General features: G+C 60.9%; 34 protein-coding genes. 18 read left to right on the top strand and 16 right to left on the bottom strand.

Annotated elements, in window-relative coordinates; translation table 11 throughout:
* From H6650_22170 to H6650_22150, 5 genes are all read right to left on the bottom strand, one after another.
* Positions 1 to 3296: carboxypeptidase regulatory-like domain-containing protein (locus H6650_22170; protein ID MCB8954720.1), on the bottom strand; the 3296-nt coding region annotated here is incomplete at its 3' end.
* 870 nt (positions 3297 to 4166) lie between these two features.
* On the bottom strand, positions 4167 to 5981 hold the full coding sequence (locus tag H6650_22165) for a S8 family serine peptidase (protein ID MCB8954719.1): 1815 nt from the start codon (positions 5979 to 5981) through the stop codon (positions 4167 to 4169).
* A gap of 229 nt (positions 5982 to 6210) precedes the next feature.
* A complete protein-coding gene (locus tag H6650_22160) occupies positions 6211 to 6669 on the bottom strand; it encodes a hypothetical protein (protein MCB8954718.1) in 459 nt (152 codons plus the stop codon).
* Positions 6657 to 6857, bottom strand: a complete 201-nt coding sequence (locus H6650_22155) for a hypothetical protein (GenBank protein ID MCB8954717.1) — start codon at positions 6855 to 6857, stop codon at positions 6657 to 6659. Before H6650_22155 ends, H6650_22160 begins: the two co-directional genes overlap by 13 nt.
* A gap of 123 nt (positions 6858 to 6980) precedes the next feature.
* A complete protein-coding gene (locus H6650_22150) occupies positions 6981 to 10826 on the bottom strand; it encodes a CHAT domain-containing protein (GenBank protein ID MCB8954716.1) in 3846 nt (1281 codons plus the stop codon).
* A gap of 661 nt (positions 10827 to 11487) precedes the next feature.
* Here H6650_22150 and H6650_22145 point away from each other — a divergent pair.
* The 11 genes from H6650_22145 to H6650_22095 all read left to right on the top strand — a co-directional run bounded on the left by H6650_22145 (position 11488) and on the right by H6650_22095 (position 30257).
* The gene (locus H6650_22145) at positions 11488 to 13056 is read left to right on the top strand and encodes a biotin/lipoyl-binding protein (GenBank protein ID MCB8954715.1); all 1569 of its coding nucleotides are present in this window, start codon (positions 11488 to 11490) and stop codon (positions 13054 to 13056) included.
* Positions 13057 to 13127: 71 nt separating this feature from the next.
* Positions 13128 to 14774 (top strand): efflux RND transporter periplasmic adaptor subunit, encoded by a 1647-nt coding sequence (locus tag H6650_22140; GenBank protein ID MCB8954714.1) that lies wholly within the window; start codon positions 13128 to 13130, stop codon positions 14772 to 14774.
* Positions 14771 to 15505, top strand: coding sequence for an ABC transporter ATP-binding protein (locus H6650_22135; protein MCB8954713.1), 735 nt, complete (start codon positions 14771 to 14773; stop codon positions 15503 to 15505). The genes H6650_22140 and H6650_22135 overlap by 4 nt, the downstream gene beginning before the upstream one ends.
* Positions 15492 to 16712: an ABC transporter permease gene (locus H6650_22130; protein MCB8954712.1), complete on the top strand. Its 1221-nt coding sequence runs from the start codon at positions 15492 to 15494 to the stop codon at positions 16710 to 16712. Before H6650_22135 ends, H6650_22130 begins: the two co-directional genes overlap by 14 nt.
* A gap of 211 nt (positions 16713 to 16923) precedes the next feature.
* On the top strand, positions 16924 to 17760 hold the full coding sequence (locus H6650_22125) for a YceI family protein (GenBank protein ID MCB8954711.1): 837 nt from the start codon (positions 16924 to 16926) through the stop codon (positions 17758 to 17760).
* Between the two features lie 34 nt (positions 17761 to 17794).
* A complete protein-coding gene (locus tag H6650_22120; protein MCB8954710.1) occupies positions 17795 to 18847 on the top strand; it encodes a phosphotransferase in 1053 nt (350 codons plus the stop codon).
* Complete coding sequence (locus H6650_22115; protein MCB8954709.1) at positions 18847 to 19497, top strand: YdcF family protein; 651 nt, start codon at positions 18847 to 18849, stop codon at positions 19495 to 19497. Before H6650_22120 ends, H6650_22115 begins: the two co-directional genes overlap by 1 nt.
* A gap of 46 nt (positions 19498 to 19543) precedes the next feature.
* Positions 19544 to 20371, top strand: a complete 828-nt coding sequence (modA, locus tag H6650_22110; GenBank protein ID MCB8954708.1) for a molybdate ABC transporter substrate-binding protein — start codon at positions 19544 to 19546, stop codon at positions 20369 to 20371.
* Complete coding sequence (gene modB, locus H6650_22105) at positions 20368 to 21174, top strand: molybdate ABC transporter permease subunit (protein MCB8954707.1); 807 nt, start codon at positions 20368 to 20370, stop codon at positions 21172 to 21174. Before modA ends, modB begins: the two co-directional genes overlap by 4 nt.
* A 216-nt stretch (positions 21175 to 21390) precedes the next feature.
* Positions 21391 to 22086, top strand: a complete 696-nt coding sequence (locus H6650_22100; protein MCB8954706.1) for a response regulator transcription factor — start codon at positions 21391 to 21393, stop codon at positions 22084 to 22086.
* Between the two features lie 176 nt (positions 22087 to 22262).
* Entirely contained in the window at positions 22263 to 30257 is a 7995-nt protein-coding gene (locus tag H6650_22095) for a hypothetical protein (protein ID MCB8954705.1), read from the top strand.
* Between the two features lie 196 nt (positions 30258 to 30453).
* On the opposite strand, the gene H6650_22090 is transcribed toward H6650_22095, so the two are convergent.
* From H6650_22090 to H6650_22040, 11 genes are all read right to left on the bottom strand, one after another.
* Positions 30454 to 31275, bottom strand: a complete 822-nt coding sequence (locus tag H6650_22090; GenBank protein MCB8954704.1) for a YwiC-like family protein — start codon at positions 31273 to 31275, stop codon at positions 30454 to 30456.
* Between the two features lie 42 nt (positions 31276 to 31317).
* A complete protein-coding gene (locus H6650_22085; protein ID MCB8954703.1) occupies positions 31318 to 32163 on the bottom strand; it encodes a formate/nitrite transporter family protein in 846 nt (281 codons plus the stop codon).
* 263 nt (positions 32164 to 32426) lie between these two features.
* On the bottom strand, positions 32427 to 33734 hold the full coding sequence (locus H6650_22080; GenBank protein MCB8954702.1) for an O-antigen ligase family protein: 1308 nt from the start codon (positions 33732 to 33734) through the stop codon (positions 32427 to 32429).
* Between the two features lie 50 nt (positions 33735 to 33784).
* Complete coding sequence (locus H6650_22075) at positions 33785 to 35164, bottom strand: sugar transferase (GenBank protein ID MCB8954701.1); 1380 nt, start codon at positions 35162 to 35164, stop codon at positions 33785 to 33787.
* Between the two features lie 327 nt (positions 35165 to 35491).
* Positions 35492 to 36298 carry a WecB/TagA/CpsF family glycosyltransferase gene (locus H6650_22070; GenBank protein MCB8954700.1) on the bottom strand — a complete coding sequence of 269 codons (807 nt, stop codon included), beginning with the start codon at positions 36296 to 36298 and terminating at the stop codon, positions 35492 to 35494.
* 244 nt (positions 36299 to 36542) lie between these two features.
* Entirely contained in the window at positions 36543 to 37910 is a 1368-nt protein-coding gene (locus H6650_22065; protein ID MCB8954699.1) for an O-antigen ligase family protein, read from the bottom strand.
* Positions 37911 to 37918: 8 nt separating this feature from the next.
* Positions 37919 to 39061 (bottom strand): glycosyltransferase, encoded by a 1143-nt coding sequence (locus H6650_22060; protein MCB8954698.1) that lies wholly within the window; start codon positions 39059 to 39061, stop codon positions 37919 to 37921.
* Positions 39058 to 40695: an alkaline phosphatase family protein gene (locus H6650_22055; protein ID MCB8954697.1), complete on the bottom strand. Its 1638-nt coding sequence runs from the start codon at positions 40693 to 40695 to the stop codon at positions 39058 to 39060. Before H6650_22055 ends, H6650_22060 begins: the two co-directional genes overlap by 4 nt.
* 51 nt (positions 40696 to 40746) lie before the next feature.
* Positions 40747 to 42276, bottom strand: coding sequence for an oligosaccharide flippase family protein (locus tag H6650_22050; protein ID MCB8954696.1), 1530 nt, complete (start codon positions 42274 to 42276; stop codon positions 40747 to 40749).
* Positions 42277 to 42314: 38 nt separating this feature from the next.
* On the bottom strand, positions 42315 to 43346 hold the full coding sequence (locus H6650_22045) for a tetratricopeptide repeat protein (GenBank protein ID MCB8954695.1): 1032 nt from the start codon (positions 43344 to 43346) through the stop codon (positions 42315 to 42317).
* A 40-nt stretch (positions 43347 to 43386) separates the two neighbouring features.
* Positions 43387 to 44613, bottom strand: coding sequence for a hypothetical protein (locus tag H6650_22040; protein MCB8954694.1), 1227 nt, complete (start codon positions 44611 to 44613; stop codon positions 43387 to 43389).
* Between the two features lie 562 nt (positions 44614 to 45175).
* Between H6650_22040 and H6650_22035 the strand changes: the two genes are divergently transcribed.
* The 7 genes from H6650_22035 (at position 45176) to H6650_22005 (ending at position 50860) form a co-directional block, all read left to right on the top strand.
* Positions 45176 to 45616: a CBS domain-containing protein gene (locus H6650_22035; GenBank protein MCB8954693.1), complete on the top strand. Its 441-nt coding sequence runs from the start codon at positions 45176 to 45178 to the stop codon at positions 45614 to 45616.
* A 223-nt stretch (positions 45617 to 45839) separates the two neighbouring features.
* Positions 45840 to 46286, top strand: coding sequence for a universal stress protein (locus H6650_22030; GenBank protein ID MCB8954692.1), 447 nt, complete (start codon positions 45840 to 45842; stop codon positions 46284 to 46286).
* 12 nt (positions 46287 to 46298) lie between these two features.
* Positions 46299 to 47390, top strand: coding sequence for a phosphotransferase (locus H6650_22025; GenBank protein MCB8954691.1), 1092 nt, complete (start codon positions 46299 to 46301; stop codon positions 47388 to 47390).
* A gap of 6 nt (positions 47391 to 47396) precedes the next feature.
* Positions 47397 to 47933 (top strand): adenylyl-sulfate kinase, encoded by a 537-nt coding sequence (locus tag H6650_22020; GenBank protein ID MCB8954690.1) that lies wholly within the window; start codon positions 47397 to 47399, stop codon positions 47931 to 47933.
* A 74-nt stretch (positions 47934 to 48007) separates the two neighbouring features.
* On the top strand, positions 48008 to 49090 hold the full coding sequence (locus tag H6650_22015) for a LysM peptidoglycan-binding domain-containing protein (protein MCB8954689.1): 1083 nt from the start codon (positions 48008 to 48010) through the stop codon (positions 49088 to 49090).
* 206 nt (positions 49091 to 49296) lie between these two features.
* Entirely contained in the window at positions 49297 to 50325 is a 1029-nt protein-coding gene (locus H6650_22010) for a radical SAM protein (GenBank protein MCB8954688.1), read from the top strand.
* The gene (locus H6650_22005; GenBank protein ID MCB8954687.1) at positions 50297 to 50860 is read left to right on the top strand and encodes a DUF1963 domain-containing protein; all 564 of its coding nucleotides are present in this window, start codon (positions 50297 to 50299) and stop codon (positions 50858 to 50860) included. The genes H6650_22010 and H6650_22005 overlap by 29 nt, the downstream gene beginning before the upstream one ends.
* The last annotated feature ends 445 nt before the right edge of the window (positions 50861 to 51305 follow it).

Raw genomic sequence — 51305 nt, 5'->3', positions numbered from 1 at the left:
ACAAAGCGCGGAATGTTGATGGACACCGGCCGCACGCTCACGGGGCCGGGGCCGCCGTAACCGCCGATGCTGGCCTGCCAGTCAATGGGCAGCGGACCATCGTTCATCACGGTGATGGTGGTGCTGACCACATCGCCGATTTCCATCGTTTGTTCAACGTAGTCGGGCGAGTAGCTAAACAGGGAGCCTTGCAGGGCGAAGTCTTGCGTGGTGACGGTGTCCGTGATGATGGTCACGCCGTAGACGGTTTCGGGAACGTAGTTGTCCGCTTCCGCCGTCACGTCGTAGTCGCCAACAGCCAGCGTCATGGCATAGTCGCCGCTGGCGTTGGTGTGGGTCGTACGGGAGCCGGTGCTGCCGACCGCGGTGATCGTTGCGCCATCAATGCCGGCGCCACTATCCAGGTCTGTCACCGTTCCGGAGAGCGTACCGGTGTCAACACCCGCACCGCACCAGTTAACAACGATTTGCATGACTTCCAGCCGGCCTTCCAGGAGGGAGATGGCTTCGAAGGGGAAGGCCCAGAAGGTGGTGCGGTAGACGCCGCTATCTTTGTCGAGGGCAGCGCCGTTGCTGTTGTCGCCGATGAAGCCGAGTTCGGCACCCGCGCCGGCAACAAAGATGTCAGAGTAGTCGGTAAAGGGGTAGGCGAGAGCGTAGGGGCCGAGGCCACCGAAGACGGTGCCCTGACCGGTGACGCTGGCGTAGTTGCCGGCATCATCCGTCGCCGAACCGAGACCGAGGTAGTTGGTCATGAAGGCCGTCTGGCCGCGGTCATAGTGGTAGTCCTGCGAGCTGATGAAGAGGCAGTTGCCACCGTCCAGCCAGCCGCCGAGGGCCGTTTCGCCCGCCGCGCCCGGACCGGCCGCGCCGCCAAATTCGTCACCCGTGAACCAGATGACGGTGGAGTATGGGGCCAGGTCACTTGACCCAGGTTCGTTGTCGGAGTTGTTGGTGTCCCAAATGTCGTAGACGAGGCCGAGGCTGTCAAGCGCTTCGGTGTAGTAGCTACGAACATCGGGGGAGTTGTCGTCGTCGTCCACGAGGAGAATGGGGGGGATGTCGGCGGTCTCGAAGGTGTAGGGACCGGCTTCCGCGCCATCACCGCAGACGTTGCTCGGCACCACGGTCCAGGTGTAGGTGGTGACAGGATCGAGGACAATGCCCAGCGTGTGACTGGTGTCTTCCGTGACGATGTCGTAGATGGGGGTTGGCACACCGCTTTCATAGACGCGCAGGCGATAAGTCGCGCCCTGCGCCGAAGGCGTCCAGGTGAAGGTCGGTACGAGCGGTACGCCCTGCGCATTGTCGGGCGGGTAGGTGAGGGTAGTCGCGCCGGGCGTGGCATCGTACAGGTTCAGCGTCACCATGGTGCTGTGCGTGCTGGTGGGGGCCGTACCGGTGATTTCGATGTCGTAATTGCCGGCAACAGCAGCTCCCGAACCCATCAAGTCCATTGTGCTTGTTCCGGGCGGAATCACCGGATTCGTGGTGAAGCTCTCGCTGTAACCGGCAGGAACGCCGCTGGCGGAGAGGGTTACAGGATCGGTGTACCCCTGGATCTGCCCGATGTCAATGTTGAAAGCGGTGTTGTCGGGTACGCAGATATCCTGGGATTCCGGCGTGGCGGCAATGGTGAAGTCAGGGTAGAGGCCACCACTGCAGGACGGGACGCGGAAGACGCCAATGCGCGTGTTCCACATGAAGGAGTTTTCCGTCACGTCGTGGTACTCATTGGTGTACCAGAAGGTGCACTGGTCTACCGGATCAACCGACATGGCGCTATAGTCACCCCAGCGGCCATACGGTCCCGTGTTCACGCCCGTGCCTTCCATAATAGAGGCTTCCGCCTGCATGGTTCCCAGCGGGTCGCCATATTCGTGGACGGCGTAGCGAATGGAGGGTTTGGTGACAGTGGCATCGGAGACGCTGTAGCCGAGGGCGATGTCACCGGAGCCATCCATGGCAATACTGCCCATCCAACGGTAGGAGTTGTCAGGCCAGTAGGTGCCTTCCTGGTAGAGCGCCCAGGGGTTGCCGCCTTCCTTGCGCAGCTCGAACCAGCGGATGGCGGCCTTGTCAGTCCCATCGGGGTCAACGGTGATGTTGCCAACCATGGCCTCATAGGGGCCGAGGTTGCGATATTGCAGGCGCACCATGGGCCACCAGGAGAGTGAGTCGAGGCCGACGCCAGGAGCGGGTTCGGGGATACAGTCGGGGCCAAAGAAACCGCAGACGGTGTAGTTGTAGGCGGCGATGGGGATTTCCGTGGCCAGGGTGAAGGTGGAGTTGCCCGGGTTGGCCCAGTCTACGTGGAATTCGTAAATAGCCAGGCGGTCAACCCCAGGCGGGTGGTTGGGATAGCCCGCCGAGTAGTTGGTGTAGAAGTATTCAGGCATACCGGCGGGAGGATCGAATGTGCCATCAGCGTCTGCCGGCATCAAGAAGTTTGCATACCCACCGAAAGATTGCCGCGTAGCCGGCGCGCCGACCAACATGCTGTTGCGATCAAACACGTGGGCGTAGTATTGGTTCGGGAAGCCCGTATTCGTTCCCACATAGTAGCCGTCTGTCCAGATGCCGAACTTGGGGTAGTCGGGGAAGTCGGGCATGGTGAACCCGTACAGGTAATAGGATCCAAGCGGGTCTGAAGTGGTGGAGATAGCGACGCATTCGGACAAGTTGGAGAGCGCAAACTGCGAGATCATCCAGCGGTCGGCCATATCGTCGTAAAGAACGATGGGGTCGCCGTCGTTGTCGTTTTCGCAGGCACCGCCAAATCCATCCCAAAGGGTATTGATGTCCACGGGGCCGTACAAAAGGTTGCCCGTTTTATCCCAAACGGCCATCTTGACATTGACCAATTGTACGTAGTGGTCAGGTCCAACGTCTCCCACGGTGTCGGGAGGTGTGTAAAGGTTCAGGTCGCCGATGCCTTCAAAAGTGAAGAGGGGGTCGGGCGTGAAGCCATCGTTGACACTGTTGGCTGCCAGCGGGTCCTGTATTTGGGTGTTCGCCCCGGCGATAACGGTTTCTCCGCGAGGTGCGTTGATTTCTTGGCCACCGGTTGGCTTGGTATCAGCAGCCAGAGGCAGGTCACGCAAGGGACGGCTGACGTGGGGGACGACAGGCGCGCTGACGTCAAAGGTGAGTTGACCAGCATCCACACTGTTGGTGATGCCGGCATTCAATAATTGACTACCCTTATCCGAATGCATGGCCGTAGCCCGCTGAAAGAAGATCAGGGGAACTAACAAAACCACGCTTAGCAAGAGTAGGTTTCTAAAGCGCTTCATTTTTCCCTCCGTTTGAAAGAATGCAGTAGAAAGGCCAGTAAATTGACGGCCGGGCAGCGCAAGAAAGAAAAATGGACTCCAGTGCTGCCAGAAGTCGTCAGCAAAAAGTGAGGACTATCTGGGTTCAGGAACAGCAACGAGGATGGGGTAAGGTGTTTGGTTGCAACGATTTTCGCTCTTTGCCGTGTGCTTGCCAAAACGAATACGAAACAGTGCGGGCTGACCGCCTCGTTTATGTTACGCAGTTTTTCTATTCTCACCTCCTTGCAAAAACCACGGCTACAAGTGCAACACGAACGTGATTACTGCATTGCTCTAGATGCCGATACTACCAGGGTCGCTATGCAAACAGGCTACCTGAGACGGAGATCAAACGCAAAAAGGCCCGGCGGGCAAGATCATCTGCCCTGCTCAGGCGGGAATACGCGCACACTTTTTTTACTCATCAGGTGGTTTCGTCCCCTACCCCACAAGATGCTTGCGGGTAGAGCGGCCAGCGACTTAGGAATCATGTTGAAGGAATCGTTGTGTATTGTCTGCAACGAAAACAACTGTTTTTAACCTGACAGACAACACTTACTGGCGCGAGCAAAATTAGCAGGTTGCTACATGTTATCCGGCTCTGATAACAGCCCCATAATACCACAAACAAACGACTTCTGTAAAGCATCCTACCCCCGCCGCGGCTGTTTTTTCCCTATAGTTTGCCGATTCCGTTTATCTATTTTTCTTGACTACGCGAAGTTTTGTCGCGGGAAAATGCCGGCATCATTCCCCACCACCTCCTCCCCCAAAGAAACCCCAGGCGCGGGGCGCGCCACGTAGAAAGAGACTGGAGCAGTCCGGGAGACTGCTCCAGTCTGGAAACTATTACCTGTTCAACGCCAGCGGCGCGGACTCCGGCAGCGCCCCGGCCAAAAACTGCGCCTGCCAGACGCCGTACACCCCGGAACCATCACGGCAGACGGCCCAGCCCTGCGCGCCGGAGGGACCGGTGAAGTTGCCTACGGCCAACGCCGTGCATGACGCGCCTGGATCGTAGCTGAGGATCAGGCGATGGTTGGCGGCCTGGTAGCCCCACGCTCCCTGCGCGCCCGTGCTATCCGCGAAACGACCGCCCTGGAAGAAGGAGATGTCGCGCATACTCTGGCTACCATTGGACCAGTAGAAATGGTACGACAACTGCATCACGGGGGCGACGGCCTGATAAGCGGCCAGGGCATTGATGCGCCCATAGCCATAGGTGTTGTTGGGAATCTGGTCGCCAGGGACGCCGCCGCAGTTCTGCGTGGTCGTCAGATGCAGCGCCGTGTCCGTGATGATGGCTTCCAACTGGTCCACCTGCCCGTGCAGCGTGGGGTTGGCGCTGACAAGAAGGCCCACCAATCCGGCTACGTGCGGGGAAGCCATGCTCGTGCCGCTGAAGGTAGCGTAGCCGCCGCCGGGGATGCTGGAGCGGACGCTGCTGCCGGGCGCGGAGATGTCCGGCTTGAGGCGGTTGCTGCCGTCTACGGTGACGGGGCCGCGGCTGCTGTAGCTGGCGATCACGTCGCTGCTGGTGGTCGCGCCCACAGTAAAGGAAGCATCGTAGATGGCGGCGGGGGTGTTCACACTGCTGCAGCCGGAGCCGCTGTTGCCGGCACTAACGGCGATGAAAATGCCGGCGGCGCGCACATTCTCCACCACCTGCAACATCACGTTCGGGTCCGTACAGCCTTCCGTCGTGGGGCAGCTCCAGGAGTTGCTGATCACGTCCGGGGCCATCGCCGGATCAGGATTTTGCCCGCTCAAATCCGTGGGGGCAATGAACCACTCAAAACATTCGCTGTAGGTCGAGGGCATCCCCCAGCCCTCTTCCATGTTGCGGCAGCCGATCCAGCGCGCGCCCGGGGCCATGCCGATCTGGTTGCTGCCGCCGTCATCGCCAACCATCGTGCCCATCGTGTGCGTGCCATGATTGACATCATCGCAGGGAACAGGGGAATCGAAACCGCAGGGGTTGCCGGGCGGTGTGTTCGGGTTGTTGACGTGAATGGCGTCGTGCCAACTGTAATTGTGGTCGGCGCCGCCGCCGTTGTAGCCACGGTACTGGTTGATCAGGGCGGGATGATCCCAATCGTACCCGGTATCCTGGCCGGCAATCACCGCGCCCTGGCCCGTATCGCCGGCGGCCCATACGTCTGGCGCGCCCACGAGACTGATGTTCCACTCAATGCCTTGCGGCGCGTTTTGCAGCCCTTCCATTGGCTCCACGCCGCCAAAGACGCTGGGGTTGCTATAAATGTGGGCCACGTCGTCGCGGCTGGCCAGCGCCTGCACCACGTCCGCGCCACCGCGCACCCAGATCATGTTCGCCACCCAGTAGGGGCGATAGTTGACGCCAAGACCGTCCAGCGCGGCCAGGATGGGTCCCTGGGTGGCCTGGGCGACGCGGGTCAGTTCTTGATAGACGTAGGTTCCTTTTTCCAGCTTGGTGCTGAGTTGGGCCGCGCCGCTCAGATCGGCCTGTTCTTGCAGGAAGACGAGGAACTCGGTCTGGCCGTTGGCAACTTCTTGCAGCACGGTGGAGGAGACTTTGCTTTCCCAGTTGGCGGCGGTGGCGGGGGTGGTGCGGGTAGCGAAAATGCCGGCAATTCCCACCATCAACAGGAGCAGCACAACAAATGATAAGCGTTTTGTGGACATAAGACCTCCATAAGGGGTATCTGGCGACCGGAACGGTGCCAGACAATAAGGAAGACACACGGGGAAAGCGTACCGCGACCGACCCAAACCGTTGTGAATGGACCATGCGAACGCCCGGCAATTCTATCATGCTCCCCCCCATCCATCCATTGTTTCACGCCCTTTCCGGCAAGCGCGACGCCATGGCCGCGTCTTGGCTAAGGAACGGAAATTAAAAAGAGGCCACCCCTCACGCCGCCAGCCGCAGCGCCAGCAGCAGCGCCAGCGCCAACGCCGCCAACCCTAACCCAAACAGCACCAGGCTCACCGACAGCGCCCGCGCCTTCAACTGGCGCATCCCGTCGAAAACCTGCCGCTGCTGATCCGGCAGATCAGGAGCCGCCGCATACCGCCGCGGCCAGACAACAACCAGCGCCGCCGCCAGCCCCCCCAACAGCAACACCACCCCCACCTCCAATGCCAGGCGCACAGACCAATAAGACATGTACGGGGGCAACGGATTCTCCGCCAGCGCCGCCACTGCCAGCAGCGTCCCCAACAGCGTCGTACACAGCGTGATGATCTGCCGCGCCGCCCGCTCCAGGTTATCCAGCGACTGCAGCGCCTGCGCCGCCCACCATTCCCGCAACGCCCGCTCCTCAGGAGATTCGGGCACGCCCGTAAAGATTGGCCCCGTCACCTCGTCCACGGCAAATACCTCTTGGGCAGTTCCACGATCACGTAAGCATGATCCACGGGACATTGTACACGCACGCGCACCGTCTCCGCGCCGCGATAAATCACCTGCTGCTCGCGCCCAATCTGCGCCGGGTCCACCTGCCACACATGCCCACACGCCTGGCACTTCACGTTAATCATCTCCACATCCACGCTCATACATCCTCCATCCCGTAGGGCGGGTTGCTAACCCGCCCACTGCCATACCACCACCCTGTAGCATGGGTTGTTAATCCGCTATCGCGTCACGCGGCCAGACAAAGGGCGGGTTGGCAACCCGCCCTACGCCGCGGCCGCGGCCTCGATTTGCCCGACCACATCCGCATACGCCTCCGGCACGGGGGGCCAGGCGGCCACGCCCCCTGGCCGCGCCGCGCCGCGCAGCACCCGCGCCGCCGCCCGCAAAAACGCCGCCAAATCCTGCCGCCCCACCCCCATCTCCTCATCCGCCGCCACCTGCGCCGCCACCTCCTCGACCTGCGCCGCTGCGCGGGCCGCCTCCGCCCCGTCCAGATCACCGCGCCGATAGGCCACAACCGCCTGCCCCACCTGCTGCACCAGTTGCTGCGTCACCGTCTGGCGACGCGTCACCGTCTGGCGCTGCGTCACCGTCTGGCGACGCAGCGCCGCCTGCTCCGCGGGGGAAAGCTGCTCCCACTGGCGCGCAAACGCCGCCAACTGCGCTTCCTGCTCCGGCGTCAGATCATCGGCGGCGGGCGCGGCGTCCCCACCTGATTCGGCCAGCGCCGCCCGCGCCTGCGCCAGCGCCGCGCGGTCGCTCTCCAGGTCGGGATGCCCCGTGCGCTCGTCCAGGGCCACCACTTCCTCCAGGCAGGCCACGGCTTCCGCCTGCCTGCCTGCCTGGCCATGGTAGCCCGCCAGGTTATAGAGCAGCACGCTGAGTTGCACCCAGGCATCCCGCTGCCCCGTTTCGTTTGCCAGGCGGCGCGCGTGTTGGACTGCTTCTTGCTGATGGGCGATGGATGCCGGCAGCACCCCACGTTCCTTCGCCTCATTCGCCTGCTGTACTGCTTCATGCATCCGCCCCAGCAAAATCAATTGCGCCCTCTCCGCCTCGCTCATATTGGCCAACTGCCGCAACCGGGCTTCCGCCTGAGCGCGTTCCGTTGGCGACAGTCGGGCGAGCATTGCTTCTACGTCCTCTCTCTCGCTCTTACCTCCTGCCGGCGCGCCGCCATCCACGAGAGACGTCAGCATCTGCTGCACCTGCGCCGTCTCGCGCGGCATCCCCAACTGTTGAAAAATCCGCAACGCTTCACCATACCTTGTTTTGGCTGTTTCTGTATCTCCCCTGGCCTGAGCAACCTGGCCGAGTTTCCCCGTATTAAAAGCGATTTGCGCCAGGTCTCCCAGGCTTTGGGACAGCGTCAATGCTTCCTGCACCAACTGTTCCGCGCTTTCCCAATCCTTTTTTCGCATATACAAATTGGACAACCCAGACAGCGAGGCGGCCTTGCCCTTGATGTCCCCGATTTGCTCCTTTAACTGCAGCGATTCGGTGTACAGGGCCAGGGCGCGGTCCAGGTCCCCCCGCGTCAGGTACACCTGCGCCATCATCGAAAGCGAGGCGGCCTTGCCCTTGATGTCCCCGATTTGCTCATACCCCCGCAGCGATTCGGTGTACAGGGCCAGGGCGCGGTCCAGGTCCCCCCGCGTCACCTCCAGATCGGCCATCTGGTACAGCAAGCTGCTGCGCAGGCGCATCACCTCCTCATCCGTCGCCGGCAGCGCCGCCGCCTCGTCCAGCGTCCCTTGCAGCAGTTGGTACGCCTGCTTCGCCTGTCCATAGGCGTTAAGCAGCCAGGCCACGCGCCGCAGGTGCCACAGCCGCGCCGTCCCTGTCAGGTATGCCGCCGCCGCCGGCAGGCTCTCCAGCGCCAGGCGCACCACGCGGTTCAGCCCCATATCCTGGTGAATGGTCCCATAACCATAACCCGCCAGCCAGTAGGCATAACGCGCCAGGCGCGGCGGCAGCGCCGCCCGTTCCCCCGCGGACAGCCGCGCCGCCACCGCCTGCTGCACCGCCGGCTGGAAGCGGTAGGTAGCGGGCGTGTTGTCCTTCGCAAAAAAGCCATCCACTTCCAACAGCGTGCGCGCCGTCAACGCCCGCAGCCACGCCCGTGCCCGCGTCAGCACCGCTTCCCCCGCCTCTTCCGCCCCCTCCGCCGCCATCTCCCAGGCTTCAACCGCCCCCTGGGCAAAAAACGGGTAGCCGTACAGGCTGAGGGCGCGCAGGCGCGCCTGCTGCGCCGGCGTCAGCCGCTCGTAGCTGCGGTTGAAGGCGGTGGCAAAGGTGCGGTGGTGGGGATCCACCGCCTGGTTGCTGGCCGCCGCCAACTCCGCGCCCCACGCTTGCAGAAACGCCTCCGGTGCCTCGTCGCTGGTCTCGAACTCCCCACCCAGCAAAGCCACCGCCAACGGATGCCCATCCGTAACCCGCGCCACATCCTCCGCCAGTTGCTGATAAGGTGGCTGTTCGCGCCGCCCCGCCGCCGTGGGCGCGTAGTGGAAAAAGAGTTCCGCCGCCGCCGCTATCCCCACCCCGGAGAGCGCCCGCCCTCCTTCGGGAAATAGCCGTTCCCCCGGCAACTGCGCCGGATTCTGGCGGCTGGTGAGCAGCAGCGTCCCCCCCGCCCGCGCCAGCCCCAACAAAGCGCGATGAATCGCCGCCGCTTCCTCCCGCGCCGCGCCGTCCGTCATCTCCAACGCCTGCTGCACGCTCTCGTAGTTGTCCACCAGGATCAGCCCATCCCACTCCCGCGCCGCCGCCAGCAGCGCCTCTTCCTGCCCTCGCGGTGGCAGATCCGCCTGTTCGTCCCCCGTCAGCCGTGCCAGCAGTTCGCCGCGAAAGCGGGCCGCGTCCACCTCGCCGGCGGCAAAACTGACGCCTACCGCCCCATCCGGCCAGCGCCAGCCAAACCGTTCTACAAACGCCGCCGCCAGCGCCGTTTTGCCCATCCCCCCCGTGCCCGTAATCGTCACCACGCGCGCGCCGCCCGCGTCCGCGTGCAGCAGCCGCGCCAGGTCGTATAGCTCCTGGTTGCGCCCCAGCAGCACTTGTGGGGCCTGCACTTCCAGCGGCAGGCGCACGGCGGCAGCGGCGTCCAGGCGGCGCAAATCCGCCCGCCCCGCCGCCAGCGTCAGCGGCGCCGTCCCCCCCCGCCGCGCATACAGCACGGGCAGCCCCGCCATCTGCGGATGGTCCAGCAACGCCTGCCGCGCCTGCCGCACCGCCGTCGCCAGGTCCCACCCCTGCAGCAGCGCCTCATACAGCGCCGCCGCCAGATCGTCGCTCAACGGGTCCGCGAATGACCCTTGCATACCGATGGCCGCGGGCAGGCCGTTGTGTACCAGGGCGCGGGTCAGGTTCGCCTGTCCTTCAGCGGTGACGCAGGCGCTGAGCAGCACCAGGCGCACGCTGCCCATCGCGGCAAACGCGGACAGGTCTTTGCCCGTCAGGTACGCCGTCTTGCCATTGTCATCCTCCAGCAGCAGGCGCGCCAGGGGGCCGTTGGGCGTCTCGATCACCTGGCCGTGGCAGGAGAGATGCAACCAGGTGGCTTGCGGGCGCGCCAGCGCGCGGCGCAGCGCCTGGCGCGTGGGGGGGATGCGATAAGCGGTCACCTGTTTGTTGCTTTCCCGCAGCGTGCGCCGCAGTTGGCGCATCTCGCGGTCAAGCTGCAAGCGATAGCCGTCGCCCGCCCGCCCCCGTTCATCCACCAGCGGGTCCGCACCCAAAGCCACCAGTTGCAGACCATCCCCCGCGCCGCTTTCCAGCGGCGGCGCGTCCGCGTCCACCAGCCGCAGCCAGTCGTGGAGGCAGGCCAGCAGTTGGCCGTTCGGCAGGCAGGCAAACTCCCAGGGCACGCGGTCGGCGGGGTCAGAGGGGGGAATGTCCAGGATGATGCGCCCCCCGTTCTGAGGCAGCAATGCCAGCAGGGCGGGTCCGCCCAATGCCGCCAGCAGATGCGCCCCCGCTTCGCGCAGGTCCCCCTGCGCCGCGGGCAGTGCGGGCAGTGCGTCCACGGGCGTCGTCGCCAAAATCGTCTCTTCGTGTTGCACGCTGACGCGCCCCGCGCGCGTCGTCAAGGTAAGGGTAACAGACATATGCGCTCCAAAATGACCACCACTAATAACGGCCTGGACTCTGGCGTTTTTGGCGTGGAGGCTTCAGCCGGTCCACATATGGGGGTTGACCCGGCTAAAGCCTCGACTCCGATCACCCTATGTTGACCCGGCTAAAGCCTCGACTCCGATCACCCTATGACCCGGCTAAAGCCTCGACTCCAATCACCCTACGTGGAATTCGCCAAACTCCAGTAACGGCTTATCGTCCAAAGCGGTATACACCCACCCATTATACACCAGGGAACAGGAAACTTGATGCCCAGAAACCCGATTTTTCAAAAAAATCGGGTTTCTACGCGCCTCTCTTACACAACTTGCACCATTCCTCCACAGCTTCTCCATAATCCCCGCCTAGAATCAGGTGAGTGGCGAGGGGCGAGGGGCGAGGGGCGAGGGGCGAGGGGCGAGGGGCAAGTGGCGAGGGGCGAGGGGCGAGGGGCAAGGGGCGAGGGGCGAGGGGCGAGGGGCGAGTTCACTCGCAAACTCGCAGACTCGCAAACTCGCAAACTCGCAAACTCGCAGACTCGCAAACTCGCAAACTCGCAAACTCGCAAACTCGCAAACTCGCAGACTCGCAAACTCGCAAACTCACAAACTCGCAAACTCGCAGACTCGCAAACTCTAAACAGGAGAAATGTGGATGAAGAAAAGAACTGTTTTTGGGCTCGTGGGCGCGGCGATTGTTGTGGTCGGCGTGCTGCTGTACGCCGCGCGGCAGGGGGGCATTGACGCCCAGGGCGGCGCTTTGCCGGACGGCGAAATCGTCACCGTGACCACGGGGAACCTCTCCGCCAGCGCCAACGCCACCGGGCACATCGCGGCGCGCACCGCGGCCAACCTGTCACTGTCCGCCCCCGGTCTGGTGGCGAGCGTTCCCGTGCGCGTCGGCGACACCGTACACGCCGGGGACGCATTGGTGACACTGGACACCACCGACCTGGCGCTAAACGTCGCGGCGGCGGAACAGAACCTGCGTATTCAGGAAGCCAACCTGGCGGCGCTGCAAGAACCCGCCGCCGCCGCGGACATCGCCGCCGCCAACGCGAACCTGGCCAGCGCCCAGGCCAACCTGGATGATTTGCGCGCCGGGGCCGGGGCGGAAGAGATCGCCGCCGCGCAGGCCAGCGTGCAAGCGGCGCAGGCTAACGTGTGGGGCGCGTCTAGCAACTTGAGCCAGGCGCAAGAGAGCGTCACCCAGGCGCAAATCGCCGCCGCGCAAGCGCAGTTGGCGCAGGCGCAGGCAACGCAAAAGAGCGCCCAGATCGCCTACGACCAGAACCCCAGCAGCGGCAATCAGAGCGCCCTGACGGCGGCTAATGACAATGTGGCCGTGGCGCAAGCGGCACTGGACGAGCTGCTGCAAGGCCCCAACACGGATGCCGTCAACGGGGCGCAAGCGAACGTGGCAAACGCCGTAGCGCAGCAGGACGCGGCCCAGGCCGGCCTGGACCAACTTCTCGCCGGCGCGACCGGCGCGCAGATCGCCGCCGCCGAGGCGCAGGTGGCGCAGGCGCAGGCCAGCCTGGACTCGCTAAACAGTGGCCCGACGACGGAACAGGTGCAGGTGGCGGAGGCGCAGGTGGCGCAGGCGCGCCTGAACCTGGAAGCGGCGCAAGAAGCGCTGGCGCAGGCCACGCTCATGGCCCCGTTCGATGGCGTCATCACCGCCGTTTACGTCACGGAGGGGGAGTTTGCCTCCGGGCGAGCGGTGAGCATGGCGGCCACCGGCGGCATGGAACTGATCCTCAGCGTGGATGAGGTAGATGTGGGCGACCTGCGCGTGGGGCAGCCGGCCATCATCACGCTGGAAACGTGGCCGGACACGCGCATCGACAGCGAGATCACGGCTATCGCCCCCAACGCCGCGCCTTCCAACACGGGATTAGTAGCGTATGACGTCCACGTGAGCCTGGGGCAAACGGATTTGCCCGCGCGCCTGGGCATGACGGCCAACGCCAACCTGATCACGGCCAACCGGGAAAACGTGCTGCTGGTCCCCAACCGCGCCATTCGCGCCGACCGCCAGGCAAACAAGTATTACGTGAACCTGGTGGTGGGGGAAACGACGCAGGAGATGGAAGTGACCATTGGCCTGCGCGATAACGAGTACACGCAGATTACGAGCGGCCTGGCGGTCGGGGATCGCCTCTTTATCGGGATCACGGAGACGCCGACTCCGCAATTTGGCCCACCATTTGGTGGAAATTAAGCGACCGTCCAAAACCCTTTTTAGATTGGTTCAATCTCCAAGAATGAACCAATCTTGCAGAGAAGCACAACATGAGTAAGCATAAGAAGCAAAGCAAGATGTGGTGGGGAATGGCGGCGATTTTGATGGTTGCCGGCATTTTTATCACCACAGCATGTCAGGCGCGCACTACGGAAACTGCCCAGACGGGCGACATCGTCACCGTGACCGTTGGCGACCTGGCGGCCAACGCCACGGCCAGTGGCCAACTCGCGCCGCAGCGTCAGGCGGACCTCTCCCTGGCGACCGGCGGGCGCGTCACCGCCGTCCACGTCCAGGTGGGAGACAGCGTGCAGGCAGGCGACATTCTCGTTCAGGTGGACACCAGCAGCCTGGAACGAGCCGTCGCCAATGCGGAACAGACCCTGGCCATCCAGATGGCGAACCTGGCGCAACTCCAGGCGGGACCATCGGCGGCGGACATCGCCGCGGCGCAAGCCAGCGTCATCAGCGCCCAGGCCAATCTGGACAACCTGCGCGCCGGCCCCACCAGCACGGACATTGCCGCCGCCGAAGCGAACGTGCGCGCGGCGCAGGCGCAGGTGTGGGCGGCGGCGGCGCAGCGGGACCAGGCGCAGACGGGCGCGGCGCAGGCGGACATCCTCTCCGCGCAAAGCAATCTGGATGCGGCGCGGCAGCAGCGAGACTCCCTCCAGGATGCCTACGACCGGGCGCTGCAATGTTTCGACACACCCGGCGGGCAGATTTGCCCCGGCCTGGGACCGACGGAAGAGCAACTACGCTATTCGCTGGCAGCGGCGGAAGCGCAGCTTGCCGCGGCACAGGCGCAGTATGATGCCCTGGCGGGGGGCGCGGACGCCAACGTGGTGAACGGCGCGCAGGCGAGCGTGAGCGCCGCCGCCGCGAATCTGGAAGCGGCGCAGGCGCGACTGGCACAGGCAAAAAGGGGTCCGTCGGAGGCGCAAATCGCCGGCGCCGAGGCGCAGTTGGCGCAGGCCCAGGCCAGTCTGGACAAACTGATGACGGGCGCGAGTGCGTCGCAGATGACGATTGCCGCGGCGCAGGTGGAACAGGCGCGTATTTCTTTGCGGCGGGCGCAAAGTGATCTGGAAAAAGCGACGTTGACGGCTCCGTTTGCCGGCATTATCACCGCCGTGAACGTCGCGCCAGGAGAGACCGCCGCCGGCCCCGTTGTCAGCCTGATGGACAGCGGCAGCCTGGAAGTCGTGCTGCGCGTGGACGAAGTCGATCTGGCGAACCTGTCCGTGGGACAACCCGCCCAGGTGACGCTGGAAAGCTTCCCCACCACGCCCATTGATGGCGAGATCGTCAGCATTGCGCCACAAAACACGGCGGGCGTGGATACGGGATTGGTGACCTATGAAGTGAACTTGCGCCTGGGCGCAACAGACCTGCCGCTGCGGGCCAGCATGACGGCCAACGCCGACCTGGTCACCGCCTCACGCCAGGGCGTGCTGCTGCTGCCCAACCGGGCCATCATCGCCGACCGGCAGGCGGGTCGCTTCTACGTGAACAAAGTGACCACGGACGCAGATGGCCGCCAGACCACCGAACAGGTAGAAGTGACCATTGGTTTGCGCGACGGGCAAAACACGGAAATCAAGAGCGGTTTGGCCGAAGGAGAACAGGTATTGATCGGCAATTCGCTCCCGATCAGTTCCCCATTCGAGGGCGGACCTCCTGGAGGCAACGGATGATTATCCTGGAAGGCATCACCAAAGCGTATCAGATGGGTACGCAGACCGTCCACGCCCTGCGCGGCGTAGACCTGACGATTGAGCCGGGCGAATATGTCGCCATCATGGGGCCGTCCGGCTCCGGCAAAAGCACGTTGATGAACATCATCGGCTGCCTGGATTTGCCCAGCAGCGGCATTTACAAATTAGATGGCATTGACGTGAGCCACATGAGCGACGACGAGCAGGCACGCATTCGCAACAAGCGCGTGGGCTTTGTGTTCCAGCAGTTCAACCTGCTGCCGCGCACAACGGCGCTGAAGCAGGTGGCGCTGCCCTTGATGTATGCCGGATACGGCCGCGGCGAACGGATGGCGCGGGCGCAAGAGGCGCTGGCGGCGGTGGGGCTGGCGGAGCGGATGGACCACAAACCAGATGAGCTTTCGGGCGGCCAGCAGCAGCGCGTGGCCATTGCGCGCGCCCTGGCGACGGAACCGAGCATTATCCTGGCGGACGAGCCGACGGGCGCGTTGGACACGCTCACAGGCGAGGAGATTTTGCGTATTTTCGAGACCCTGTATGAGCAGGGGATTACGGTCATTGTGGTGACGCACGACCCGGAAGTAGCCGAACGCACCCGTCGCACCATTTACCTGCGGGATGGCCTGGTGGTGAGCGACGAGAGACAACCTGGTAAAAACCCGGTTTTGGATAAAAACCGGGTTTTGGGAGAGGGCGATGAATTTGAGTGAGAGTTTTTTGACGGCGATGGACAGTTTGTTGTCGAATAAGTTGCGCGCTGTGTTGACGATGCTGGGGGTGATCATTGGCGTGGCCGCCGTGATCGGGCTGATGGCGATTGGCAATGGCGTGAATGAGTCCATTACGGGCGAGATTCAGTCAATTGGCACCAATCTGATCTCCATCTCCACGGACGCGGAAAACAGCGGTGGCTATCCGGCGTTGAGCAATGATGACGTGACGGCGCTGGCGGACCCGCTGAACGCGCCGGCAATAACGGCGGTGGCGGCGATGAGCAGCGGCGCGCAAAACGTGATTTTCGGCGGGGCGTCGAAGCGCGCCACGGTCACGGGGATCACGGCGAATTATCTGGAAGTGACGAACCTGCTAGACTTTGCCAGCGGCGATGGCCTGACACAAAATGACCTGGACACGAGCGCGCGGGTGGCCGTTTTGGGCAGCCAGACGGCGCAGGATCTGTTTGGCGATGCCTTCCCCGTGGGGGAATCGGTGAAAATCAACGGCGTTAGCTATGAAGTGGTGGGCGTGCTGAATGCGCAAGGGCAGGGGTTCCTGACGAATCCGGATGATACGGTGTATATTCCGCTGACGACGGCGCAATCGCGCCTCTACCCGGCGCGCACGCGCAATGGGGGGCGGGCGGTGAACCAGATTATCGCGCAGGCGGCCAGCGAGGAGGAGACGGACGCGGCGGTGGAACAGATTACGGCGGTGCTGCGGGAGCAGCACGGAATCGCCTATGCGGATGAGGATGATTTCCGCATTTTCAGCCAGACGGATTTGTTGCAGACGTTTAACACGATTACGGGGACATTGACGGCGTTTTTGGGGGCGATTGCCGGCATTTCCCTCGTCGTCGGCGGCATTGGCATCATGAACATCATGCTCGTCAGCGTCACCGAACGCACGCGCGAGATCGGCATCCGCAAAGCCGTCGGCGCGCTAAAGCGGGACATCCTGATGCAATTTCTCCTGGAATCCACCCTGCTTAGCCTCCTCGGCGGCGTGTTTGGCATTTTGTTGGGGTGGACGATTGCCACCATTGCCGGCAACGCCCTCGACCTCACCGCCATCATAGACACCCCCACCGTCCTCATGGCCACCAGCTTCGCCGCCGCCGTCGGCCTCATCTTCGGCATCTACCCCGCCTGGCGCGCCTCCGGCCTGCGCCCCATCGAAGCGTTGCGGTATGAATAATGGGAAGTGGCGGGTGAATGGTTTTCAGTTGACTGTTGGCTGTTATCGGTCGCGCGTTCATCCGGGGACGTGAGAAGTTCCTTAATTGATGCTCGTCTGGCGTGAGCCGCCCTCCTGGCTACGCGACAACTTGACTACAATAGCAACCTGCTTGTTGCCAAATGACGACCATTAACCTAATACGTCATAACCACTTTCCGAGGAACCACTGATGCAAAACAAGAAATTGATCGCCGGAATTGTCGCGCTGCTTATCATCATCCTGGGTGGCGTCCTGATTTATAACTACGTGCTGAGTGAGCCGGAAGCCGCCAGCGGCCCCATTGAGGCAGTCCCTCTGGAGCTGAACACGCCTGCGCCGCAACCGACGACTGCGCCCAGCGACCCCCTCCCCACGGAAGCCGCGCCGACGGAAGTGCCGCCCACAGCCGCCGCCGAGACGGCCACGGAGGCGCCAACGCCGACGGATGTGCCGCCGACGGATACCCCCGCGCCCACGGCAACCCCCGTCACGCCCATTCTTTACGAAATAAGCCAGACGGATTCACGGGTGACATTTACGCTGCAAGAGGACCTGGCCGGTGTCCGCACCACGGTTGTGGGCACGACGGACCAGGTGGCGGGGCAAATTGCCGTCAACGTGGCGGATCTGACGACGGCCCAGGTGGGCGTGATCACGATCAATGCGCGCACCCTGCTCACGGACAACAACTTCCGCAACAACGCCATCCGCAACCGCATCCTGAACACCGATCAATTCGAGTTCATCACCTTCACCCCGACGCAAGTTGTCGGGCTACCCGCCAGCGTTGCCGCGGGTGAGGCGGTAACGTTCCAGATCGTGGGCAACCTGACCATCCGGGACATCACCAATGAGGTGACGTTTGAGGTGACGGCGACGGCCACATCGGATACGCAAATTGCCGGCACGGCCACCGCCATCGTCACCCGCTCCGCCTACGAACTGGTCATTCCCAGCGTCCCCGATGTGGCAAACGTTACAGATGAAGTACAATTAACGATTGATTTTGTCGCCGTCTCCGGGTAAAGAGACCTTATCGCGGGAATCACAAAACCCATGGGTGCGACGCACGGCAAACGTGCGTCGCGCCTTGTTTTTCGCCATGAAGTACTTCTACGAGCTATCTCGGCAAGGCAAGATTCGTCGCCTCTATCAGTTGGCCTGGCTCGCGTTGGAAGCATACGGCCTGAACGTATCCGCCGTGCGGCTGCTCACCAACGACTACAATACCATTTTCCGCGTTGACGCTCGTGACGGGCAGCGATACGCGCTGCGGATCAACAAACCGGGCACACGCACCGCGCTGCAAATTCAGTCGGAAATGGCCTGGCTGATGGCGCTGCGGCAAGATACGGACCTGCTGGTTCCCGCGCCGCTGATGACGACGGCGGGCGCGTGGGTGGTGACGCTGGATCCGCCGGACATGCTGGAGGCGCGCCACTGCGCCGCTTTTGCCTGGCTGGAGGGGCGCATCATTGGCAACCATCTATCCCGCATGACGCTCTACAAAGCGGGAATGCTCATGGCTCAACTGCACAACCACGCGGACCGCTTCTCACCACCGCCCGTTTTCTGCGACACGCGACTGGATCAGGTATGGCCGTTTGGCAAGCCACATGGCGTGGAAGAGGATGTGGACGTTTTTCCGCCGCGGCTGCGGAGACTGGTGCAGCAGGCCGCCACGCGCGTGGAAAGATTGATGGATGAACTCTACGCCGATCCAATGGGATTACGTTTTTTGCACCTGGACCTGCATACGGGCAACATCGTCCAGCACCAGGGGCGGCTGGGTGTGCTGGATTTCGACGACAGCCGTTGGGCATATGGGGTGCAGGACATCGGCATTGCCCTCTACTACCTGCTGGACGACCCGGATTACGTGGCGCTGCGGCGCAGCTTTTTGCAGGGCTACGCGCAAGTGCGCCCATTGCCGGAGATGTATCCGGGGCAGCTTGACAGCGCCATCATGGCGCGGCAGTTGGATTTGCTGAGTTTCGTCTTGCAGGATGAGCCGGACATTGATGAAGATATGTTGGTCTGGTTCGAGCAAGTGGAGGAGCGGCTGGAGTTGTTGTTTGCCGGCGCGGCGAGACGGGAACGGGGGGAATGGTGATGTCGCCGGAAAGAAAAAAGGGCCTCTGGCGGCGGCGAATCTTCTGGTTGGGCGCGGCGGCGGTTGTTTTTCCCTTTGTTTGGTGGGCCTCGGTGCAGAACTGGTATGGTCGCCAGTTGTATCCGGCGACAGCCGCCCCCACCCAGCGGGTGGCGATTGTGTTTGGCGCGCGCGTCTACGGCAATGGCCGCCTGAGCGCCATGCTGCGGGATCGTGTGGAGACGGCGGTGGTGTTGTATCATGCCGGCATTGTGCAGAAAATCCTGGTCAGCGGGGACAACAGCACCCTATCATACAATGAGCCGCAAGAAATGATGGCCTACGCCATCGCCCGCGGCGTACCCGCGGCGGACATTCAGCCGGACTACGGCGGCAGGCGCACCTACGATACCTGCTACCGCGCCCGCGCCATTTTCCAGGTACAATCCGCCCTACTGGTGACGCAAGCGTTCCACTTACCCCGCGCCCTGTTTACCTGCCGGCGGCTGGGTGTGCAAGCAGAAGGCGTCATCGCCGACCGCCGCGACTACAGCGAAATCAGCCTGCGCTGGTCCACCAGCCGCGAGATACCCGCCACCCTGCTGGCTTTGTGGGACGTTGTCTGGCGGCGTCCCGCTGCCGTTCTGGGCGACCCTATCCCGATAGATTGAGGCGCGGCGCGCAACAGCGTGCATCGCGCCGCGCCCGCATTGCCAAATGATCCCTTCCCCACCGCTGCTGCGTATCGCTTGCCTGCTGGCCGGCCTCTGGCTGCTGGCGCTGACCGGCTGCCGCGCAGAGGGCGTGGCGGAGCCAACCACGGATTTGACGGTTTTCGCCGCCGCGTCGCTGACGGATGCGTTCACCGATGTGGCGGCGCGGTTCGAGGCGGCTCATCCGGGCGCGCGCGTGACGCTCAACTTCGCCGGCTCGCAGCAGTTGGCGCAGCAGATCGCCCAGGGCGCGCCGGGAGATGTGTTTGCCAGCGCCAATGAAGCGCAGATGGCGGCGGCCATCACCAACGGGCGGGTTGATGCGGACGCGCCGCGCCCGTTTGCGCGGAACCGGCTGGCGGTGATTATCCCTGAGGATAATCCGGCGGGGTTGCACATGCTGGCGGACCTGGGGCGCGCGGGCGTGAAGGTGATCCTGGCGGCTCCCGGAGTGCCCGCGGGTCGTTATGCGCGCGATTTTTTGGCGCGGGCAAGCGAGGAGGGGGCGCTGGGGGCGGATTTTGCGGCGGCGGTGATGAGGAACGTGGTTTCGTATGAGCAGAATGTGCGGGTGGTGTTGACGAAGGTGGCGTTGGGGGAGGCAGATGCCGGCATTGTCTACGCCAGCGACACCCATAACAGCCCCGAACCCGTCAACCTCCTCCCCATCCCCAACGCCCTGAACCCAATCGCCAGCTACCCCGTCGCCCCCCTCAACGACAGCCCACATCCCCAGTTGGCCGCGGCCTTCATTGCTTATCTGCTCTCGCCCGTCGGGCAAGCCGTGCTGGGGCAATACGGCTTTCTCCCCCCCACAACCACCGTCCCATGAGCGCCCGCCATTCACCATCACCGCCGCCCCAGCCGCCCCGCTTTGGTTGGACCCTCAGCCTGCCGCTGTTGATTTTTCTGGCGCTGCCGCTGCTGGCCCTCATCTGGCGCAGTTCGCCGCAACAGGTGGCTCTCAACCTGGGGCGCGTGGCGGTGCAGCAGGCGATCTTCATCAGCCTGATCACGAGCACCGTCTCCACGGGGCTGGTAATCCTCACGGGGACGCCTGTGGCTTATTTGATGGCGCGGCGGCAGTTTCGCGGGAGGCGGGCCGTGGATACGTTGATTGATCTGCCCACGGTGCTGCCGCCGGCGGTGGCGGGCGTGGCGTTGTTGATGGCGTTTGGGCGGCGGGGAATTGCCGGCACTTTCCTGAACACCCTCGGCCTGAACATCGCCTTCACGCCCATAGCCGTGGTCATGGCGCAAATGTTCATTGCCGCCCCTCTGTACATCAAATCCGCCATCGTCGGTTTTAGCGGCGTGGAACCGGAGATGGAGCAGGCCGCGGGGTTGGACGGGGCCAGCAATTGGCGCGTCTTCTGGCACATCACCGTTCCTCTGTCGCGGGCGGCGCTGCTCAATGGGGCCGTTCTCACCTGGGCGCGGGCCTTGGGAGAGTTTGGGGCGACGATTATTTTTGCCGGCAATTTTCCCGGACGCACGCAAACCATGCCCCTGGCGATTTACATTGGGTTCGAGTTGGAGCTTAATGTCGCCCTCACCCTTTCCGTTATCCTATTGGGGCTTTCTTTTCTCGTCCTTATTCTCGCCCGCCTTTTCTGGCAGCGAGAAGCGGCCTAGCGCGAGGCGTCGCCTGGGGACGAATTACCCGTTTCGCCCGCTTGGGGCGCATCCGTTAATGAAGGCTTCGCTCGGGCATTGACGGATGCGCTTGAAGGGTTCTTATGTATTGGAAAGTCCAACGTTAATTCCGAGCGAACCCGTGGGATACAATAGCACTTGGATGAGGGCGGCCGTGCCTGATGCGCGGCGCATTTTATTGGGGATACGGCTATGCTGAAACAACGCATTCTGGTTGTAGATGATGACCGCGAGATTGTGCGGCTGCTGCGTGGCTACCTGACCCAGTCTGGTTTTGAGGTGTTCACGGCGACCAATGGCGAGACGGCGCTGCATACGCTGCGGCGGGAGAAGCCGGACATGCTGCTGCTGGACTTGATGCTGCCAGATCGGGATGGCTGGGACCTGACGCGCCTGATTCGCGGTGACAGCAGCCTGGCGGCGACACCCATCATTATGATTACGGCGCGCGTGGAGGACACGGACAAGATTTTGGGGTTGGAGCTGGGGGCGGATGATTACATCACGAAGCCTTTTAACCCGCGCGAGGTGGTGGCGCGGGTGCGGGCGCTGTTGCGGCGCGCGCAGGCGGGTGGACACACGCCGCCGCAGGTGCTGCAACTGGCGGGGCTGCGCATGGATGTGGGACAGCGCCTGGTGACGGTAGATGGGACGGCGGTGGACCTGACGCCGACGGAGTTCGATATTTTGCGGCTGCTGCTGGAGAATCCGGGGTATGCGTTTACACGGGGGGAGTTGATCGGGCAGGGGATGGGGTATGAATATGCCGGCATGGAACGCACCCTCGACAGCCACATCAAAAACCTGCGCCGCAAAATCGAACCCGACCCCAAAGAACCGCGCTATATTCAAACCGTCTATGGCATTGGCTACAAATTGGTGGGAAAATAGGCGTCAGTTTTCAGTTAATCAATCCCCAGGGGGGTAGCCCACTGTGTCACGAATTGGCCCCATAGAATTGCGGGCGTATTATGCCGGCATGGGGGACTCTTTCTTTCTTCACGCGGAATCACCAACCCACTCCCGTTCGTTTCTAAAACACAACCGCGGCTTCCAGGAGGTCGATCATGTCTTATCATCCTCATGTCTTGCATCGCATAACTGCCGCTATCGTTCTTCTATCCCTATTGGCAACGCCATTGGGCACACCCGCGGCCAGCCTGCCAGACATCAACATGGCCGAAGCGTATCCCACCGAAGCGGAGGACTCGCCCTTGTTCCGCGCCTGGGTGCGCTGGCGCAATCCTTCCGAACAGCGCGCGCTGCCCGCCCTCACGCTCGCTCTGCTACAGGAACGCGACAACGCCGCCCTGGTAATCGCGGATAGGGATCAATTGGCGGACCTGGCTCGCCTGGGATACCGACCACGGCAGGTCGATGCCCTGTTGACGCTGAACACCGTTTCATTCGCGCCGGACGATCAGGCGATGCGAGACGCCCTGATAGATGCGCCCACCGTGGATAGTGATGGCGATGGTTTGACGGACACGGAGGAAGGCTGGTGGTGTACGGACCTCAACAATCCAGATTCGGATGGCGACCTGGTTGGCGATGGCGCGGAAATAAGCCAACTGCTATCCCAGAACCCAACCAACGGCAAGCCATTTGCCGGATGGCCGCCAGATCATGCAGGCTGCTACGACGACGACGCTGACTCCGTGCCCGACCTGGCGGAAATCAATGTGGTGGGGCTGAACGTAAATCGGGAAAGCACGGATGGAGACAAGTTCGACGACGGGCAGGAGTTGTTTGGTATCACCAAGTATCCGGGCTACGGGGCGCTACCGCGACCGGAAGACACCTTTATTACGCCCAACATGCCGGGATGGGTTGATCCGCCGGGCAATCACCCATTTGTAGCCGCCTATCCACAAATTGCCATCACCGTTCTGCCAGATACGCTGGCGGTGGAGTTGGTGACGGAAATCACGGCAGGGGAGACGCACGGGGTGGGCGAATCGTTCAGCTACGGCACTAATCACGCCCAGGGCACGGCAATGGGTGTGGGACAGGAGGCAACGCATACCTACAGTGCGTGGCAAGAAGTGGGGAACAGCGTGGCGGATGGGGCGGAGTTCAGTCAGTATCAGGGACAGATGGCTTCCAGTTCCCACGAGTATTTTACGGAGCAGACAATTGGGGTGGCGAATGAGACGGAAAGCGGGGGGAGTTGGGATATTGGATTGGGGGCCAATGCCGGCATCGGCGCGGAACTGGGTGGCACGCTCAAAATAGCCGTGGACGCCGGAGGCGAGATCGGCGGTTCGATCAACGGCGAAATCGGCCTGAGCCTGGAAGGTTCCTATGGGCAATCCTGGGCCAACACCAAAAGCACGGAGTTCCAAACCACCAGCGGGTCCGCGCAAGGATACGAAGTGGGGTACGAATCCGGTTCATCCTATTCCGTCAGTCAGGTTTACGAACAGTCGCAGGCGGTTGGCGTCGGCTACGAGTCCAGCCAGGCAACGTCCATCAACCGCGAGGACTACGCGGAGTTCAGCGTCAGCAACGAGAGCGCCATTGCCACAACGGAGGAATGGAGCACCGCCACGGCGGTGGACACCAGCCACGCGGCGGATTTGACGTTTGTGTACCAGGTGAAAAATGCCGGCAGTGACAATGCCCGCGCCATCTCCGGCATTATCTTCAACATCCTCATCGGCGACCAGCCCCCCATGTCCTACTTCGCCTCGCAACAAGACATCGGCATCCTGGAAAACTTCTACCCCGGCGAACAACACACCTACAGCTCCAGCGCCATTCCCCTCTCATTGGAACAACTCAAACTTATCGACCTCGGCGCGCCCATCCACATCGTCGTCGAAGATTTCAGCTACGGCGACGACGAACAGTTCTATCAAAACGCCTGGGGCGGCGGCGTCATCGTCGAAATAGACGATGGCGTCTGGGACAATGACGAATCCATCGATACCTACCTCCTGCCCACCTGGGGCAATGAGACTTATCAGCAGATCCTGAAACGGTACTTCACCGTCACGGAAACCATTGACGGCGACCTGCTCTCCCTGGTAACGCCCGAATACGATGCCAACCATGAGATCAGCGGTTGGGTCGAACACGCCGTCACCGACCGCTCCTGGTGGAACAGTTATCTGGAGCTATACGACCCAGACGCTCCGCTCCCCTTTCGCCAACGACCGGCCGCCACGGAAACGCACCTGCTGCTTCGCTTTAACCAGGATACGGATCGGGACCAGTACAGCGACCGTGTGGAGTGGAAGTGGCAAACAGACCCGGCGGACCCGCTCGCGCATCCGCAAGCGCGCGTCATTGCCGGCTTCTCCGCAACACGCCTGGGTGATACCGTAGAAGTGGAGATGGCGCTGCAAAACGTGGGGGATTATCCCGCGGCAGGGGTAGAAGCAACCATCGCCGCGCCGGACGAGACCATCACCATTGAAACAGGATTGGTGGGAACGGCAGGGCGGCTCGATCCCGGCGACAAGGTGCTGCTGAGTTCGCGCCTTGAGGCCCCGCTGTTGGTATCGTGGATGGGGTCGGCGTGGCCGGAGGCCGATGGGCATTATGCGCTGCGCCAGGACAAGGTTTATACGTTTACGGCCAATGCCACCGGGATGGTAGGGCAAACGCCAGGGCTGGCACTGAATTGGGTTGATGGGGCGGGAAATGCCGGCATTCTACCTCTCGACAACACCTATCTCCCCCCCAGCCCCATCCCCGTCGCCGATGGCCTGGAACTGCGCCTCAGCTCAGGCACAATCGTTGCCGCCGATCAGTTCACCATCGCCGCCCGCGCTCCCCGTGACGTGTTCCGCTACACCATCCAGCAAGAACCATACACCCCACCCCTCATCACCATCTCCTACAACGACGCCCAGGGAAACCACCGCCGCATCACGCCCGTCGCCCTGGACGCCATCACCGACGATTTGCTCCCCTATGCCGACCAAATGCGCCGGTCCATCACGCTCGACTTGCTCAGCACTACACCGTTTGATCCCATCGGGGACAATGAGCTGGTGTTAAGCGTTATCAATCCAGAAGCAACACCCATTACCAACGCGCAACTGCTGGTGGCCTATGCCACCGTCACCGGCACAGTGGTTGCCCTGGACACAATCACAACCACCCTACTCCCCGGCCCCAACCTGCATCCCATCATCTGGCACACGGACAGCTTCAGCCCCACGTATCAGGCGAACACCCTCTACAAGGTGCGCGTCTATGCCACCGATTACGACCGCTGGCCCATTGACGTCGATTTCGCCATGTTTTCGCAGTTGGGGGAAAGTCCATTGCCGGCATTTTCTCCCGCCGCCACCACCATGGACCTCGGCCCCATCCCCCAGGGCGTCGTGCGGCAGGCCACCGCCGCCTTCGCCAACACCGGCCTCGCGGACCTCTGGCTCTGGGCCGATGCCGGCAGCCCTCTCCCCCTGCGCCCCGCCGCAACCATCCTCTCGCTGCCGCCAGGCGCATTTGCCACCATCGACCTCACCCTGGACACCGCCCTGCTCCCCATCGGTCCCTTCAGCCAGACCCTGTCGCTGCGCACCAATGACCCCGCCCAGCCACAGGCAGCCGTGCTGCTGTTGGGCGAAGTCATCCCCACGGAATCGGCCGCCTACGATGGCCTTGATAACCGCCCCTGGCAAGAGTTCGTGACCATATCCGGCCCTCGCCCCGCCGCCTCCATTATTGACTACACGAATAACATCCCGCCGCACACAGGCACGACCCCCCTCTACCTCCTGGACGCAACAGGCAACTGGCTCGGTAGCAGCGACCTGGCGCTGAACCTGCAAGGCGCGGGCATTCCCGCCCTCCCAAAACAGGAAACACCACGTCCCGCCAACCAGGTACTCCAGTCCGAATTCATTTGCGATAACCTCAGCGGCTGCTTCACGCAATCAGGCGCCGGCTGGGGATACATCAACGGCGGCAACACTTACGCAAACCATGCCTACTGGACCTATGGCGTCCAGGGAGCCGCCGTCGACTACGGCAAATGGCAGCCAACCATCGCCCACAACGGTTCCTACCAAGTGTACCGCTGGAACCCCAGCTACGGCGGCGTGCCCACCACCCAATCCGCCCACGTGCAAATCCACTCCAACGACGACACAGACCAAAACTTCCTCGACAACCAGCAGCTTAGTCCGGGTAGCTGGCGGGCCATCGGCACACCGATTGACTGCCACACCTCCTCAAACTGCTACGTCAAAGTCACCGATCAGGTAAACGAACCCTCCTACACCTATCGCGTCTGGATGGACGCCATGAAATTTGTCCTGCAAGCGCCAGGCGCGCCCACCCTGAACAGCATTGCCAACGGGGACGGGAATGGTAGCTACACCGTAAGCTGGCAGGCAGCTTTTGGCGCGGACACCTACGAACTACAAGAACAGTATAATGCCGGCGCCTGGAACACCATCTACACAGGAACCGGAACCAGCAGAACACGCAGCGGGCAAACGCCTGGCCCCTGGTGCTACCGCGTGCGCGCCACCAACGATGGCGGAACCAGCGGCTGGAGCAACAACCAATGCACCACCGTCACACCGACCGCCGCCCCCACCCTCAGCGCCCCCGCGGGCGACGCCGATGGCAACTATACGGTCAGTTGGACCACAGTCACAGGCGCCACAGGCTATCGCCTGCAAGAACAGTATGAAGGAGGCAGTTGGACCACCATCTACACAGGCAGCGGAACCAGCAAAAGCCGCGACGGCAACGCCCCAGGCGTCTGGTGCTACCGCGTACAGGGATACAACGCCGCCGGGGATGGTCCCTGGAGCAGTAGCCAATGCACCGCCGTCAGCCCCACCCAGGCCCCGACGCTCGATCCTATCGCGAACAGTGACGGCGATGGCAGCTATACGGTCAGTTGGTCCGATGTCCCTGGCGGGGCCAGCTATGAACTGCAAGAACAGCACGATGGCGGCGCATGGTCGCAAATCTATCTGGGCGGAGCCACCAACCAGAACCTGAGCGGGCGCACGGCCGGTATCTGGTGCTACCGCGCGCGCGCGTCCAACGCCGGCGGCAACACGGGCTGGAGCAACGTCGAATGCGCCACCGTGAACATACCGCCGAATCCCCCCATTGACCTGGCTCCCGCCGACGGGGCGGGCTGGTTAGGGCGGGCCATCACCCTGACCTGGACCGACGGCGGCGACCCGGATGACGCGCCAAATCCGACGCGGCAATTCCAGGCAACCATCGCAGGCGATGGCTGGAGCGATATGTCTGCCCTGTCCGCGGAGACCGCCTGGCAACCCGCTGTGCCCACCGACGGTGTGTATACATGGCAGGCACAAGCATGGGATGGTCTGGACTTCAGCGGCTGGACTCCCGCGCAAACGATGCGCGTCTACTCGCTGGCCAAAGCGAACGATACGACGCAATTGGCCTTGCCCGCCGACATCGGCGATTTTGCCCGCTTCCAGGTGCAGTATGGTGTCCACGCGGCGTTCGCGCCGCCAACGACCACCCAGGTACTCACGCTCACGCTACCCAAGCGCACCTACCTGACCGCCACGCTGGACCTGCTGGCGGTGGGGCAGAGCGCGGGCAGCGGTGATTTCGTCCTGGATGTGGGTGACGATGGCGTTAATCTATGGAGCGGTGCGGTCAGTTGGGACGGGCAAGCCCCCACAACCCTGCCCTCGCCTAACCTGGCGGCGGCCCTCAACACCTTTCTGGCGGCGCAGCCCGCGAGCAGCGGCGAGAACGTGGATGTGCCGCTGGCGCTGACGTTGCAAAGCAGCGGCACGCTCTATCTCACGAATGCCGTTCTGACCGCGGGCACGGATGTAGACCTGGCGGTGGGTGTGGATGACCTGTCGTTTAGCAACCCGACGCCTTCGGAAATGGACCTGGTGAACGTGATGGCGGAGGTGCGCAATGAGGGGCCGCTGGTGGCGCAAAATGTCGTGGTGACGTTTTGGGCAGTCAGGGGCACGGGGGAGCGTACGATGTTGGGCAGCCATTTTGTGCCGGCAATTGCCGGCAACGACAGCGCCACGGCCAGCATCATGTGGGACACCGGCAGTTACCTGGGACCGGTGACGATCCGGGTCAGTGTTGATCCGTTGCAGCAGATCACGGAACTGGATGAGGAGAACAACACGGCTGCCGCGCCGATCACGGTTCTCAGTCGCGCCGATTTGCATGTGATGGATATTGCCGCCGCGGAGACCCTGCGACAGGGGCTACCGGGCAGCGTGGCGGTCACGTTGGACAACAGTGGGGAAACGGATGCGGGCGGCAGTCTGACGGCGCTTTACCTGGGTGATCCGGAGGCTGGCGGTATCTTGATTGGAACGGCGGCGGTGGCGGTTAATGCCGGCATCTCCACCACCATCACCCTCCCCTGGACCCCCTCACAAACCGGCAGCGCCACCCTCTACGCCATCGCCGACGCCGAAAACACGGTCAACGAATACGACGAAACCAACAACACCACCGCGCAAGCCGTGCTCGTCGGCTGGGGTGATCCCATCTACCTGGACGCCGGCGCCCCCACAGAAACACCCTACGATCCCGCCATCGGCTTCGGCTACCTGGACGCGGGCATCGTCGTCAACAGTTGTGGCAACCAGCCCCACCAGACTTATCGCCAGCGCAACAGCGGCGAATCCTTACGCTACCGCTTCGACAACCTGCTCCCCGACCGCTTCTACCACCTCGACCTCACCTTCTTCCTGTGTAGCGGCAGCCGCATCCTGCGCGTACTGGTAGACGGCGTCGAAGCAGCCACCAACATCACCGCCAGCAACGTCCCCCAGACCATCTCCCTGCGGCTGGACCCCGCCCATACCATTGACAACAGCATCACCCTCACCATCGAGAAAACCGGTGGCGGTCTGGGCGGCCCCGTTGTCAGCGAACTCACGTTGAGCGACGTGCGTTACTGCTACCGGGACAGCGGCCTGCCCGATGAAGCCGTCTACGTCGGCGCGGCGGATGGCTGTGGCTGGCTGCCAGGAAGCAGCAGCGACAACAGTTGGGGCAACCTGCCCTATCAAACCGTACGCTACGCGGACCAGGCCCCCATCATCTACCGTTTTGACCAGCTCGACAACACCCGCGCCTATCAACTCAATCTCACCTTCTACGAAGGAGACAATGGCGGACGTGTGCAAAGCATTCTGGTAGATGGGCAACCTGTCCTCAGCGACCAACCCTTGAGCGGCGTTCCCGCCTACCTCACAGTGGATGTACCGACCGCCAGCTACGCCGATGGCAGCATCTATGTCCACATCACGGAACCATTCCAGCCCGTGGTCAGCGAAATTGCCCTGGAGGAAAAGACCGTCATCCCCCCTGAACCCTTCGTCGCGGACGACGTCAGCTACCTGATACAGTATGACGGCTGGTACGGCGGCGAGTCGGCCACGGCCATTGGCGGCGGCTATCGCGCCGCTTCGCAAACAAACCAATGGCTTGCTTACCGCGCCACACAGTCCAGCAGCAGCATCATCTTGCGCGTCTGCCAGGGACCGAATCTAGGTATTGCCTTCCCGCTAATAGATGGCGTGTTTCAGGGGGCGCTTGACCTTTACAACCCGGTTGCCAGTTGCAACGTGCCCGTGCAATACTCGGGGCTGACCAACAGCCCGCACATGGTATTGTTCGTCGCGTCCGGCCAGAAGAACCCAAACGCCACGGGAACAGAAGTGCGGTTGGATGCGTTCCAGGTTGGCGCAACCGTTGTGGACGATACAAACCCCGCCGTTATTTACAGATCATGGAGCGGCCTGGCGCTGGCTCAAGCGCAACTAGGCAGCCTCCGGCTGGCACAGACGGCCAACGCTACCACAAGTTTCACTATCACAGGCTCCGAGTTCAACTGGATAACGGCGCGTTGTAATCTGTGTGGGCAGGCCGTCATCCTCGTGGACGGATCGCCCGCGGCCCTTGTGGACACCTACAGTCCCACCTGGCAGTTCCAGGTGGAAGAAAATATCAGCGGGCTTTCCCCCGGCACGCACCAGATTCAAATTCGCGCCCTGGGAACCCATCATCCCGACGCCAATGGCAATCTGGTCTTTTTTGATGGGTTTACCGTACCATAACGGTCTATGCGCGGATGACCGCGCTGAGCGAAGCGCGTCAGCGGAATGACGCAGGTAGATCGGTTTGGACTTTAACCTTTAGGGGCGGTGTGGCCGGGTCCTGGAGAGGCATGAGAATTCAGGTTCTTGACTCAAGTCTGGCGAAATCTACATAGGGTGAAGAATCGCAACGATTCACACCCCCCTTCTCGGTTGATCAAAAATAGCTAAAGATGAACCAGCAACCGGCGAGGGCAGCGACGGCCAGTTCCAGGAAGCCAAAGCGCCGCACATTGGGCACGGGGCGGGGGTGGGCGGCGGCCCACCAGGCGCGCAGCATGAAGGCGAGGAAGGGCACGACAATCAACAAAGGCGTCCAGCCGAGAATGCCGGCGCCGCTGACGAGCAGCACGCCCGCCGCGTGCGTCACCATCACCATGCGCCGGGCCACGGGACGACCTTTGGTATCCGCCAGACGCAGACGCACATAAAGGACGGCCAACACGTTCTGTGTCGCCAGGACACCCCACAGGGTCCAGGCGGCAGGCAACATCTGGCCGCTCACGGCGATCACGGCGGCAGGGGCCATCATGGAAAGCCCGGCAGCTCCCGCGGCCTCCATCCACAAGGCTCTCATGCCGGCACGCCCCCGCCGCGCCGCATACAAATAAAGCAGGAAAATCCCGCCCCCTACCCCCATCAGGCTAAACAAAGCGGTCCGCCCCAACAGCAGCAGCCCCAGAAAACAGAGCAGCGCCAGGAACGCCAGCCCCGCCGTCCACCCCGCCGCCAGTGGAGCCAGCGCCAGATTCCCCCGCCCCTGGCGCATGCGCATCCAGGCCGTGGCCGGTTGGCGCAGCAAGAACGCGCTCAGGCCACCCAGGCCAACCAGCATCGCCGCCAGCCCTGCGTGCGTCGTCGGCCCGGCCAATCGCGGCGCGACCAGCAGCCCCACCACGTAAGGCACGAACAGCCAGACCCAGGCGCCATGTTCGCTGGGAATGATCAACCGTTTAACGAAGATTGGTTTTGTCGTCATCTATTCCTGATAATGCCGGGTGTGGCATGATGGGCCAATCACTCAGCGCCTTTTCAAGAAAACGAGCCAATAGACGGCGGCCACCAGGACGCCGCCACCGATAATATTGCCGATGGTTACGGGGAGCAAATTGCGCCAGAGAAAGCCGCCCCAGGTCAACCCGGAGAGGTCCACCCCCGTGCTCGCGGCAAAGGAGGCATCGAACATCTTCACCAGCAAGCCGTAGGAAATGAAGTACATGTTGGCAATGCTGTGTTCAAATCCGGCGGCGACGAAGGCCGTGATGGGGAAAATGATCGCGGCGATTTTGTCAATGGCGCTGCGGGCGCTGAAGGTGAGCCAGACGGCCAGGCATACGAGCGTGTTGCAGAGGATGCCGAGGGCGATGGCCTGCCAGAAGCCGAGGCTGACTTTGCCGGCGGCGATGCTCAAGGCGGTTGCGCCCACGGAGCCGCCGCCAAAGGTGTACTGCTTGCTGCCCAGCATGAGGACGGCGGTTCCCACGGAGCCGACGAAGTTGCCGAGGTAGACGATGCCCCAGTTGCGCAGCAGGGCGGCGGTGCTGACTTTGCCGCTGGCCCAGGCCATGATGATCAGGTTGTTGCCGGTGAATAGTTCGGCCCCGCCGATGACGACGAGGATGAGGCCGAGGCAGAAGACCAGCCCGGAGAGCAGTTTGGTGACGCCGTAGGGCCAGGCGGCGGAAGTGCCGGCACTGACCGTTGTGGCAAAGATGGCGCCCAAAGCAATGAACGCGCCCGCCAGGACGGCGAGCATAAACATGGGGAGGAAGGAAAGCGCCGCTTTTTTGGAGCCTATGGCTTCGGCCCGTTCCGCCATTTCTGGCGGTAGCAGCGCGTCAATACGTACTTCGTTGTTGGCATTCATAGACGTGTATCTCCTGGTAGGCAGGGGGCGGCGTTGATGGTTGCCGCTTGTTGGCGAAGCGCGCGTCAAACGGGATCTGCCCACGGAACATTGACATGGTTCACGAACCCGGCGATGGCGGGCACATGGATGATGGGTCCGCGAAAGGAGGCCGCCACGGGGGGCGGCACGCGCCGGACCATGGCTGGAAGATAGCGCAAGCCGGGGTCGGGTAGTAGTGACAGATGTCAGGGAGTGAGGAGACGACCGGCAGCAAACGTGGGTTAAGAACCGGGTTTCTCGGAGAAACCGGGTTTTAGGCGGGACATGCCGGCAAGCAGTCCCAATGCCAGCCAGAAAAGGAGGGCGGGCTTGGAACCGGGGGCGAGGGCGTCGGCCAGGCCGTAGACGTGCAGGGCGACGAGGCCGGCAAGGAGGCCAATGGCCCAGGGGCGCAGCGGTGGCGCGCGGCGGGCGGCCTGCCAGCCAATGACGCCGGCGAGCAAGAGTAGCGCCAGATAGGCGACGAGGCCGGGCAGCCCCAGGTCCAGGGCGACTTGCAAGAAGATGTTGTGCGCGTGGGCGATGTCGTAGGAGAGGGGGGTGTTGATGGGGTAGAAGCGGTGGACGACCTGGCGGAAGCTGCCCAGTCCGGTGCCGGTGAAGGGGAAGTCTTGAATGCCGGCAACGGCCCACTGCCACACCTCCAGGCGGAAGCGAATTGTCCCCAACGTGCCGATTGCCGTCTCGCGCGGGGGTTCCTCAATGATTTGCTGCCAACGCGCCGGCCCGATGGATAGCGCCAGCAGCAGGCCCCCCAGCAACAGCGCCGCCAGCAGCGCGGTCAGGCGGCGGCGCACGGCGGGCGTCTCCGCCATCCCCCGCCACAGGGCCAACGAGGTGAAGATGCCGGCAATCATGCCCAGCCAGCCACTACGAGATTGAGAGAGCAGCAGCAATACCCCCAGCCCCAATGTCAGGAGGAGGAAGCCGCCGCGCCACAGCCAGTCGCGCCTGTTTTTTATGGGCCAGGCGAAGGAGAGGGAGAGCAAGAGGGGAAGGAGCAGGATGAGCGTGCCGGCAAGTTGGTTGAGCTGCACGCCGGTATCCGGGCTGCCGGGAAGTTGGAGGAGATTTGCCGGCAGGAGGGCGACCACGCCGCGTAAAAAGGGGACTTTGGTGTACCAGTTGGCGCTGAACGCGCCCAGGGCAGCGAATCCTAGCCCCAGCAGCAAGTAGGCCAGCCCCACCCAGCGCAGCCGCCGCTCGTCGGTGATGTAGCGGGCGGCAAAGCGCCAGACGCCGAGGCCGAGGATGAGGCCGGTGGCTTTGGGCAGGGTCAGGTCGGGGTCGGCGGTGACGAGGATGCCGGCAATGAGGGCGAGGCTCCACAGCAGCAGGGGAAGGTTGAAGGGGGTGGACGGAAAATGCCGGCAGCGCCATAACCAGACGCCCGCCAACAGCAGCAAAGTCACACAGGTCCCCAGGTAGAATTGCGTGGGAAACAACAAGAAGGGAGCCGCCAGCAACAGCACGCTCCCCTCCACCCACAGCCACGGATCACCCCATCGCCACCCGCCGCTACCCTTCATCCTTCCTTCCGCCTTCTACGCCAGGGGGGGGCCAGATTGAGAGTTGACCTTCAATACGCCCCCTTGCCACGCAGCACCACCCAGAGCGTCTTCAGCAGGATATAAATATCCATCCACAACGAGTAGTTTTGCACGTAGTAGAGGTCGTCTTCGGTATGCAGGTGCATGGGCTTGTCGGAACGGCCATTGACCTGCCACCAGCCCGTAATCCCCTGGGGCACGGAGAAACGCTTGCGCTGCCACGGTTCATACTGCGCCGCCAGCCAGGGAAGTTCCGGGCGCGGCCCCACCAGGCTCATGTCCCCTTTGATGACGTTGAGCAACTGCGGCAGTTCGTCGAGACTGGTGCGGCGAATGAAGCGACCCACGCGCGTGATGCGCGGGTCATTGGCCTGCTTGTGGATAATTTGGCCGTGGGCGTCGACCCGGTTGACCTGCTGCTGCATCTTATCCGCGCCAACGATCATGGAGCGGAACTTGTACATGGTGAACAGCCGGCCGTTTTCGCCCACGCGCTGCTGTTTGAAGAAAACGGGTCCCTCTGAGGTGAGCTTGATCGCCCCGGCCACGATGATAAACACGGGCGCGGCCAGCACGAGCGACAACGTGCCAAGTCCTAAGTCAACCAGCCGCTTGATCAGCCGCTGGTAATCATTAAGCGCGGGATCGCGCAAGCTGATCATGGGCAGGCCGCCAAACTCCTCCGCCTTTGCGCGATAGAGGGCCAGGCTGTAGTAATCCGGGACAACACGCACGCGAACCGGCAAGTCGTGCAGCGTGACCACCAGTTTGTTAATGCGGTTGTATTGCTCTTTGGGCAGGGCCAGCACGATGTTGTCAATTTTGTGCGATTGCACGATTTCGCGTACCTGATCTATCCGGCCTAAGACGGGCTTTGTCGTTGCTTGCGCAGGTTCATGATCGTCAAGAAATCCGACGAACTCAAGGCCGGTCCAGCTATATTCCTCAACCATTTGGGCGACCTGGCGCGCTTCTTTGCCGGCCCCGACGACGAGGACGAGCTGCCGCGCTCCGGAAAAACGGCCTAGGCGGAAAATGGCGCGGGCAATGAGCCGCCACCCGACTAAGAAGAGGAAATCGAAGAGGACGAAGAAGACAAAGAGCCAGCGGGACATGCCGCGCAGGGAGGAAAGGAAGAGGAGGCCGGCAAATACGAGGGAGGCAAAAGCGATGGCTAACGTTACGGCTTGTAGTTCGTCGATGAGTTTGTATATTTTTTTGGGATCGTAGACGGAGGCGAGGAGAAAGACAATGCCCCAAAGTGCCGGCACAACGGCGTACAAAACTGACGTCACACCCCCATATGGCGTGTAGGGGCGCACAAACGGCAGTTCCGACAAGCCGGGGCGAACCGCCACGGCCACCGCCAACGCGCACACTGTCAATGCAGCGTCCAGCAACATTGACATAACAGCATGATTAACACTAAATCGACGAATCACAACCCCTCCTTAACCTGTATTCGCCCGGAACAGCGTTAGCAGGTAGCTTTTCAGGCTATTTACATCGTGAATTATTTCTCTATTGTCTGTAGGTCACATTGTTTTGTCAACAACGCATAGCTAACGGGGTGCGCGGAGCTTTTGTTGATAACCCATAAGCCCATTGTCTCTCGCAGAAACACGGGGAACACAAGTTGTTTCCGCCCGAGTCGAGGGCGTTGCCTCGGCGCTGCGCGCCTGGCGACGCCAGGGAAACCCCGTAAATTTCCCCGCGCGGAGCGTGAAGCGCCCTGGCTAACTTTTGTTGGATGTGGGTGGCGCAGTCTGATACCGCGTTTTATATTGAAGCACGCGCCAGAAAAAAAGGGGATTGCCCAGGACATACCGCCGCCACAACCGTTTGGGTTCAATCAACAGTCGCCCTAACCATTCCAAGCCATTATTGGTCATCCAGGCCGGGGCGCGTTGTAGCTGTCCAGACAAATAATCGAACACCGCGCCACCGGTCAGGGCGATATTAGCATTAAGCCGCGGCCAATTCTCTTGCAGCCATCTCTCTTGCAACGGCATACCCAGACCCATCAGCAAGATGTTGGGTTGCAGGCGGCTGATTTCTTGCACGACCGCCTCGTTTTCGCTACTGCCGGGGGTTTTGTCGAAGTAGCCATGTTGAATGCCGGCAATTCGCAAATCAGGAAAACGCGCGCGCAACTTATCCCCTGCTGCCGCCGCCACGCCGGGCTGCCCGCCAAGAAAGTAGAAAGAGAGTTGGTGCTCGGCGGCAAAAGCGGCGAACTGCCACATCCAATCGGCATAAGTGATGCGCTCCGGGATGTGGAACCCCAGCAAGCGCGCCGCCAGCATCACACCCGCGCCATCACAGAAGACAATTTCCGCCTGATTGAGGTAGTCAGCGAACCAGCCCTGTTCATAAGCCAGATTCAGTGCATGTACGTTTACGTTCAGGACCAGCGCACGCTCGTTGCGGCGTACGCTGCGCAAAATCCACGCGTGAAGTTGGTCAACGGTCAGGGCATCAACGGGCACGTTGAAGATATTATGTCGAGGCCAGCACAATGTCGTCTCATGCTCTTGCGTCATAAAACTTTTCCGCGTCTTAGGGTTCGCGATGCGCCCTTAGGATTGACGATGAAATAAAGTACGGAATTGCATCGTCAGTTTGAAGGAACGGCAAGGAAACAACGTCGTTGTCCTATTTAATTTCCGTCCCTTAGTGACCGTCCAGAATTTGATTCTTCCCAAGATTGGTTCATTCAAGGTCACTTCAAGCGCCACTAAAGATGCCGCGATTTGTTTTCGGATGCAACCCTATTGAAGGACGGCTTCATGAAGAAACTGTCTGGGTCTGGCGTTGCAGTAGCGTATAACGCGCCAGAGACAAGGCCCATATGCCCCATATGACGCTCGCAACATACACATCCCAGAATAGACCGGAGGTCAATTGGCGCAAGACGATTGCCAACATGATGGCCATAGCAACGGCAAAGAATCGTTTTGCTTCTGGGTCTTGCGCCAGACGATACCCCTTGACCTGGACACGCCAGATACTGACCAGGAACACGAGATAGAACAATAAGGCAGGAATGCCATACTGGAATAGGATGCTGAGAAAATCGCTATGACTGCCGGCGGAAAAATAGGAAGGGAGTCCTTCAATCCGCACCAATGTTGACCACCCCCACAAGGGCTTCTGTAGCAACAACCGCCAGGTCTCCTGGTAAATGAGCAAGCGCGTGCTAATGCTGTAGGGGCGGATTCCATAAACAAACTGATTCAGCAAGCTGAAGGTGATGGTTCCTTCGGCCAGAAGCGCAATGAACACGTACAGGACGAATCCGGTTAACATGCCGGCAACAAACAGCAGTCTTAACAGGCGATTACGATAGTTGCCCTTTTCCAGCCACCAAAGAACAAAGGCCATCATGATCAAGGCAACGTAGCTTGTGCGCGAATAGGTGAAGAAAAGTTGCGCCAAGGTTAGGATCAAGGCCAACACGCGCCAGGGTTGTTTGCGCCATCCATCTCGTCGCAGTAGATACCATTGAATACCAAACAAAAGCAAGAGGACGGCCGCATACCCATTTGGATGCCAAAAAGTTGACTGGACTCGTCGAAAACCGGTAGCGGGTTCTGACACACCCAATTGTCGTTCCGCCAGAGAACTAAAGAAAAAAGAACCTGAAACCAGTGCCCGCGGCAGAACAATGCCTAACAAGGAGCGGAATTTGCCTGACCAAAGCCCCAGGATGAACAGCGCGCCGAAGAACAGGGCAATGTTCCCTAATCGCTCAATTGAAACGAGTATATCGGTCCACTTTTGGGATGTGTCGGCGGCATTGTAAATCACAACAAACAGGCAGATTAAGGCCAACAGGGTTCCCTGTGCTTTGACAAACAAATCCATTTCGCCGCTTTGCACGGTCGAAATATGGGCCAATTGCCAGAGGAACAGCATTATTGCGGACCAGGTCGCCACAGGGATTCGTAGCCGCGCATTCATGAGCAGCCGCTTGAACAAAAACCAGCCCATCAGGGCAACCGGCGCAAAAAACTCGATGCCCAAGAGCCAGAATAGCGGCTGGGCAGAAAAGTACCAGCGAATATCGGTGGTCAGCCGTGTATTAAACCAGGGAATCTTCCAGGCTGACGGAGAGGGTTTGCTGCTTGATGCGGGGTCTTTTGATGCCGGCATTTACCGCCTCACCCTGACAAAACTGGGACCATCGCCAAAACATGCTCCGCTGCCATCTCCCAACTGTTTTCGCGCGCAATCTGCAAGCGACGGCAACGCTTGTCTTCACTCTCATAAACGTCCATCGAACGCAGCATCCTCACCGCTTCCTGGCCCGTCTCCGCCACCATCATCACTTCCGCATACTGTTGAATAGCAGGAATCGGCGTCCCCACCACGGGACGCCCCGTGGCAAAACATTCCAACAACTTGATTGGATTGACTCCCTGAGCATACGCATCCGTTTTATAGGGCAGCACAAAAGCATCGCAATCCGCGATCTCGCGCACAACCTGGCGATGGGGGACCATGGGCCGCCAGGTAATGTTCTCATGCGGTGGCAGCGTTAATCGCAACGGCCCCACCAGCAAGATTTGAAACTGCTCCGCCAACGCCAACAGAAAGTCATAGTCCAGGTAGGGGCCAATGCCACCAAAATACCCGAGCTTTCGCGCCGGCTTTCTCACTTGCTCATGACTCAACTGATTAAACAGATCGAAATCCACGCCATGTCCAACGACCTGAACCGGCTTACCGGTCCACTGTCGCGCTTCTTCGGCAAGAAAACGCGCAGGCGTAGTCACGACGTCAGCCATCCCCAACATGCGGCGGTGCGCCTGCAAGATGGGGCGCGGCGTACGCGGATCAGCACTCCAGCAATCAACATAGTCGTAGATAAGGGCGCGGGGCTGCAGAATTCGACACAAATCAACCGCCGCTTGCGTCGGTGAATAATTGATTACAAGGGGCGGCGCGGATAGGAAGCGTTCTATTTGTTCCGCCAGCCGTGGCAGAAACAAACGGCGATTGAGGGCATTCAAGAATGAATATACAGCGGGCAAAGCAACAGGAGAAAGCACATGCAAGTTAGATGGACGCCACTGCGTGGCGACCGGCACCACCTCAGCCTGATGCCCACGAGAGCGGAACAGGCGGCGACTGATCCTGTTTAGTTCATCTAAGCGGGGAATGCGTTTGGGCAAGCTTTCCACGAAAACGACCTGTGGACTGAGGCGCGCCAGCACGGATGCCAGCGCCTGGTGTCGCTGCCAGGTGAAATTCCATTCAATCGAGGATAGCACTACGACGGGATCAGCAAGCTGCGACCTCATGACATATAGCCCAACGCGCGCAACCGATCTTCGATCTCCTGAACCTCGTCCGCCGTGAAGGCGTCGTCGCCGGTCAGGGCCGCGGCGCTGGCCTCCCCCGCGTAAAACCGTTCCTGTATGGGGGTCGTAAACGCGGTTTGCAGCACTTTTCCATCCGTGTTATCGGGGATAGGCATGTCCATCCAGGCCAATGATGTAGCAAACATATCCACCAATCTGGCGTCTGACAGTTCGCCAGGGGCAATCGTCGGCCCGACCAGGGTCACGATACCATCCATGGAGTGCGAACCAGTGTGGTCACGCTTGAGCAGGTTGGAGCGGAAGATGTCGCCCACTTCCTGGTAAAAGGAGGAGCTAAACTCGAAGCCCGCGGTGGGAACGCCCGTCACGTCCGGGATACGCCCATTTCCGCCAGGGAACGCCTCATCACCGGACAAGACCTGTTCGAAAACCGACGCGCCTGTTTCCGGATCGCGCAGGTCCGTCAATATGCGCATTATCTGCGCCTTCACCTCGTCATATTCCGCCCCAGGTTGCACGATACCCTGCGATTCGCGTCCAGCGACGTTGATGTAGATGAGGGGCCACACCCAACCATTGACCATAAATGCTTTCGTCTGCCCCCAATTGACGGCCACCTGTTGGTTCAGGCTGTCCACGAGCTTGCGGCGACGCTGCCGCCCCAGGCGGCGATTGAGGTTCCAGCGATCCAGGCGCAGGGCCAGATTGATACCTTTACGCACCAGGTTGCCGCCGCGCTGGCGATTGAACGAGAGCAGTCCTTCCTGGGCTAGCAGGCTGTTAACGTTGACGGTGCGATAAATGGGGCCATGACCATGATCGGATAATACGGCCAACATCGTATCCGGGGTCATCAGGGCCATAATGCGACCGATGATCTTATCGACGGCCTGGTAAGCGCGGGCGGCAATAGCGTATTTTTCCGGGTCAAAGCGGGGACCACTTTTGTCCAGCCACCAATAAACGGCGTGCTGCAAAATGTCCAACTGCTGTACATGGAACATGGCTACGTCCCAATCGGGGCATTTTTCTTGCAGCAAATACATAAAGAGTTCGATTCTTTCTTCTTCGGTATGGATGCATTTGTCAACGAAGTCTTCCAGGCGGGAGGTATTAAACAAGGTTTGCGGCGTGAGAATAATGTAACCTGGGAACCGTTGCCGCAGTTCGTCAGATAGTTCGGGCGGGTAGGTAAACTCGCCGGACAAGCCCGGCGTCAATATCCCGGTAACCATGAATCCGTTGATGGGGCGCGGGGGATAGGTGACGGGAACATTGACGCAGACGACTTTTTTGCCGGCATCGCTGAATAACTGCCACATTGTGGGAATCTTGACCACCGATGCGCTGACGGGGTGCGTCTTGTAGTTGTCTCCCGTGTACTGATTAAAGTCCAACGCGCCATGCTTGCCAGGCACAACGCCCGTCTGGAAGGTCGGCCAGGCAGCCGCTGTCACGGGGGGCAGGGTGGATTCCAGGTCCCCCCAGGCCCCTGTCTCCTTCAGGTGCGCCAGGTTAGGCATATAACCATCGGCAATCAAGGGATCGAGCAAACGCCAGGTAACGCCATCCAGTCCCAACAAAAGCAAACGCTTTCGTGATAATTCAGTCATTGTTTTCTCCTTTTCGTTCCGCGCGACAGAAGAAAGCCGATCCGGGTGGGGTCAGCTTGTTTTTCTGGGCAGGCGGAGCGAAATAATACGCGCGCCTTTTCTCAGCATGGCCTTTTCCTCTGCTTCCAATCCCAATGCCAGCAGGACAAGCAGATAAACCACGGCGATAATGATAGCCAGGAGGGACAACTGCGCCAGGGCTGTGAGGTGAAGCAGTTTGTGTGCGCTCCATCCGCAAATGCCGGCAACGGCCACGGCCACGACAATTTTCCCATAGCTGCGCGCGTAGGGGTGCAGGCGCAAACGCCAATACACCATGAGCAGCCGCGAAAGGTTGAGTAAGGTGGTCGCCGCGGACGCTGCCAGGGCCAATCCAACCAACCCGAAACGCGGCACAGCAAAGCGGGCGGCCACAACATTAAAAAGGACGGAAGCCAGCACCAGGGCCAGTTCTATTCGTTGGAAACCTGTCATGATGAGGAGATTGCCGGCAGAACCAACCATCAAATTACACACCTGGCCAATGACCAGGATAATCAGGACGTTCCGCCCCATGCTAAACGCGTCGCCAAGCAAGCGCATCAGGTCGCCGGCGCCTATGATCAGCAGAATAGCCAACGGTGCGCCCAGCAAAACCAGCAGGCGCGTTCCTTCGCGGTACAGGTTACGCAGCAGATGGCTGTTGTGACCATGATGCCCGGCGGCAAAAGAAGGGGCAACGGCCATATTAAAGGCAGTCATAATGAAACCCATGGCCCAGGTGACCACGGCTGCGGCGGAATAGATGCCAATGTCCGCTCCGCCCAGAAAAATACCCGCCAAAACCACATCAAGGCGCTGCGCCAACTGATTCAGCAGCGCGATCCCCCAGGCGGGAACGGAAAAAGCAAACACTTGACGCCAGACAACGCCACGGCCACCCGCGCCCGGGGCCGGGGTCTGGCGAATGAGGACGTAGCCGCTGATGCCGGCAGCTACCGCAAAACTAAGCACATACCAATAGCCCACGGAGGGCAGGAGTAACGCCTGGCGAAAATGAAGTAAGAGAATACCGGACACAAATAGCAAAGAGGGCAGTGCGCTTTCCAGCAGTGTGCGGGAACGAGCCAGCCCAAGGCCATTGATGCCGGAAACAAACAGGCGCAGCAACGTCAATACAGGCAGGGCCAGGGCCATGATGGGCATGATCTGGGCCAACTGCGCCTCGCGCAGCAGCAGCGCCCATTGCCGCGACCAGATGACCATGCTCAATGAGAGTATGCCGCCCACGAAAAGCACGATCAGGCTGCTTCGTTGCAGCAATTCGCGCACAGCTCTCCCATTCGACTGGTCGGCATAGATGGCGACGAAGCGCACGGCTGCCGTGTACAATCCGACGCCCGTGGCCACGCTGCCCAATTGCATAATGGTCAGGGAAACGGAAAAGAGGCCGAATTGCAACGGTCCCAGCCAGCGGGCCAGCAGGAATTGGGAAAGATAGAGGGCGCCGCGCCCAAGAATGCCAACAACAAACGCCAGTGCTGCATCTCCCACTACGCGATGAACGGCGCTGGAATTTTTCGTGACGTCACGGTCAAGCACGGGGCCTGACTCTGGAAGTGGGGGAGGGGGGGATTGGATCATGGCCGCGAAAGCGCTGCTTCTATTTGAGAGAGATGGGCAGCCGCCTCCGTGTCGCCGCTGTCGCGGAGCAAGACTTGTTGATACATCGCGGCGGCTTCCTTTAATCTGCCGGCATCTTCATACAAACTTGCTAATTGACGAAATGCCCACTTTGGCTGCTCATCAATCCCAATCGCCCGCAAGAACTGCGCCTCCGCCGCGTGCAACTCACCCTGCAAGACAAAAATGCGCCCTAGCTGCAAGGAAGCGGTATATTGCCCCCAAAATGAAACGGGCGCTTGTGTTACCACCCACTCATACTGCTCAACCGCGCTCTGCACGTTTCCCATTTTCCACGATGCCTCCGCCAGGTTAAAGTGCGCCTGCACCTGCTCATCCGTGTCCGCAAACGCATTCAGACGCAAAGCATCCGTGTAAGATTGGATGGCCTCATCTAAAGCATAACCAAGCTGCCGGTGTTTAAGCCAGCCGATATGGAAATATAGGCTGCTTATAAAGGCGCCGTTTGTCTGTTCCAGGGATAGCGCCGTGGTAAAAGCCGTCAACGCCAACGCCCAGTGAGACTGTTTTTCCTGTGTCAGACCTGTTTTGTACCAAGCATAGGCAGATGAGGGTTCCAGATTTGTCGCCAGTCCATACCAGTGGAGCGCATCCGTATAGGCGGCGCGACTGTGGGCAATGTCCCCCCAGCGGATCAATTCTTCTGAAACCTTCTCCGATACAGCCTGCCACGTCCGCAGCGCATCCGCCTCACGCGCGCCCCACAGATAAGCGTACCCCAAAACCCTGGCGGTACGGGCCGATTGGGGGTTCAGGCGCATTGCCTGCTGCAGCAAACGAGTCGGCTTCGCCAGACGCAGTGACAAGGAAACGGCGTCCCCAGCGGACAGCGCCTGGTTGGAGGCGACCGCCCCCATGTTTCGCCAAAGGGAACCGGTGACGGGGGGACGAGTAGCCAGGAAAAGCAAAGCTAATATCACCCACGCCCACAAAGGAGAAAGGAAGCGTCCGCTACTTATCTTGTGCATCAACCGGCCTCAAGGTTGCACGGAAAGAAAAGCGAAGCTTTTAGCGCCGCATCAGGGCACGCCGCCATTCCCGCAAAAACAGGAATAGCACACCCGCCAGACCTCCTAAGACGGCTCCGATGAATGTGTTTAGCATACGCTTGGGGCTGATTGGCTCGGTGGGAGGGGATGCTTCACTGGCCAGACGCACGTATTGTGTCTGGTCCTGCGTGGATATTTTCACTTCTTCCATTTTGCGCGCGACAGTCATGTAGGTTTCTTTGGTCAGGTCATAGGTGCGCTGCAAACGGGCTTGCTCTGTTACGGCGGTCTGGTAGGTTACCTGTTCAGCAAGTATTTGCGTTTCCAGGGTAGTTAATTGGGCGTCTGCTTCACTCATCTGCGTTTGCAGCGCCTGACTAAGACCGTCCAGCGTGGCAATTTGCGCGGATGCCGGCATTTGCGTAATCGCCGTGACATCACTACCAACTTGCAAGAAAACGGGTATATCCGTGGCCGCTCCATACGCCTTGATCTGCAACAGCATTGTCGTTAACGGGTTGGATAACGACCCTACTCCTGATCCCGCAGGCTGCGTCGCAATCTGATCGCGTAAACGCTGAATGTCTTGCAGCAATAATTGGGCATCATTTTGCTGCCCCAGCAGCGAACGGTGCAAGTTAATATCCGTATCCAATTGATTCCTCAAAACAGCGACGCGGTCCTCCTGCTGCGCATCAATAAGAGCTTGCTCCGCCATCTCCAGTTCCACAGACACCTGGGCAAGCTGTGAAGTCAAAAACTCTGTTTCCGCGGCGGGCTGCAATCCATACACTTCGTTGGCGCTTTCCACAAAAATCGCCGCCCACATGTTTGCCCAGGCCGCTACGTTCTCCGACTCCTTGCCGCGTACGTGCAAGCGAATCAGACTGACATCGGCCCCCAATTCCGCCGCCAGTCGGGTGCGTAATTCCGCCAGCGTCAGCGGCTGGTTGTTCACGAGACCAATTTGCTCAGACAACGACTCTAACACCTGATCGCTCATTGCCAATTCGGGAAAGGCACGAAAGGCATTTTGGTAGTCTTCCACCGTCTTAAAACGAGACTCAAACTCCAGGTCAAACCGGGTGCGACTGGTGCTCATCAGGGTTGTAGCCTCGTAGGTGGCGGGCAACAGCGTACTGATAAGGAACGCCACAACTGCCAGCAGCAAGGCCGCGCCTAGCACCCATTTCCACCCACGCAGCAGTAGTAACACGTACTTTTCCAGATCAATCTCTTGTTCCAATACATTCTCCGTCAAGTCAACAAACTGGTTGCCGGCCACAGGTAGGTTCTGTTTTCACAAGGATAGGGGTTCTGTAAGGCAGGTTTGTAGGAACCTGAATTGTTTACATCTTTACTCATGCGCATAATGAGAAAAGGACAAGAGAAGCTTCCCCTACAAATAGCCAGATGGCGACTATGCCACGCATAATCGCGTCATTATACCAATGCGACAACGATCTGCCAAAAGAGAATATATGGTATATATCCCTTGCTATGCCACTTTATATGCAATACCTTTTGCAAATGCAGGTTGCTAATGACCCGTATGGGTGGCGGGCGCGTTTGCCTGTTAGGACGCATCCGTTAACAGATTTGGAATTGACGGATGCGCTTGAAGGGTTCTTATGTATTGGAAAGTCCAAAGTCAATTCCGAGCGAATCCTTAGGGACAAATGTCATCCCGAAATGATGCTTTTCACCACCCACCACGCGACGCGGGTTCGTGCTACAGTTAGACTGTCATGCTGCCGGCTGCGGTCAACCAGCGGCAGATTGACGAAATCTCACAGACCTGGAGGCTAATGATGTTGACAGTCAATGATTTGATGACGGTGAATCCCAAGACCGTCAGCCCCCAAACGACGCTACGCGAGGTGATTGATTTGATGCAGGAGGAGGAATGCCGGCAATTCCCCGTCGTCAATGCCCTGGGAAAGCTAATGGGAATCGTCACCGACCGGGACGTGCGCCTGACCATGAACTCCCCCATCGTCCTACACGAACGCTGGCAGGATGACGCCCTCCTGGAAACGATGACCGTGGAAAGCTGTATGACGCCCAATCCCCTCACCGTCTCCCCGGATACCCCCGCCTACCATGCCGCGGAGATGCTCAGCGCCTATAAATTTGGCGCACTGCCCGTCGTAGATGATGGGCGGTTGGTGGGTATCGTCACCATCACGGATTTTCTCAACCATTTCGCGGAGTTCAAACCCGTTATTGTCAACGGCAAACAAGTGTAAACCGCCGCGGGAAGTACGCCGCGGGGAATGAGGATTGTCTTTGCCCCCGGTGACGTTCCTCACTTCTCAGGGGGGGAATGCCGGCATATCCTTTAGACAGGACCAATCTACATAAGATTGATCCTGGTATTTGCCAGTCGCGCACATCACCCCGTTGACCGACTGACGACTACCAACTGGCAACTGGTAACCCTCCCCCGCCCACTATGTTGAGGAGCCTCCGATGTTTAAGAAAATGATGGTTCCACTCGACGGTTCGCAATTGGCGGAACAGGCCATCCCTCCTGCCGTCACCATTGCCCAGGCCACGAACGCCGAACTGGTATTCATGCGCGTTGTCGTGCCACTAGAGGTCATCGCCCCCTTCATCGAAATCCAACCCGCCTACGACACCGCCCTCAACCGCCAGGAAGCGGAATCCCGCGATTACCTGGAGCAGTTGCGCCAGAAATGGCAAACGCCCGACATGCCTATTCACATTGAGACACGGATGGGCATGGTCGCCGAAACGATTGTTGACTGCGCCGCGGAACACGGCGTGGACCTGATCGTCATTTGTAGCCACGGACGCACCGGCCTCACCCGTTGGGTCTATGGCAGCGTCGCCGAGAAGGTTGTGCGCGGCGCACAGTGCGACACCCTGATCGTGCGCGGACGTTTGCGCGACTAGAGGGGCAACACCATGGAACTGGAAGCGGCTCAAATCGAGGCTTATCTGGAAGACACCAACGGTCAGCACGTGGAAATTAAGCAGATCGGCGTGCTGGGGCAAAAGGACACGGGCAGCGCCGCTTTGAAAGCGTTTGGCTATGGCCACCCCATCTACGTTGACTACCAGACCAACGGGAGCAATCCCAACCGCATTGTGCTGCGCCAGGTCAACCGCAATGGCTTTGGCCGCGAAATGGACAGCGACCGCGCCGCCGCCATCTGGCTTGATTTCCACGCATTCAACCATCTTCCCGCCCACATCCGCGCTCACGATATGGTAGCCGTGGATGTCGCCGGTCGGCTGGCCTCCATCGGCCAAACGGAGGAATTGCTGCTGGTGACGGAGTACGCCACCGGACAACCCTATGCACGGGATTTGATGCGCATCCGCGATAATGGCTACATGGAGGAAGAGGACTGCGCCCGCGCCCGTGCCCTGGCGACCTACCTGGCGCACATTCACACGCAAAAACACACCGATCCGCTGCTCTGGCGGCGACGCATCCGCGATCTGGTGGGGCATGGCGAGGGCATCATGGGGCTGACGGACAGTTACCCCGCGGATTTCCCGCTCATTTCGCCGGCGGACCTGTGCGCCATCGAACAAAGGGCAATCGAATGGCGCTGGCGGCTAAAACCGCTGACGCACCGGCTCAGCCAGGTGCATGGAGATTTCCACCCATTCAACGTCATCTTCCGCACCGACACGTTTTTCACGCTGATCGACCGCAGCCGCGGCCCCTGGGGAGAACCCGCGGACGATGTCAGTTGCATGACGATCAATTATTTATTCTTCTCTTTGCAGCGATACGGGCGGCTGGATGGCCCATTCCAGGACCTCTATCTGGCTTTTTGGGAGACGTATTTGCGGCAAACGGAGGACCGCGGCTTTCCGGCGGTGATTCAACCGTGGTATGCCTGGCGGGCGCTGGTGCTGGCCAGCCCGCAGTGGTACAACGTGACGGATGAGGTACGGCTGAAGTTGCTGGCGTTTGCGCGCAATGTGCTGGCGTCACCCCATTTTGAGTGGCGCACGATCAATCGCTATCTGCATGATGCGTAGGGAGAGATGGCGGCGGACGCGGGATTTGCGGTGTGGTTGACGGGAATGCCGGCATCGGGCAAAACCACCCTCGCCCACGCCCTCCAAACCCACCTCGCCGCGCAAGGCATCCCCACCATCCTCCTCGACTCCGACGACCTCCGCCCCATCCTCACCCCCCAACCCACCTACACCCCCGACGAACGCGACCGGTTCTACGCCATCCTCGGCCAGTTGGCCGCCTGGCTCACCCGCCAGGGCCTCAACGTCCTCATCGCCGCCACCGCCAACCGCCGCGCCTACCGCGACCAGGCCCGCCGACTCATTCCCCGCTTCGCCGAAGTCTACGTCGCCTGTTCCCTCGCTACCTGCCAGGCGCGCGACCCCAAAGGCATCTACGCCCGCGCCCAGGCCGCCGCCCAGGACACCGTCCCCGGACTGGGAGCCGCCTACGAGCTACCCCTGACCCCCGAAGCCACCATCAACACCGAGGCTCTCTCCCCCGCCGCCGCCGCCGCCGCCGTTCTGACTCAACTGCCAGAGGACGTGGTCAATGGCTATTGACTGTTGCGTGTTTTCCGTTTTCTGTTATCCGTTGTGTGCTGCCCGTTTGTTGTGACACGCGCATAAGGTAAAAAATGCCGGCACTCCCCCATTCACGCACCCTTTCTCTCTTGTTCGCCCTCCTGCTCTTAGGCCTGACCGCCACTCTGGCCGCCGCCAACACCTCTTACGTCGTGCAGCCAGGCGACACCCTGGCCGCCATTAGCCGCCGCTTCCACGTCAGCATTGACGCCATCGTTCAAGCCAACAACATCCTCAACCCCAACTTGATTTACGCCGGGCAGACCCTCACCATCCCCAATGATGGCGATAACCCACCCGCGCCGACTCCACCACCAATCGGCAATGCAACCACCTATGTCGTGCAGCCAGGCGACACCCTCTACCGCGTTGCCCTCCGCTTTGGCGTCTCGCTGCAAGCCCTGGCGCAAACTAACAACATCAGCAACGTCAATTTCATTTACGTGGGCCAGGTTTTGGTCATTCCCGGCGCCGCCGCTTCCCCTCCGCCGCCAACCAACACACCCCAGGTCTCCCCGCCAGGCCCCACCCTCACGCCGCCGCCTGCCCCTGGCGGAGCCAACCTGCTACCCAATCCCTCCTTTGAAGGGGGCTGGTACAACCGCGACGGCGTGCCTGAATTCCAGGTTCCCGACCAATGGGTGCTGGAATGGGACGAAGGAGACAACCCCCTCGACCCTGACCCGTGGAACCGCTTTGTGCGCCCCGAAAGCCGCGTCCTCTCCCCCGCCTTCCTACCCCCATCAGAACATACGCTTTTCATATGGGATGGCTCCCAGACGGTGAAGATATTCAAGCAGTACGGAGCGATCAGTTTCCGCCTGCTGACCACCGTCTCCCTGCCACCCGCAACCTATGAGATGCAAATCAATGTCTTCCCCGACCTGGTATCCGCCTATGAAGGCGGGCAAAAGGTATGGGCGCCTGACCCGCGTTCCGGTGAGGTACGCCTCATTGTTGGCGGCAGCGGCAGCGGCTGGCTGCAACCTGCCTTCGGCCAGCGCAACACCTTCACCTACCGCTTTACTCTGGCCCAATCCCAGACCATCACCCTGGGCGCGGCCATGCGCGGGCGCTGGGCCATCGCCAACAACGGCTGGTTTATGGACGCCTGGGTCTTGCGAGTAGTCAGGTAAGAACTGTTCTGGAAGTTGGCGCGGAAAAACGCGGGGAAAAACAATGGTTCTCTGGGAATTCGTGGGGGCATGAGCTAAATATGGGGCGGAGTGGCGACTTTCGTCGGAACTGTTCCGGCTGAAGCCGCCACTCCCCTTGAGATACTAAAGAGCAAAAAAATCTGCGTCATCTGCGCAATCTGTGACTATTTTCGCCGGGGAATGAAATGAAGTACGTTTTTGGCCCAGTGCCATCAAGACGACTGGGCCGCTCATTGGGTATCGACACCATCCCGCTGAAGACGTGCAACTGGAACTGCGTCTACTGCCAGTTGGGGCGCACCATGCCCGTGACCCACCAACGCCGCGCATATTTCCCCGAGGCGGAAATTCTGGCCGAAGTGCAGACGGCGTTGGCCAGCCACCCGCCGGACGAGATTGATTGGGTGACGTTTGTCGGTTCGGGGGAGCCGACGTTGCACAGCGGCATCGGCGGGCTTATTCGGGCGGTGCGGCGACTAACGGACCTGCCCGTGGCCGTGATCACCAATGGCTCCCTGCTCTATTTGCCAGAAGTGCGCCAGGACCTGGTGGTTGCTGATGCCGTGATGCCCTCGGTAGATGCCGGCACGCCCGCCCTCTACCGCCACATCAACCGCCCCCACCCCCAGGCCACCTTTGCCCGCCTCATAGAAGGACTGACCGCCTTCCGCCAGGAATACAGCGGCAAACTGTGGGTCGAAATCATGCTCATACGCGACCTGAACGACACGGAAACCGCCCTGCGCGACATCGCCGCCGTTTTACGCCCCATTCGCCCCGATCAGGTCCATCTGAACCTGCCCACCCGCCCCCCGGCGGAAATCTGGGTACAACCCGCCGACGAAGAAGGCCTCATGCGCGCCAGAGCCATCCTCGGCGACATCGCCGCCGTGGTCCATCCCGCCGAAGGAACCTTTGACTTGAGCGGCTTTGATTCGCCCGTTGCCGCCATCACCAGCATCATCACCCGCCACCCCATGAGCCAGGCAGAACTGGAACGCGCGTTGGCCCGCTGGACGCCGGGGCAGGTGCGTCAGGTGCTGGCCGACCTGGAAGCCAGCGGACAAGCCCAAATCGTCAAACGCTACGGCATCCCCTTCTGGACCGCCGCCCCCGCGCACTACCCCGACGAAGCCCACAGCCTCGCCGCCGCCCCTGGTCCACAACGCCATCGCCGTGCAAGTCGTGAAAAGGGAGAAGCACGTTATAGATAATGAAGCGCGTTACGACCGCTGGCATTCCCTCTTCCGCGCTACGCTAGGGGAAACAGCGGCGGACCTGGACCCACAGGCGATCTACACCCATTTCCGGCCCACCTTTCACCGCCGGCAGCCGCTGCAAATCCTCTCCGCGGCCGCGCCCACGCCAGTCGGATTGAGCCGGCTGGAAGGGCTGCCCGACCTGCCGCCGACACTGACGTGGCCGGAACAGAATGGACAGGCATTGGATTTTTTAGCCCAGATCAACCTCGCGCATCTGGAAAAAGGGTTCCATCCCCTCTTGCCACCGCAAGGCTGGCTCTATTTCTTCGTCGGCGACTTCTGGAACCAAAACGTCATTCCTCACCACGTGCTGTATTATGACGGGGAAGTTTCCGACCTGGCCCCCACCCCGCCGCCCCCCGATTTACAGCCGCCGCAACAGTTGCTACGCGAAACTGCCCTGCTCAGCCTGACGGCCGGCTTCACGATGGACCCCGATCTGCTGCCCGTTTTCTGGTCCAGAAGCTACGATGAAAGCAAGGAGTAACTATTCACGTCTCCGAAAGATTGGACCAATTTTGCAGACATTAACCAGATTTAACCAGAGCAAATTGGTCCAATCTGGGCAGATGACCTGTATAGTCACATTCTTCTTTTGTGGAATGGGATTACAGAATAGGCGTTTTGAAAGGCATCAGCAATTCCAATTATGGTAGGGGCGGGATGGCGCGGAATAGACCTGTAGGAAACAAGCGGCCTCGTCTCCGCGCCATCTCGCCCGCACAGGCCGTAAATTCGGGCGAGATGACCGGGAGACAACACCTTACGCTAGACGAAGGGAAATTCTATCACGTGATCTGTGGCAAGCAATGTGGTGAAAAAAAGAAACGGAGTCTCTCCAGGAGACTCCGTTCTTAAAGGCAGGGGGGAGTTCACTCAACGGCGCGGCGGCGACCGAGGAGGAAGCCGAGCAGGCCAACGCCGACCGTGAG

This window comes from Ardenticatenales bacterium (assembly GCA_020634515.1).
Taxonomy (GTDB): Bacteria; Chloroflexota; Anaerolineae; order Promineifilales; family Promineifilaceae; genus JAGVTM01.
Note: the sequence above shows the minus strand (reverse complement) of the source record. Positions and strands in the feature narration are given on the sequence as shown.

Bases quoted from the DNA above. Each gene is read 5' to 3' on its own strand.
- H6650_22095 (MCB8954705.1), top strand. From the start codon at position 22,263: ATGTCTTATCATCCTCATGTCTTGCATCGCATAACTGCCGCTATCGTT.
- H6650_22115 (MCB8954709.1), top strand. From the start codon at position 18,847: ATGTCGCCGGAAAGAAAAAAGGGCCTCTGGCGGCGGCGAATCTTCTGG.
- H6650_22085 (MCB8954703.1), bottom strand. From the start codon at position 32,163: ATGAATGCCAACAACGAAGTACGTATTGACGCGCTGCTACCGCCAGAA.
- H6650_22125 (MCB8954711.1), top strand. From the start codon at position 16,924: ATGCAAAACAAGAAATTGATCGCCGGAATTGTCGCGCTGCTTATCATC.
- H6650_22150 (MCB8954716.1), bottom strand. From the start codon at position 10,826: ATGTCTGTTACCCTTACCTTGACGACGCGCGCGGGGCGCGTCAGCGTG.
- H6650_22070 (MCB8954700.1), bottom strand. From the start codon at position 36,298: ATGACGCAAGAGCATGAGACGACATTGTGCTGGCCTCGACATAATATC.
- H6650_22090 (MCB8954704.1), bottom strand. From the start codon at position 31,275: ATGACGACAAAACCAATCTTCGTTAAACGGTTGATCATTCCCAGCGAA.
- H6650_22165 (MCB8954719.1), bottom strand. From the start codon at position 5,981: ATGTCCACAAAACGCTTATCATTTGTTGTGCTGCTCCTGTTGATGGTG.
- H6650_22080 (MCB8954702.1), bottom strand. From the start codon at position 33,734: ATGAAGGGTAGCGGCGGGTGGCGATGGGGTGATCCGTGGCTGTGGGTG.
- H6650_22030 (MCB8954692.1), top strand. From the start codon at position 45,840: ATGTTTAAGAAAATGATGGTTCCACTCGACGGTTCGCAATTGGCGGAA.
- H6650_22135 (MCB8954713.1), top strand. From the start codon at position 14,771: ATGATTATCCTGGAAGGCATCACCAAAGCGTATCAGATGGGTACGCAG.
- modB (MCB8954707.1), top strand. From the start codon at position 20,368: ATGAGCGCCCGCCATTCACCATCACCGCCGCCCCAGCCGCCCCGCTTT.
- H6650_22155 (MCB8954717.1), bottom strand. From the start codon at position 6,857: ATGAGCGTGGATGTGGAGATGATTAACGTGAAGTGCCAGGCGTGTGGG.
- H6650_22025 (MCB8954691.1), top strand. From the start codon at position 46,299: ATGGAACTGGAAGCGGCTCAAATCGAGGCTTATCTGGAAGACACCAAC.
- H6650_22055 (MCB8954697.1), bottom strand. From the start codon at position 40,695: ATGACTGAATTATCACGAAAGCGTTTGCTTTTGTTGGGACTGGATGGC.
- H6650_22075 (MCB8954701.1), bottom strand. From the start codon at position 35,164: ATGTCAATGTTGCTGGACGCTGCATTGACAGTGTGCGCGTTGGCGGTG.
- H6650_22065 (MCB8954699.1), bottom strand. From the start codon at position 37,910: ATGCCGGCATCAAAAGACCCCGCATCAAGCAGCAAACCCTCTCCGTCA.
- H6650_22015 (MCB8954689.1), top strand. From the start codon at position 48,008: ATGCCGGCACTCCCCCATTCACGCACCCTTTCTCTCTTGTTCGCCCTC.
- H6650_22020 (MCB8954690.1), top strand. From the start codon at position 47,397: ATGGCGGCGGACGCGGGATTTGCGGTGTGGTTGACGGGAATGCCGGCA.
- H6650_22060 (MCB8954698.1), bottom strand. From the start codon at position 39,061: ATGAGGTCGCAGCTTGCTGATCCCGTCGTAGTGCTATCCTCGATTGAA.
- H6650_22130 (MCB8954712.1), top strand. From the start codon at position 15,492: ATGAATTTGAGTGAGAGTTTTTTGACGGCGATGGACAGTTTGTTGTCG.
- H6650_22010 (MCB8954688.1), top strand. From the start codon at position 49,297: ATGAAGTACGTTTTTGGCCCAGTGCCATCAAGACGACTGGGCCGCTCA.
- H6650_22035 (MCB8954693.1), top strand. From the start codon at position 45,176: ATGATGTTGACAGTCAATGATTTGATGACGGTGAATCCCAAGACCGTC.
- modA (MCB8954708.1), top strand. From the start codon at position 19,544: ATGATCCCTTCCCCACCGCTGCTGCGTATCGCTTGCCTGCTGGCCGGC.
- H6650_22145 (MCB8954715.1), top strand. From the start codon at position 11,488: ATGAAGAAAAGAACTGTTTTTGGGCTCGTGGGCGCGGCGATTGTTGTG.
- H6650_22140 (MCB8954714.1), top strand. From the start codon at position 13,128: ATGAGTAAGCATAAGAAGCAAAGCAAGATGTGGTGGGGAATGGCGGCG.
- H6650_22045 (MCB8954695.1), bottom strand. From the start codon at position 43,346: ATGCACAAGATAAGTAGCGGACGCTTCCTTTCTCCTTTGTGGGCGTGG.